The 57,671-nt window shown below is 66.1% G+C and carries 46 protein-coding genes and 1 pseudogene (1 of these 47 running past the window's edge); 19 read left to right on the forward strand and 28 right to left on the reverse strand.

Features of this window, described 5'->3' with window-relative positions; genetic code table 11:
- Positions 1–216 precede the first annotated feature (216 nt).
- Positions 217–1,152, reverse strand: a complete 936-nt coding sequence (locus tag ACTJJM_RS13320) for an isopenicillin N synthase family dioxygenase (RefSeq protein ID WP_010483082.1) — start codon at positions 1,150–1,152, stop codon at positions 217–219.
- A 194-nt stretch (positions 1,153–1,346) separates the two neighbouring features.
- Between ACTJJM_RS13320 and ACTJJM_RS13325 the strand changes: the two genes are divergently transcribed.
- From ACTJJM_RS13325 to ACTJJM_RS13335, 3 genes are read left to right on the forward strand one after another with little or no spacing between them, the layout of a single operon-like run.
- Positions 1,347–3,233, forward strand: a complete 1,887-nt coding sequence (locus ACTJJM_RS13325) for a DUF3413 domain-containing protein (protein WP_440865753.1) — start codon at positions 1,347–1,349, stop codon at positions 3,231–3,233.
- 20 nt (positions 3,234–3,253) lie between these two features.
- Positions 3,254–4,399: a glycosyltransferase family 4 protein gene (locus ACTJJM_RS13330; protein ID WP_440865755.1), complete on the forward strand. Its 1,146-nt coding sequence runs from the start codon at positions 3,254–3,256 to the stop codon at positions 4,397–4,399.
- A complete protein-coding gene (locus ACTJJM_RS13335) occupies positions 4,392–5,249 on the forward strand; it encodes a polysaccharide deacetylase family protein (RefSeq protein ID WP_053443340.1) in 858 nt (285 codons plus the stop codon). Before ACTJJM_RS13330 ends, ACTJJM_RS13335 begins: the two co-directional genes overlap by 8 nt.
- 81 nt (positions 5,250–5,330) lie before the next feature.
- Here the strand turns inward: ACTJJM_RS13335 and glmM are convergent, their stop codons facing one another.
- From glmM to trpB, 5 genes are all read right to left on the reverse strand, one after another.
- Positions 5,331–6,692 carry a phosphoglucosamine mutase gene (gene glmM, locus ACTJJM_RS13340; RefSeq protein ID WP_010483073.1) on the reverse strand — a complete coding sequence of 454 codons (1,362 nt, stop codon included), beginning with the start codon at positions 6,690–6,692 and terminating at the stop codon, positions 5,331–5,333.
- Positions 6,692–7,567, reverse strand: coding sequence for an acetyl-CoA carboxylase, carboxyltransferase subunit beta (gene accD / locus ACTJJM_RS13345; protein WP_005410473.1), 876 nt, complete (start codon positions 7,565–7,567; stop codon positions 6,692–6,694). Before accD ends, glmM begins: the two co-directional genes overlap by 1 nt.
- 215 nt (positions 7,568–7,782) lie before the next feature.
- The gene (gene trpA, locus ACTJJM_RS13350; RefSeq protein ID WP_010483070.1) at positions 7,783–8,592 is read right to left on the reverse strand and encodes a tryptophan synthase subunit alpha; all 810 of its coding nucleotides are present in this window, start codon (positions 8,590–8,592) and stop codon (positions 7,783–7,785) included.
- Position 8,593: 1 nt separating this feature from the next.
- The gene (locus ACTJJM_RS13355) at positions 8,594–9,271 is read right to left on the reverse strand and encodes a hypothetical protein (RefSeq protein WP_043400989.1); all 678 of its coding nucleotides are present in this window, start codon (positions 9,269–9,271) and stop codon (positions 8,594–8,596) included.
- Positions 9,268–10,485: a tryptophan synthase subunit beta gene (trpB, locus tag ACTJJM_RS13360; protein WP_010483065.1), complete on the reverse strand. Its 1,218-nt coding sequence runs from the start codon at positions 10,483–10,485 to the stop codon at positions 9,268–9,270. Before trpB ends, ACTJJM_RS13355 begins: the two co-directional genes overlap by 4 nt.
- A gap of 96 nt (positions 10,486–10,581) precedes the next feature.
- Between trpB and ACTJJM_RS13365 the strand changes: the two genes are divergently transcribed.
- Positions 10,582–11,469: a LysR family transcriptional regulator gene (locus ACTJJM_RS13365; protein ID WP_010483064.1), complete on the forward strand. Its 888-nt coding sequence runs from the start codon at positions 10,582–10,584 to the stop codon at positions 11,467–11,469.
- Positions 11,470–11,517: 48 nt separating this feature from the next.
- Here ACTJJM_RS13365 and ACTJJM_RS13370 read toward each other — a convergent pair whose 3' ends face one another.
- The 10 genes from ACTJJM_RS13370 to prmB all read right to left on the reverse strand — a co-directional run bounded on the left by ACTJJM_RS13370 (position 11,518) and on the right by prmB (position 22,504).
- Positions 11,518–13,374, reverse strand: coding sequence for a C40 family peptidase (locus ACTJJM_RS13370; RefSeq protein WP_010483061.1), 1,857 nt, complete (start codon positions 13,372–13,374; stop codon positions 11,518–11,520).
- A gap of 48 nt (positions 13,375–13,422) precedes the next feature.
- The gene (locus ACTJJM_RS13375; RefSeq protein WP_010483059.1) at positions 13,423–14,100 is read right to left on the reverse strand and encodes a hypothetical protein; all 678 of its coding nucleotides are present in this window, start codon (positions 14,098–14,100) and stop codon (positions 13,423–13,425) included.
- Between the two features lie 187 nt (positions 14,101–14,287).
- Positions 14,288–14,944, reverse strand: coding sequence for a phosphoribosylanthranilate isomerase (locus tag ACTJJM_RS13380; protein ID WP_010483057.1), 657 nt, complete (start codon positions 14,942–14,944; stop codon positions 14,288–14,290).
- Entirely contained in the window at positions 14,941–15,711 is a 771-nt protein-coding gene (gene truA / locus ACTJJM_RS13385; RefSeq protein WP_010483055.1) for a tRNA pseudouridine(38-40) synthase TruA, read from the reverse strand. Before truA ends, ACTJJM_RS13380 begins: the two co-directional genes overlap by 4 nt.
- 32 nt (positions 15,712–15,743) lie before the next feature.
- Positions 15,744–16,106, reverse strand: a complete 363-nt coding sequence (locus ACTJJM_RS13390) for a VOC family protein (RefSeq protein WP_032952441.1) — start codon at positions 16,104–16,106, stop codon at positions 15,744–15,746.
- Positions 16,107–16,132: 26 nt separating this feature from the next.
- Positions 16,133–18,193 carry a FimV/HubP family polar landmark protein gene (locus tag ACTJJM_RS13395; RefSeq protein ID WP_043400992.1) on the reverse strand — a complete coding sequence of 687 codons (2,061 nt, stop codon included), beginning with the start codon at positions 18,191–18,193 and terminating at the stop codon, positions 16,133–16,135.
- Positions 18,194–18,323: 130 nt separating this feature from the next.
- Positions 18,324–19,352 (reverse strand): aspartate-semialdehyde dehydrogenase, encoded by a 1,029-nt coding sequence (locus tag ACTJJM_RS13400; protein WP_010483049.1) that lies wholly within the window; start codon positions 19,350–19,352, stop codon positions 18,324–18,326.
- Positions 19,353–19,444: 92 nt separating this feature from the next.
- Positions 19,445–20,482, reverse strand: a complete 1,038-nt coding sequence (locus tag ACTJJM_RS13405; RefSeq protein ID WP_010483047.1) for a 2-hydroxyacid dehydrogenase — start codon at positions 20,480–20,482, stop codon at positions 19,445–19,447.
- Positions 20,475–21,578, reverse strand: coding sequence for a chorismate synthase (aroC, locus tag ACTJJM_RS13410; protein ID WP_010483045.1), 1,104 nt, complete (start codon positions 21,576–21,578; stop codon positions 20,475–20,477). The genes ACTJJM_RS13405 and aroC overlap by 8 nt, the downstream gene beginning before the upstream one ends.
- Positions 21,575–22,504 carry a 50S ribosomal protein L3 N(5)-glutamine methyltransferase gene (gene prmB / locus ACTJJM_RS13415; RefSeq protein WP_010483043.1) on the reverse strand — a complete coding sequence of 310 codons (930 nt, stop codon included), beginning with the start codon at positions 22,502–22,504 and terminating at the stop codon, positions 21,575–21,577. Before prmB ends, aroC begins: the two co-directional genes overlap by 4 nt.
- A gap of 122 nt (positions 22,505–22,626) precedes the next feature.
- Between prmB and ACTJJM_RS13420 the strand changes: the two genes are divergently transcribed.
- Positions 22,627–23,277, forward strand: coding sequence for an SCO family protein (locus tag ACTJJM_RS13420; RefSeq protein WP_010483041.1), 651 nt, complete (start codon positions 22,627–22,629; stop codon positions 23,275–23,277).
- Complete coding sequence (asd, locus tag ACTJJM_RS13425; RefSeq protein WP_010483039.1) at positions 23,274–24,116, forward strand: archaetidylserine decarboxylase; 843 nt, start codon at positions 23,274–23,276, stop codon at positions 24,114–24,116. Before ACTJJM_RS13420 ends, asd begins: the two co-directional genes overlap by 4 nt.
- 107 nt (positions 24,117–24,223) lie before the next feature.
- On the opposite strand, the gene ACTJJM_RS13430 is transcribed toward asd, so the two are convergent.
- A complete protein-coding gene (locus ACTJJM_RS13430; protein WP_010483037.1) occupies positions 24,224–24,571 on the reverse strand; it encodes a ribonuclease E inhibitor RraB in 348 nt (115 codons plus the stop codon).
- A gap of 23 nt (positions 24,572–24,594) precedes the next feature.
- Complete coding sequence (locus tag ACTJJM_RS13435; protein ID WP_099560512.1) at positions 24,595–26,199, reverse strand: transglycosylase SLT domain-containing protein; 1,605 nt, start codon at positions 26,197–26,199, stop codon at positions 24,595–24,597.
- A 122-nt stretch (positions 26,200–26,321) separates the two neighbouring features.
- Here ACTJJM_RS13435 and ACTJJM_RS13440 point away from each other — a divergent pair, with 122 nt between their 5' ends.
- Together ACTJJM_RS13440 and greB are read left to right on the forward strand one after the other, a co-directional pair.
- Positions 26,322–27,827: a helicase HerA-like domain-containing protein gene (locus ACTJJM_RS13440; protein WP_010483034.1), complete on the forward strand. Its 1,506-nt coding sequence runs from the start codon at positions 26,322–26,324 to the stop codon at positions 27,825–27,827.
- 81 nt (positions 27,828–27,908) lie between these two features.
- The gene (gene greB, locus ACTJJM_RS13445) at positions 27,909–28,415 is read left to right on the forward strand and encodes a transcription elongation factor GreB (RefSeq protein WP_019336668.1); all 507 of its coding nucleotides are present in this window, start codon (positions 27,909–27,911) and stop codon (positions 28,413–28,415) included.
- Positions 28,416–28,502: 87 nt separating this feature from the next.
- On the opposite strand, the gene ACTJJM_RS13450 is transcribed toward greB, so the two are convergent.
- Together ACTJJM_RS13450 and rimO are read right to left on the reverse strand one after the other, a co-directional pair.
- Entirely contained in the window at positions 28,503–29,342 is an 840-nt protein-coding gene (locus ACTJJM_RS13450) for a DUF3025 domain-containing protein (protein WP_049454960.1), read from the reverse strand.
- Entirely contained in the window at positions 29,339–30,700 is a 1,362-nt protein-coding gene (rimO, locus tag ACTJJM_RS13455; protein WP_012480900.1) for a 30S ribosomal protein S12 methylthiotransferase RimO, read from the reverse strand. Before rimO ends, ACTJJM_RS13450 begins: the two co-directional genes overlap by 4 nt.
- A 203-nt stretch (positions 30,701–30,903) precedes the next feature.
- Here rimO and ACTJJM_RS13460 point away from each other — a divergent pair, with 203 nt between their 5' ends.
- Genes ACTJJM_RS13460 through ACTJJM_RS13470 form a run of 3 tightly spaced genes read left to right on the forward strand, consistent with a single transcriptional unit; the run spans position 30,904 to position 32,177 of the window.
- On the forward strand, positions 30,904–31,575 hold the full coding sequence (locus ACTJJM_RS13460) for a dienelactone hydrolase family protein (RefSeq protein WP_019338605.1): 672 nt from the start codon (positions 30,904–30,906) through the stop codon (positions 31,573–31,575).
- Complete coding sequence (locus ACTJJM_RS13465) at positions 31,572–31,994, forward strand: HIT domain-containing protein (protein WP_440865760.1); 423 nt, start codon at positions 31,572–31,574, stop codon at positions 31,992–31,994. Before ACTJJM_RS13460 ends, ACTJJM_RS13465 begins: the two co-directional genes overlap by 4 nt.
- 15 nt (positions 31,995–32,009) lie before the next feature.
- Complete coding sequence (locus ACTJJM_RS13470; protein ID WP_005418011.1) at positions 32,010–32,177, forward strand: LiaI-LiaF-like domain-containing protein; 168 nt, start codon at positions 32,010–32,012, stop codon at positions 32,175–32,177.
- A gap of 75 nt (positions 32,178–32,252) precedes the next feature.
- Here the strand turns inward: ACTJJM_RS13470 and dcd are convergent, their stop codons facing one another.
- Together dcd and apbC are read right to left on the reverse strand one after the other, a co-directional pair.
- A complete protein-coding gene (gene dcd, locus ACTJJM_RS13475; RefSeq protein WP_010483020.1) occupies positions 32,253–32,825 on the reverse strand; it encodes a dCTP deaminase in 573 nt (190 codons plus the stop codon).
- A 77-nt stretch (positions 32,826–32,902) separates the two neighbouring features.
- Positions 32,903–33,757, reverse strand: a complete 855-nt coding sequence (gene apbC, locus ACTJJM_RS13480) for an iron-sulfur cluster carrier protein ApbC (protein WP_026347084.1) — start codon at positions 33,755–33,757, stop codon at positions 32,903–32,905.
- Between the two features lie 214 nt (positions 33,758–33,971).
- On the opposite strand from apbC, the gene ACTJJM_RS13485 reads away from it, so the two are divergent.
- From ACTJJM_RS13485 to ACTJJM_RS13520, 8 genes and pseudogenes are all read left to right on the forward strand, one after another.
- The gene (locus ACTJJM_RS13485; protein ID WP_010483016.1) at positions 33,972–36,761 is read left to right on the forward strand and encodes a TonB-dependent receptor plug domain-containing protein; all 2,790 of its coding nucleotides are present in this window, start codon (positions 33,972–33,974) and stop codon (positions 36,759–36,761) included.
- Between the two features lie 341 nt (positions 36,762–37,102).
- Positions 37,103–39,910, forward strand: a pseudogene (locus tag ACTJJM_RS13490) (TonB-dependent receptor domain-containing protein).
- A gap of 167 nt (positions 39,911–40,077) precedes the next feature.
- Positions 40,078–42,105 (forward strand): alpha/beta hydrolase family protein, encoded by a 2,028-nt coding sequence (locus ACTJJM_RS13495; protein ID WP_440865761.1) that lies wholly within the window; start codon positions 40,078–40,080, stop codon positions 42,103–42,105.
- A 187-nt stretch (positions 42,106–42,292) separates the two neighbouring features.
- Positions 42,293–45,160: a TonB-dependent receptor domain-containing protein gene (locus ACTJJM_RS13500; protein WP_049454966.1), complete on the forward strand. Its 2,868-nt coding sequence runs from the start codon at positions 42,293–42,295 to the stop codon at positions 45,158–45,160.
- Positions 45,161–45,350: 190 nt separating this feature from the next.
- Positions 45,351–47,453 carry a M13 family metallopeptidase gene (locus ACTJJM_RS13505; RefSeq protein WP_019338610.1) on the forward strand — a complete coding sequence of 701 codons (2,103 nt, stop codon included), beginning with the start codon at positions 45,351–45,353 and terminating at the stop codon, positions 47,451–47,453.
- 222 nt (positions 47,454–47,675) lie between these two features.
- Positions 47,676–49,682 carry a M13 family metallopeptidase gene (locus ACTJJM_RS13510; protein ID WP_010483006.1) on the forward strand — a complete coding sequence of 669 codons (2,007 nt, stop codon included), beginning with the start codon at positions 47,676–47,678 and terminating at the stop codon, positions 49,680–49,682.
- Positions 49,683–49,805: 123 nt separating this feature from the next.
- Positions 49,806–50,300 (forward strand): VOC family protein, encoded by a 495-nt coding sequence (locus tag ACTJJM_RS13515; RefSeq protein ID WP_010483004.1) that lies wholly within the window; start codon positions 49,806–49,808, stop codon positions 50,298–50,300.
- Positions 50,301–50,376: 76 nt separating this feature from the next.
- Complete coding sequence (locus tag ACTJJM_RS13520; protein ID WP_049454970.1) at positions 50,377–51,960, forward strand: phytoene desaturase family protein; 1,584 nt, start codon at positions 50,377–50,379, stop codon at positions 51,958–51,960.
- A 99-nt stretch (positions 51,961–52,059) separates the two neighbouring features.
- On the opposite strand, the gene ACTJJM_RS13525 is transcribed toward ACTJJM_RS13520, so the two are convergent.
- The 6 genes from ACTJJM_RS13525 to ACTJJM_RS13550 all read right to left on the reverse strand — a co-directional run.
- Positions 52,060–52,734 carry a rhomboid family intramembrane serine protease gene (locus tag ACTJJM_RS13525; RefSeq protein ID WP_005410509.1) on the reverse strand — a complete coding sequence of 225 codons (675 nt, stop codon included), beginning with the start codon at positions 52,732–52,734 and terminating at the stop codon, positions 52,060–52,062.
- Between the two features lie 93 nt (positions 52,735–52,827).
- The gene (locus tag ACTJJM_RS13530) at positions 52,828–53,166 is read right to left on the reverse strand and encodes an MGMT family protein (RefSeq protein ID WP_224329410.1); all 339 of its coding nucleotides are present in this window, start codon (positions 53,164–53,166) and stop codon (positions 52,828–52,830) included.
- Positions 53,163–54,083 (reverse strand): DMT family transporter, encoded by a 921-nt coding sequence (locus ACTJJM_RS13535; RefSeq protein WP_029550870.1) that lies wholly within the window; start codon positions 54,081–54,083, stop codon positions 53,163–53,165. Before ACTJJM_RS13535 ends, ACTJJM_RS13530 begins: the two co-directional genes overlap by 4 nt.
- Positions 54,084–54,242: 159 nt before the next feature.
- On the reverse strand, positions 54,243–55,601 hold the full coding sequence (gorA, locus tag ACTJJM_RS13540) for a glutathione-disulfide reductase (protein ID WP_010482995.1): 1,359 nt from the start codon (positions 55,599–55,601) through the stop codon (positions 54,243–54,245).
- Complete coding sequence (locus ACTJJM_RS13545) at positions 55,598–56,848, reverse strand: NAD(P)/FAD-dependent oxidoreductase (protein WP_224328349.1); 1,251 nt, start codon at positions 56,846–56,848, stop codon at positions 55,598–55,600. The genes gorA and ACTJJM_RS13545 overlap by 4 nt, the downstream gene beginning before the upstream one ends.
- Positions 56,849–56,851: 3 nt before the next feature.
- A protein-coding gene (locus ACTJJM_RS13550; protein WP_224328350.1) for a DUF418 domain-containing protein crosses the window boundary here: on the reverse strand, positions 56,852–57,671 show its 3' portion. 425 nt of this gene lie beyond the right edge of the window; the window shows 820 of its 1,245 coding nt (coding positions 426–1,245); its start codon lies beyond the right edge, outside the window — the gene reads right to left on this strand; its stop codon occupies positions 56,852–56,854.

A 57,671-nucleotide genomic window follows, 5' to 3' on the forward strand; every position in this document is an offset into this window, starting at 1 on the left:
GGGGGGGGGTATCTTGGTGCTTTTCCCCCCCCCCCCCCCCCCCCCCCCCCCCCCCCCTACCCCCCCCCCCCCCCCCCCCCCCCCCCCCCCCCCCCCCCCCTCCTCCCCACGGAACACCCCAGAGCCGCTTTGGCTTTGGCTTTGGCTTTGGCCTCTGCGGGTGCAGGGTGCAACCCTGCAAAGAAAAAGGCCGCCTTTCGGCGGCCTCACTTCTCTTTACTTCAGCTTGATCTCGCGCAGGCGTTCCTCGAGGAAGCCGTGGGCGGTGATCGCCTCCGGGTACCGGCTCGGGTTCTCCGGGGTGATGCAGGACGGCAGCACGTCGATCAGGAAGTCCGGGTTCGGGTGCAGGAAGAACGGCACCGAGTAGCGCGGCTGGCGCGCCAGCTCACCCGGAGGATTGACCACACGGTGGATCGTCGACGGATACACGTGGTTGGTCAGGCGCTGCAGCATGTCGCCGATGTTGACCACGATCGTGTCCGCGTCTGACGTAAACGGCACCCACTCGCCCTCATGCGACTGCACTTCCAGGCCCGCGGCGCTGGCACCGACCAGCAGGGTGATGAAGTTGATGTCGCCATGGGCACCGGCACGCACGTTCGGGATGTCGTCGGTGGTGATCGGCGGGTAATGGATCGGGCGCAGGATCGAATTGCCGAAGTTGGTCTTGTCGGCGAAGAAGTCTTCCGGCAGGCCGATGTGCAGGGCCAGCGCCGACAGCACGCGCGAACCCAGATTATCCAGCGCCTGGTACAGCCCGTAACCGCGCTCACGGAAGCCCTCGACCTCGGTCGGCCACAGGTTCGGCGCCATCACGTCACGATACTTGGAGTCGTCGGCGATCTCGCGACCGATGTGCCAGAACTCCTTCAGGTCGAAGTGCTTGGAGCCCTTGGCGGTCTCCACGCCGAAGGGGGTATAGCCGCGGGCGCCGCCGCTGCCGGCCACGTGGTACTTGCGCTTGACCTCCTCCGGCAGGGCAAAGAAGGCCTTGAAGGCATCGTAGGCAGCGTCGATGTCGGCCTGCGGGATGCCGTGGTTGCGGATGCCCGCGAATCCCCATTGGCGGTAGGCCGCGCCCAGCTCGGCCACGAAGGCCTCGCGGTCGCTGTCAAAACGGGTGATGTCGAGGGTGGGGATCTGGCTCACAGCGGTTCCTGGCTTGTCGTTGGGTCTGGGAGGGCCAGCGCATTCATGGCCCACCTGAACATTGTGACAGATCGCCCCGGGGACGCCACTCGATACGAAGAAACAAACCGATACAATGCGCAACCCGCGCGCGGATTAACGATTCCGTCACAACCGGGACTCCCGCCCTGTTCCACCTGCCCCCTCCGTCCTTCATGCGTCCTGCTGCTCCTTCTGCCGACACCTCCCTGCCCTCCGGCCCGGCACGCCATTGGCGACGACTGGCCTGGTGGTCGCTGTTCGTGGCCGGCAACGCATTGCCGGCCATGGCGATCACGCTCGGCAACGTGCCGTTGGCCGACAACCCGGGTGGCAGCGTGGGCCTGGCCTATCTGGCCGTCGCCCTGCCCGGCCACCTGCTGGCCTTCGGCGCCCTTGCCGGCCTGCTGCCTCTGCTGCTGGGCCTGTGGCCGCGCAGCGCACGCACGCTGAGCATCAGCGCCGTGCTGCTGCAGGGCCTGTGGCTGTGCCTGTTGCTGGTTGATGCGAAGGTTTTCACTCTGTATCGGTTCCACCTCAATGCCATGGTCGTGAACATGGTGTTCGGCGGTGCGCTGCAGGACCAGGTCGCGTTGTCGTGGAAAACCTGGCTGCAGGCCGGACTGCTGGTAGCCGCCATCTTCGCTGCCGAAGGCTTGTTGGCCTGGGCCTGCTGGAAGCTGCTGCCTGCCCCGCCGCGCCGCCGCCGGGTCCTGCAGGCCTGGGCCGTGGTTGCACTGCTGATGGCCGGCGGCCAGGTCGCCACGGCCTACTACGATGCCCGCGGCGACCGCGACGTCATCGCGCAGTGGAACTACCTGCCCTGGGCACAGCCGATCACCGCCAAGAGCTTCATGCGCAGGCTCGGGGTCATCAGCGAACAGCAGGCCGGCCTGCCCGACCCGCGCCATGCGCAGCTGCTGTATCCGCTGCACCCCCTGCGCTGCCAGAACCCACACCGGCCGAATGTGCTGATGGTGGTGCTGGAGTCGCTGCGTCAGGACGCCATGACCCCCGAGCTGATGCCCAACACGACGGCACTGGCCCGGACCGCGCGCGTGTACGACCAGCATTTCAGCACCGGCAATGCCACCCGCTACGGCCTGTTCGGCCTGCTCTACGGCCTCCCCGGCGGCTACTGGCAGAGCATGCTGGACGAACAGCGCGGCTCGCAGCTGTTCCAGGTGCTGGGCCAGCAGGGCTACGACCTGCACCTGTACGGCAGTGCACCGCTGTACAGTCCGGAGTTCGATCGCACGGCCTTCGCCGACGTGCGCGACCAGCTGCACCAGGGCCCCTCCGCCCTGACGCCCGACAAGCGTGACGCAGCCATCGTCGCCGCACTGCAGACCGACATCCGCACCAGCCAGGCCGCGCAGCGCCCGTGGTTCGGCTTCGTGTTCCTCGACTCCACCCACGCCGGCTACCACCTGCCCACCGGCTACCCGCCGGTGGCCACACCGATGGCCAAGGAGATCGACTTCCTGTCCTTCGGACCGGACCACGACCCGACGCCGGAGCTCAACCGCTACCACACCGCCGTGCACTACGCCGACAGCCTGATCGGCTCGCTGCTGGACGACCTTCGCGCGCAAGGCCTGGCCGACGACACCATCGTGCTGGTCACCGGTGACCATGCCGAAGAGTTCAACGACCTCAAGCTGAACTACTGGGGCCACAACGGCAATTTTTCCGACTACCAGTTGCAGGTGCCGTTCGTGCTGCACTGGCCCGGCCAGGCCAGCGGCCATGAGGCGCGCACCAGTTCGCATGAGGACTGGGTGCCGACGTTGATGCGCCACGCACTGGGCTGCGAGAACGCATTGAGCGACTTCAGTACTGGCCAGGACCTGCTGGCGGCACCCACCACCGGCAAACGTGCGCTGGTGGTGGAGAGCTGGTCGCAGCGCGCGGTACGCCATGGCGATGCCATCTACGTATTCGACAAGTTCGGCAACGCCACCGCGCTCGACCGGCACTACCGCCCGCTGCCGCAGCAGGCTCCGGACGCCGCCGCCATCCGCTCCGCATGGGAAGCGCTGACCCGCTTCCGCAACCGCTGATTTTCAAGGGCCGATCCTGCATGAACCGTCCGCTGCGCATCCTGCATACCGAAGCCGCCAAGGGAATGGGCGGGCAGGAGATCTACATCTTCCGGCACATGCAGGTGATGCGCGCGCGTGGCCATGAGGTGTCGTTGCTGTGCCAGCCCGATGCGCGCCTGGCCACACTGGCACGCGATGACGGTTTCACCGTGCATACGCTGCGCATGGGAGGCCTGGCGCGCCTGCTGCGTGGCGTGTGGTCGGTATCGCGACTGGTGCGCCGCGAACATTACGACGTGGTCAATACCACCAGCCGCCGCGATGCGCTGATCGCCGCCGCCGGTGCACGCCTGGGCGGCACGCCGCTGGTGGTGCGCTCGCGCCATCTGATGAGCCCGGTCAATTCGCTGCTGACCTATACCGGGCTTCCACACCGGGTATTGACCGTCAGCAGCTTCGTCAAGCAGCTGCTGGCCGACCGCGGCATTCCGACCGAGCGCATCGGCATCGTGCCGCCGATCGCAGTTCCGCCGCGCTGGAGCGAGATCCGCAAGGCCGATCCCTGGCAGTGCCTGCAGGAGGTGCGCACGCAAGTACGTGCCGAGCTCGGCTTCGGCAAACAGGACATCGTGGTCGGCTGCGTGGCGGTGCTGCGCGAGCCCAAGGGCCACGCCGACCTGATGCAGGCGATGGTGCCGTTGTGCAAGGCCAACCCGGACCTGCACCTGGTGATCGTCGGCGATGGCCAGGCCGTGACGGAACGACTGCAGGCGATGTGCGCCGAGCACGGGCTGCAGCGCCAGGTGCACCTGCTCGGCTACCGCGATGGAGCCTGCCGGCTGATGGCCGGCTTCGACATCTTCGCACTGGCCTCGCACAAGGAAGCAGCCGGCACCGTGTTCCTGGAAGCGGCTTACGTGGGCGTACCGATCGTGGCCACGCGAGTGGGTGGCGTGCCGGAGATGGTGGTCGATGGCAGCAATGCGATCCTCACCCGTTTGGGTGACAATGCCGCCCTGACAGGTGCATTGCGCCTGCTGGTGGACGACCCGGAACGGCGGCGGCAGATGGGGCGCGCTGGCTGGGACTGGATGCACGGCGCACATCGCTTCACGCCGGACGGCCACGGTGAAGCCACCGAGCACTACTACCACCAGTGGCTGAAGGAGCTGGGACATGGCTGATGCGCGAACCGTTCCGGTGCTGATGCACCACCATGTCAGCCCCTCGCCGGGCATGATCACCGTGTCGCCGGAAAACTTCGAAAGCCAGATCGCGTGGCTGGCAGGCAATGGCTGGACCTCACTGACGCTGGACCAGTACGCAGGCTTCCTGGCCGGCAAGCCGGTGCCGCGCAGGTCGATCGTCATCACCTTCGACGATGGCTACCTCGACAACTGGGTGTATGCCCATCCGATCCTGCAGAAGTACGGCATGCATGCGGTGGTGTTCGTGGTCACCGGCTGGATGGGCGAAGGCCCGGAACGTCCGCACGCGGGCATTGCCGGGGCGACGCTGCCGCCGACGCCGGACCATCGTGGCTGCGAAGCAGCGATCTACGAGCAGGACCGCAGTGACGATGTGATGATGCGCTGGAGCGAAGCACGTGCGGCCATCGCCGCCGGCACCTTCGAAGTGCATTGCCACACCCATACCCATACCCGCTGGCTGCGCCGCGACGATCTGGACCGTGCGCAGCGCCGCGCAGGCCTCAGCCGGGATCTGGCGATCTCGCGCGAAGTCCTGCAGGACAAGCTCGGCGACGTGTCCGATACGCTGTGCTGGCCGTACGGTGATTTCGACCAGGATCACATCGAAGTGGCGCGCGAGCAGGGCTTCCACTACCTGCACACCACCCACCCGTTCGGCCGCAACGTGATCGGCGGCGACCCGGAACGCATCTATCGTTTCGCGATCCGCAACCGGCCGGCCAACTGGCTGCGCAAGCGCATCCGCCTGAGTTACAACCCGCTGATCGCGCCGCTGTTCAATGGGTTCAAGGCACGCCAGAAAAAGATGGTGCCGGGGCCGTAGGCGCGACACAGCCCTGCCCGCAAACAGAGAACGCCCCGGGATTCCGGGGCGTTTTTTTTCCTGTACCGACGGGCAGGCGCCTCAACTGGCGGCTTCACGCACCGCAGCGGACAAGCGGTCCAGCGTCTGCTGCATCAGCGTGGCGTCATCGGCCTCCACGGTGACCCGCACCACCGGCTCGGTACCGGACGGACGCAGGAACGCGCGGCCACGGCCGGCTACGGCCTGCTGCGCCACAGCCAGCGCGGACTGCACGCTTTCAGACTGCACCGTGGCCTTGGCCGAGACATTGCCCAGGCGCACGTTGACGGTCTTCTGCGGCACCCGTACCAGGCCCTTCAGTGCCTGGCGCAGGGTCTGCCCACTGTTGCGCAGCGCGACCAGCACCTGCAGGGCGCTGACAATGCCATCGCCGGTGGTGGCCCGGTCCAGGCACAGCAAGTGGCCCGAGGCTTCGCCACCGAGTACACCACCGCCCTCGACCAATGCCTGGTGGACGTAGCGGTCACCGACGTTGCTGCGCACGAACGGGATCTGCAGATCGGCGAAGGCCTTCTCCACACCGTAGTTGCTCATCAGCGTGCCGACCACCGGGCCGCGCAGGCGGCCTTCGTCCTTCCAGGCGCGGGCCAGGATGTACAGCAGGTCATCGCCGTCGACCGGGTTGCCCTGGTCGTCGGCCATCAGCACACGGTCGCCATCACCATCGAAGGCGATGCCAAGATCGGCGCGGGTCTCGCGGACCTTGGCCGCCAGGTTGTCGATATGGGTGGAGCCCACGCCGGCGTTGATGTTGACGCCATTGGGCTCGGCCCCGATGCCGATCACTTCGGCACCCAGTTCGCGGAACAGCAGCGGTGCGATCTGGTAGGTGGCGCCGTGTGCGCAATCCAGTACCAGGCGCACGCCACGCAGGTCGAACGCGCGCGGCACGCTGGCCTTGCAGAACTCGATGTAGCGGCCGACCGCCTCGCGCGCGCGCGACGCCTTGCCCAGCTTCTCCGATTCGGCGGTGGTGAACGGAATGTCCAGCGCCGCTTCCAGGGCCAGTTCGGTGGCGTCGTCGAGTTTCTCGCCCTGGGCGGAGAAGAACTTGATGCCGTTGTCGTAATGCGGGTTGTGCGAGGCGCTGATGACGATGCCGGCGTCCACACCCAGCGTACGGGTCAGGAATGCCACCGCCGGGGTCGGCATCGGGCCGAGCAGCTGCACGTCGGCACCGGCGGCCACCAGGCCTGCTTCCAGAGCCGCTTCGAACATGTAACCGGAAATGCGGGTGTCCTTGCCGATCACCACGATCGGCCTGCGCCCGTCCTGGCCGCGCTGGGCGACCAGGACACGGCCCAGGGCGTTGCCCAGGCGCAGCACGAAGTCGGCCGAGATCACGCCCTGGCCGACCCGCCCACGGATGCCATCAGTACCGAAGTACTTGCGGCCTCCCATCAAGCCACCTCCGGCGCCGGCTGACGGCCCAGCATCGCCAGCAGATCGGACAGGCGGTCGCGCATCTCGCGGCGGTCGCAGATCTGGTCGATGGCACCGTGCTCCAGCAGGAACTCCGAACGCTGGAAGCCTTCCGGCAGCTTCTCGCGCACGGTCTGCTCGATCACGCGTGGGCCGGCGAAGCCGATCAGCGCCTGCGGTTCGGCGATGTTGATGTCGCCCAGCATTGCGAACGAGGCCGATACGCCACCGGTGGTCGGGTGGGTCAGCACCGAGATGTACGGCAGGCCAGCTTCACGCAGCTTGCCCAGCGCGGCCGAGGTCTTGGCCATCTGCATCAGCGAGAACAGGCCTTCCTGCATGCGCGCGCCGCCACTCTGCGAGAAGCACACATACGGGGCACCGATCTCGACTGCGGTTTCGGCGGCCAGCGCGAAACGCTCCCCCACCACCGAGCCCATCGAGCCGCCCATGAAGGCGAAGTCGAACGACGAGGCCACCAGCGCACGGCCCTTGAGCAGGCCGCGCATGGCGATCAGCGCGTCATATTCGCCGGTGTTCTTCTGCGCGATCTTGATGCGCTCGCTGTACTTCTTCTGGTCCTTGAACTTGAGCAGGTCGGTCGGCCCCAGGCGCGCACCGATCTCGGTGGTGCTGTCGGCGTCGAACAGGGCGGCCAGGCGCGCGCGCGCGCGGATCGCCATGTGGTGGCCGCACTTCGGGCAGACCTCCAGATTCTCTTCCAGTTCCGGACGGTACAACGCGCTGCCGCAGTTGCTGCACTTTTCCCACAGGCCCTCGGGGACACTGCGCTTCTTGCTGGGGGTGTTGTCGGTGCGGATGCCGGACGGCATCAACTTGCTGAGCCAACTCATGCGGGAGGACACTTCCGTTCAGGGCGGCCCAAGGGCCGCAAAGGCGGACAGTCTAGCTCCGCTTTCCCCGCCCGTGCACCCCCTTGCCGGCCACGGGGCAGCCTGAAAAAACCATGCTGGGACGTACGTTTAGGTGCTGGGTCGTGCCGGCCGCTGGCCGGCAGCCCTTGCATGCGAGCCGTCAGGAGGATGCCGGCCAGCGGCCGGCACCACCGTTACGCATCCAGCGCCTGCCGCAGCGGGGCCAGGAAGGCTCCAGCGCGCTGCGCGGCCTCTTCAGCCGAGCCCGCTTCGGCCAGCACCGCCACCAGTGCACTGCCGACCACCACGCCATCGGCCTGGCGCGCCATCGCCGCCGCACTGGCCGCATCCTTGATCCCGAAGCCAGCCACCACCGGTACCGAAGCGCGCGCACGCAGGGCCTGCAGGCGGGCGCTGGCAGCATCACTGTCCAGCCGCTCGGACGCGCCGGTGACACCGGCAAAGCTGACGTAATAGAGATAGCCACGGGCCAGCGCCAGCAGCTTGTCGGCACGTGCCTCGCTGGTGGTCGGCGAGGCCAGCAGCACCAGCGCCAGGCCGGCCGCATCGAAAGCCTGCTGCGCTTCACCGGCTTCTTCCGGCGGCAGGTCGACCAGCAGCACACCATCCACACCGGCCTCCACGGCCGCCTTGGCGAAGGCGGCGTAGCCGTGGATCTCCACCGGGTTCAGGTAGCCCATCAGTACTACCGGCGTCTGCGCGTCACGCTCTCGGAACTGCGCCACGGCCTGCAGCACGTAGCGGCTGCCCGCCCCGCGTGCCAGTGCACGTTCGGAGCTGCGCTGGATGGTCGGGCCATCGGCCATCGGGTCGGAGAACGGCACGCCCAGTTCGATCACATCGGCGCCGGCATCGACCAGTGCATGCATGACCGGCACGGTGGCCTCCAGCGAGGGATCACCGGCAGTGATGAAGGGAATCAGCGCCTTGCGCTGCTGCTCGCGCAGTCGCTGGAAACAGGCATCGAGTCGGGATACAGGCATCTCAGGCACATCCTTCAATCAGTTCAATCGCATCGCTGGTCCCCCAGTACATCCGGGTGACCTTCCCTTCAAACAGTTCCAGGCGGATGCCCAGGTCCGAACCCGGGTCCTGCCAGGTGAGGTACTCGCCCTGGTCACCGTCGTAGGCATGCGGGCTGGACACCGGCGGTTTCGGGAACTGGGCCACGGCCTGGGCTCGGGTCATGCCGATGCGCAGGCCGAACGGCCCCGGCTGTTCGACCGGCAGTTCCGGCTCATCGCCCGGCTTCAGATCAAAACGGACCACGCGGTCGTCGTCGGTCATCATCGACACGCCCGGCGGCAGCCCCTTGCCGTCGTAGTACTCGCAGTCGCCTTCGAAGAATTCCTTCGCGCCCTGCGCCTTCCAGGGACCCAGCGCCTTCAGGTCAGTCATGTGCTGGCCAACCAGCACGTCACCGGCATGGTCCAGTGCCACCGAAGCCACCGCAGGCGCGTCATCGCCGCTCGTCCCTTCTTCGGAGGGGGCATCGACAATGGGCGTACGCGCCATCGGGTCAAGATCATCGTTGGCAGCCTGCTGCACAGGCTGCGTGGTGGCCTTGGCGGCCGGTGCCAGCACCGGCGGCTCCGGCGGCTGGCACGCGGCCAACCCCAGTGCCAGCAGCAGCACGCCACTGTTCCGCAGCAGCGCGCTCACAGCACCAGCCCTTCGCGCGCGGCGATGGTATGCACGTCCTTGTCGCCACGGCCGGACAGATTGCAGAGCACGATCTGGTCACGCGGACGCTCACGCGCCAGCTTGATCGCCTGCGCCAGCGCATGGCTGGATTCCAGTGCCGGCAGGATGCCTTCGGTGTGCGCCAGCAGGTGGAAAGCCTGCAGCGCTTCCTCGTCAGTGATGCCGAGGTACCGTGCACGACCGGTATCGGCCAGGAATGCGTGCTCCGGGCCGACGCCCGGGTAGTCCAGGCCGGCCGACACCGAGTGGGTCTCGATGATCTGGCCGTCGTCGTCGCACAGCACATAGGTGCGGTTGCCGTGCAGCACGCCGGGGCGACCCGCCGCGATGGAGGCGGCATGGCGACCGGTGCTGATGCCATCACCGGCAGCTTCGGCGCCGACGATATCGACCTGGCGATCGTTGAGGAAAGCATGGAACAGGCCGATGGCATTGCTGCCACCGCCCACGCAGGCGGTGATCGCATCGGGCAGGCGACCGTATTCGGCCAGCATCTGCTCACGCGCTTCGCGGCCGACGATGGCGTTGAAGTCACGCACCATGCGCGGGTACGGATCGGGGCCGGCCACGGTGCCGATGATGTAGAAGGTGTCCTGCACGTTGGTCACCCAGTCGCGCATCGCTTCGTTGAGCGCGTCCTTCAGGGTGGCCGAGCCGGAAGTGACCGGTACCACCGTCGCGCCCAGCAGCTTCATGCGGTAGACGTTGATCTTCTGCCGCTCGATGTCGGTGGCGCCCATGTACACCACGCATTCCAGGCCCAGGCGCGCGGCAACCGTGGCACTGGCCACGCCATGCTGGCCGGCACCGGTCTCGGCAATGATGCGCTTCTTGCCCATGCGCGCGGCCAGCAGCGCCTGGCCGATGGTGTTGTTGATCTTGTGCGCGCCGGTGTGGTTCAGGTCCTCGCGCTTGAGCAGGATCTGCGCGCCGCCGACGTGATCGCTCAGGCGCTGGGCGTGATAGATCGGGCTCGGCCGGCCCACATAATGCGCCAGGTCGCGGTCATAGGCCGCCTGGAATTCGGGGTCCTGGCGGGCCTGGTCATAGGCCTGGGCCAGTTCCTGCAGCGGGCCGACCAGGGTTTCGGCAACGAAGCTGCCGCCGTAGCGGCCGAAGTGGCCCTGGGCATCCGGGAAGGCGTGGTAGTCGGCAATGGGGGAGGCAGACATGGATACGACCGGTGGTTCAGACAGGTGGATACTCTAGCGCACGGGTCGTGACCGGAAAATGGATATTATCTGGCGCATACCGTCAGGAAATCTCACATGAACCGTTCCCTGCTTCCGCCGCTCAATGCACTGCGCGCGTTCGAGGCCACCGCACGCCTCGGTGGCGTGGGCCGCGCCGCACAGGACCTGCACGTCACCCACGGTGCGGTCAGTCGGCAACTGAAGCTGCTGGAGGATCATCTGGGCCTGGCACTGTTCCAGCGTGCCGGCCGCGGGCTGCGCCTGACAGCGGCTGGCACCCGCCTGCAGGCGGCGTGCAGCGAGGCCTTCGGCGGGATCGAGGACTGCGTGCGCGAGCTGCGCCGGCCAGCGGCCTACCCAGCACTGGTACTGGGCTGCAGCGGCAGCGTACTGGCGCGCTGGATGATTCCGCGCCTGCCCGTGCTGCAGGCCGCCCTGCCCGGCGTGCGCCTGCAGTGGTCGGCGCTGGATGGCAGCTTCACCGAAGCACAGGCGGCGCTGGACGCCGTGCTGCTGCTGGCGCAGGGTCCGTGGCCACGGGGCTGGCAGGTCCGCGAGCTGGCACCGGAGCGGGTGGGCGTGGTGGTGGCCCCGTCACATCCGGCGGCGCAGCGCCTGCGGCAGGCACCGCCCTCGGCACTGCTGCAGGAAACAGTGCTGCACACCAGCTCGCGGCCACAGGCGTGGCCGGCATGGGCGCAGGCACATCGCCTGGACCCAGCAAAGCTGCAGCTGGGCACCGCTTTCGAACATCTCTATTACCTGCTGGAAGCAGCAGTCGCCGGGCTGGGCCCGGCGATCGCGCCCGAGCCGCTGGTAGCCGAAGATCTGGCAGCAGGCCGGCTGGTCGCACCGTGGGGGTTTGCCGCCACCGGCGGCTTCTGGGTGCTGGCACGGCCGGATGGCCCGGCCGATGCAAGGGTGGACGCCCTGGCCGAGTGGGCAGCAGCGCAACTGCGATGAGACGAGGCCCCGGGCGGCATTCACCTCCCGGAGCCGGCAACGCAGGCCTCAGCGACCGCCCATCGCGACCCGCTGCTGCTCCTCATGCACCTGCTGCTGGTGCGACGGATCTGCCAGCAGCTTGGCACTGGTCTGCTCCAGCGACGGCGGCGCCTGGGCCAGATCGACAGCGGTGCGGAAGCCCGGCGTCGTGCCCATCACGAACGCCTTGCCATCCTGCACCGTGATGCTCTGCAGCTTGTCGGCCGCGTCGATACCGTTCTGCTTTGCATGCAGGGTGATATTGGCCGCAGCCTCTTCGGAAAACACGCTGGGAAGCTTGCTGCGGACGGCGTTGTGCAGTGCGTGGTCCGGATGCGATGCATCGTTCAGCGACGGCCCCTTCGGCGCAGCCGCTGCAGGTTCATGGCCCTGCGCACGGCCCGCCGCCAGTGCGGCAGTGGTCTGGCGACCGACAATTCCATCGGCCGCCAGCCCCTGCTGCTTCTGGAACGCGATCACCGCTTCGCGGGTGTGGTCACCGAAACGGCCATCCTCCGACAACCGATGGCCCTGCGCATCACGCACGCCGAGCTGATTGAGGGTCTGCTGCAACGCCTGCACGTCGGTGCCACGCTGCCCCTGCTTCATCACCTCGCTGGCCGCAGGGTGTGATGCAGCCGGCTGCACGGTGGCGCCAGGCCGGGACAGCGCAGGTTCGCCATTGCCATGCAGCGGCGCGCGCACCTGGAATTCCGGCTTCGGTGTCAGCGCACCAACGATGCGGGTGCTTCCGCCATCCCAGTACCCGCCCGGCCGGATGGTGACTTCGGCCGGCCCCGTGCTTCCCTGCGAACCGATGAACTGGATGTTTCCCTGCGCGTCGTAGCCTTTGAAAATACCGACATGCTGGCCCTGCGACGAGGAGAACATCAGGATGTCGCCCTGCTTCAGCGATCCGTTCGGCTTGCGTGCTTCGGCAGCCGAGGTCACGTCGAAATGCTCGCGTGCGTAAGCGGTCGTGTTCGCGCCATTGAACAGCGTCGAGGTAGTGAACCCCGCGGCGTTCTCGCCACGCACGTCGTAACCCGCGTTCTTCAGGCCACGCCATACGAATGCCGAGCAATCCACGCCCAGGCGTCCGTCACCATCGAGATCACGCTCCAGCCGGCTGCTGTCGCGACCGGGACGCGGATGGTCGGGGCGCCCGTATTCGTACTGGCGGCCCGAGGCCATGAAATGCTGATAGGCCTCGTTGTAGAGCGCGGCACTGCCGACTGCAGCCGCGGTCTGGCCCGCCGCGGGCGCAGCTGCCGAAGGCGTCTGTACCTGCGTTTGGGCCTGGGCCTGCACGGGCGTGGCCGCCTGTGCGCGCGTGGGTGGCTGCTGCGTGGCAACCTCACCCGGCTGCCAGCCCTCGAAACGGCGAATGCCGTCGGCCAGCACTTCACGCTCGCGCACGCTCATCTGGCCGACGGTCTTCGAACGCAGATCGACACCCTGGCGATCGCCTTCGGCATAGATGGTGGCCGCCTGCTCCTTGTGGTGGGTGGTGCCGCTGTAATCCTTCGTGGAGTAGCTCGGCAGCATTTCCTCCACGGTCTTGTCGCCGAACCGGCGTTCGAGCAGCTGGATCTTCGCCACCCGGCCCGCTTCATAGCTTTCGAAGACCGCGTTGCCCCATTGGTCGAGATCGACCACGCCCTTGTAGCGCCCCTGCGCCGATTCCAGCGCCTGCTCGCGGGTACGCGGATTGGTCACCGTCTTGTCCGCGCTGCCGGCGAATTCAAACTTGAGATTGCCAGGATTGTTGTTGCGCCACGAGACGCTGCCACCTGATCGTTCGATGACACTGCCATCGTCCATTTCCAGCGTGCGCGTGGTACCTACGCTGCTGACCAGCCGGGTGATTTTTGGATCCGACATGAGCTGTTCCTTTGCCAGTGGTTGATTGGACCGCTCCCCTGGCGGTGATTACATTCCGTTGGAAAACACGTCGAGCACGTCCGCACTGACCCAGCCCTGTGCGCAGTTCCCGGCGTAACGTCCCGGCGCCGCCGCATGGCAGGCCTCGCCCCCTGTGCTGGCCAAGCCAGTGATCGGCCTGTCGCCATAGGTGTCACACAACGTGTTGCCCTTGCACTTGCCGACCGTCGCGGCGGGAACCGCAACGACGTAATAGAACAGGGGATTCTGTCCGGTGCGCCCGATGCCCTGCACGCAGACCAGCTGCCCCTTCGACAGCTTCGCGGTCACGCTGGCCTTGCTGCCGGTGGATGGCACCGCATTCAACGTTTCCACGCCTTTGGCGTCGGCTACGCCGGCGAAGAAACCCTGGTCGCCACAGTCCGGCGACAGTTCAACATCGTAGAAATCGCCGCTGTCCACATCACCGGCCGTGCAGCCGCTGCCCGTACTGGCGTTGCTGCATTTCACGCCACTGGCCTGAATCAGCGCAGCCAGGCCGTCGGCAGCCGGAGCCGTGGCCGGCGCTGCGGCAGGTGCGGCCGCCGGTGCTGCAGCGGCCGGTGCCGACGCTGTCGGGACGGATGAGTCACCGGCCGCACATGCGCCCAAGGCGAGCAGCAGGCCGGGCACGAGCGTCAGGCGGGCCAAGCCGAGACGGTGGGAAGAAAGATGGGGCATATCCATTGCGTCCTCGTTCGAAAGGTAGGGCATATCTCAAGGGTGCGGCCAGCGACACGCACACGGCATCGCACCCGGCCAGGTAAGGCTGGGCGCATTGTGTCCGATCAGATGTTCGGGGGGTGTCGACTTTTTGGCGCTGGAACCTGAATTACCCGGAAGCGTGACTCCCATCACACTAAGGTGACGCGGATCACTCCAGAACGGTGCAATCCGCGCGACGCACTTCCTCGACGAAGGTGCGCATCCTGTAGCCATCCTTGATGCCCGGCTCCAGTTCGATGCCACTGGAGACGTCCACGCCCCACGGCAGCGTCGCCAGCACGGCGTCGTAGACATTTTCCGGGTTCAGGCCACCGGCCAGCAGGAACGGCCGGTGCAATCCGGTCGGAACGCGGCCCCAGTCGAATGCCACGCCGGTGCCGCCGCCACCACCCGGGGCGTGGCTGTCGAACAGGAAGCCGGCAGCGCTGGGATAGCGTAGCTGCAGGGTGCGGGCGTTGACCTCTTCACGACCCCCCATGGCGATCGCCTTCAGGTAAGGCATGTTGAAGCTGCGGCAGAAGCTCTCGTCTTCCTCACCGTGGAACTGCAGCAGGGTCGGCCGCACCGTGCGCAGGACCTCGCGCACTTCTTCCTTGCTGTTGTTGCGGAACAGCGCCACCACGTCGACCATCGGTGCGATCGCCTGGCGCATCGCGCGGGCCTCAGCCGGTGCGACCCGGCGGCTGCTCTCGCGGGCAAAGATGAAACCCACTGCGTCCACGCCCAGCTCACCGGCCAGGCGGACGTCGCCAGCACGGGTCATTCCACAGAACTTGATGCGCGTACGGTAGTAGGAACGGCTCATAGCGTGACCTCGGCGGGCAGATGCCAGTTGTCGGGGTACAGGGGCCCAAGGAACACCAGGCCCTGCGGCGGTGCGGTGGGACCAGCTACGGTGCGGTCGCGCCCGGCCAGCAGTTCGGCGATCCATTCCACCGGTTTTTCACCGCTGCCCACCAGGATCAACGATCCGACGATATTGCGGACCATGTGATGAAGAAATGCATTGCCACGTACTGCGACTTCGATCACTTCGCCATCGCGGCTGACCTGCAACGACTGCAGTTCACGCCGCGCATGCAGCGCCTGGCACTGCACCGAACGGAACGCGCTGAAGTCGTTCTCGCCAAGCAGGGCCTGGCCGGCGGCGTGCATCAGGGTCTCGTCCAGCGCCCGGCGCTCCCAGCTCAGGGTCTGCCGGTCCAGTGCCGGCCGTACCTCACGGTTGAGCAGCCGATAGCGGTAGCGGCGCGCACGTGCGGAGAAGCGGGCGTGGAAATCATCGGCCACCGGCACGCACCAGCGCACCGCGATCGAGCGCGGCAGGCGGGTGGTGGTGCCGAGCATCCAGGCGCGCGGATCGCGCACCACGTCGGTATCGAAATGCACGACCTGGCACTGGCCATGCACGCCGGCATCGGTGCGGCCGGCGCAGACCACCTGCAGCGGCGCATCAGCCACCGATGACAGGGCCTGCTCGAGGCTGGCCTGCACGCTGGGACCACCCTCGCCCAGGTTCTGCCAGCCCCTGAAATCGCTGCCGTCGTACTCGACGCCAAGCGCATAACGCATGTGCTACCTCGATGTTGCGGATGGGGCGGCGCTCAGGCCGGATCGCGTTCGGACCAGACCGCCAGTTCGTTGCCACCGGGCTCGACGAACTGGAAGCGGCTGCCACCGGGGAAGGAGAACACCGGGCGCACGATCTCGCCGCCGGCGTCGCGCACGGCGGCCTCGACCGGTGCCAACTGGTCGGCATACAGCACCAGCAGCGGTGCACCGCTGTCGCTGGCCCGCTGCGGCTGGCCGCGGAAGAAGCCGCCCTGCAGGCGGCCATCGTCGAACGCCGTGTAGTCGCTGCCGTAGTCGACAAACGACCAGTCGAACACCTTCTCGAAGAAGGCGCGGCTGGCGGCCGGGTCGCTGGACGCGAATTCAACGTAGTCGATGCGGCGTTCGCGGCTCATGGCAAGGCCCTTGTCGGCAGGTTCGGTCACGGCAGGCGCGCCAGCAGTTCGCGGGCCTGGGCCTGGCTGTGCAGGTCGCCGCCTTCGGCGACTTCCAGCAACAGGGTGCGCGCGGTCTGTGCGTCGCCCAGATCGAGGTAGGCAATGGCCAGTTCCAGGCGCTCCTGGCCGGCACGTGGCGACCAGCCCGCGTCGCCGGCAGGCGCAGCCGCGCTCGACGCGATGTCGTCGGAATGAGAGGCCTCGACGGCGCCATGGTCGATGCCGTCGATGGCTTCGCGACGGGCGGCGTCCACCGGAGCCTCGTTCTCATGCGCGTCGGCCGGCAGATCGAACACGCCGCGGAACTGCGGCTGCTGTTCGGCATGCAGTGCGTAGTCCGGCACCACCACTTCGACCGGCGCCTGCGGTGCAACGCGCTCGTCCTGCAGCGGCTCGGCGACGACACCCTCGTCGCCGGTGGTTGCGGGATCGTCCCAGCGCGGCAGATCGGTCACCGCTTCGGGCAATGCCACCGCGTCCTCCTCGCGCAGCCTGTCGGTCTGCCAGCCGGCCCGCGCCAGGTCCTCGGCAACGGGTTCGGCGACCACCACGTCATGCACTTCGGTTTCGGTGGCCCAGGCGGGCATCGCCGGTTCCTGGCGGCCATTGTCGGCAACAGCCGACGACCATGAGGACTGCTCGGCCAGCGTATCCAGCGCCGCACCCGCCGGCACCGCCGCGGTCAGGCCGGCGGCATCGTCTTCCTCACGCAGCGGCGGCAGCGGCGACGGCTTGCGACGACGCAGCAGCCAGGCCGCGCCCGCCGCCAGCAGCAGTACCGGCAGCCCCAGCCAGTACCACGGCGTTGCCGCATCGCGGGCATCCGGTGCCTGCGCCAGGCGCTGCTGCGCGGCGGCCAGGTCGTTGTCCTTCATCGCGATCAGCGACTGCTGCTGTTCCTTGAGTTTCTCAAGGTCGGCCACGCGCTGCTTCAGCTCGCCGATCTCGGCATCGCGGGTGGCGATGTCCTCACGCGCCTGGCGCAGTTGTTCGTTGCCCAGCATGTCACCCTCGCTGCCGGCAGCGGTGCCGGTGGTTGTGCCCGCGTGCGCGGCGTCGGACGCCAGCGCCGGAGCGATCTCAAGTCGTGCCCCGTTGGCGGCAGGCGGGGAAGAAGCGTTCGTGGTTGCGGCCTTGGCGACCGGGGCGACGGTACCCGCGGGTTGCGGCACGGTACGCGCCTGCCGCCATTGCGCAGCGTGCTCGCGCACGAGCGTCGCCGCTTCGGCAGCGTCGACCGCAGCAAGCGCATCGCTGCCTGGCATGCGCAGCACCGCCCCCTGCTTGAGCAGGTTGACGTTGCCCCGGATGAAGGCTTCGGGATTGGCACGCAGCAGGGCGATCATCGCGCGGTCGCGACTGACCTGGTTGCCACGTGCCACTGCACTGGCGATCTGCGACAGGGTCTGCCCGCGCTGCACGGTGATGCTGCCATCGGCCGCCGGTGCAGCAACCGGCGCGGAGGCCGCACGCGGGCGTGCCGGTGCAGGCACCACCGCAGATGGCGGCGTAGTGGGCGTCTCTGCTGCCGGCACCGTTGCCGAAGCCGGTGCAGGTTCGCGCACGATGGTATTGGAGAGCGTGCCGGCCGGTGCGACGATCTCCGGCTCGGCCACGGCCAGCGCACTGGGCGGCGCATCGACCAGCGCCGAGTACTCACGCACCAGGCGGCCCTGACCCCAGTCGGCTTCGATCAGGAAGCTCAGCGACGGCGTCTCCACCGGCGCCTGCGAGGTGACGCGCACCACTGCCCTGCCCTGCGTGTCGCGGGTCAGTTCGAACTGCAGTTCACTGACCAGTCCGGTTGGCCGCTGCAGGCCGACACGTTCGAAGGTGACCGGTGAGGCAAGCGCCACCCGCAGGTTTTCCAGCTCGGACGGATCGGCCGAGACCACCGGGATTTCAGCCAGCAGGGGCTGGCCCGGCTTGGACAGGACCCGGATGTCACCCAACCCCAGGGCGAGCGCCGAACTGCTGGCCAAGGCGAGCAGTGCGGCGGACAGATAGGTGAGCGGGCGCTTTGCGCCCTTGGCCCGTTTATTCATGGGCGACACTATAAAGCGTGCGGACCGGGGTCCGCACCCATGTAGAGCCGAGCCCATGCTCGGCTGCATGGCCTGAGCCGAGCGTAGGCTCGGCTCTACAGAAAAGGCCGGGGATTGCCCGGCCTCTCCATCAGCGCTGCTCGGCGGCGACCAGCTCGGCCAGCTGCACGGCATTCAACGCCGCGCCCTTGCGCACGTTGTCCGACACGATCCACAGGTTCAGGCCGCGCGGATGCGACAGGTCTTCACGGATACGGCCGACATACACCGCATCGGTGCCCGAGGCATGGGTGACCGGAGTCGGATAACCACCGGCTTCATGGCGGTCCACCACTTCAACGCCCGGCGACTGTTCCAGCAGCGCGCGCGCTTCGGCCACGGTCACCTTGTCGCGGGTTTCGATCGCCACCGATTCGGAGTGGCCGTAGAACACCGGCACGCGCACCGCGGTCGGGTTCACCAGGATGCTGTCGTCACCGAGGATCTTGCGGGTCTCCCAGATCAGCTTCATCTCTTCCTTGGTGAAACCGTTGTCCTGGAAGTCATCGATGTGCGGGATCAGGTTGAAGGCGATCTGCACCGGGAAGCGCTGCGGATCGATCTCCTGGAAGCTCAGCAGCTGGCCGGTCTGCTTGCCCAGTTCCTCGGTTGCCGAACGGCCGCCGCCAGACACCGACTGGTAGGTGGAGACGTTGATGCGCTCGATGCCGTACTTGCGGTGCAGCGGTGCCAGTGCCACCAGCATCTGCATGGTCGAGCAGTTCGGGTTGGCGATGATGCCGCGCGGACGGTTGGCGACCTGCTCCGGGTTGACCTCGGACACCACCAGCGGCACGTCATCGTCGTAACGGAAGGCCGAGGAGTTGTCGATCACCACAGCGCCCGCTGCTGCGAACTTCGGCGCGTATTCCTTGGACACGCTGCCGCCGGCCGAGAACAGGGCGATCTCGACGCCGCTCGGATCAAAGGTAGCCAGGTCCTGAACCTTGACCTTCTGGCCGTTGAACTCGATCTCGCCGCCGGCCGAACGCTCGGAAGCGAGAACGCTCAGGGTACCGACCGGGAAATCACGCTCGGCCAGGATCGACAACATGGTCTCGCCGACCGCACCGGTGGCACCGACGACGGCGACGTGGAAACTGCGCTGTGCATTGCTCATGGGGGAAACTCTCACGAAAACGGGAATGGGGAAGAAACACGCACGACAGCTGGGTTCGGGGAACCTCCTCAAGCGGGGCGCGCGGAGGTTCCCTATCGTTTCCCGGTTTTTTTGCCCAGAGTCACGCGCGCGGCCATCGCCGCGTCAGCGTTGATCGCGCTCGGCATGCGCGACAGGCCGCCGTCCAGGCCGAGCCCGGCAACCAGATTATCCACGGCCAGCTGTACCATCGCCGTGCGCGTGGCCAGCGAGGCGCTGCCGATATGCGGAGTCAGCACGACATTGCGCAGCGCCAGCAGTTCGGGGCGCACCTTCGGCTCGCCTTCGTACACATCCAGGCCCGCTGCGGCAAGGCGACCGTTGGCCAGCGCATCGGCCAGCGCGATCTCATCAACCAGGCCACCACGGGCGATGTTCACCAGCGTTGCCGACGGCTTCATCTTCGCCAGCGCGACGGCATCGATCAGATGGTGCGAGGCCGGCGTGTACGGCAGCACCAGCAGCAGGTGGTCGGACTGTGCCAGCAGCGTATCCAGGTCCACATAGGTGGCGCCCACTTCCGCTTCGGTCGCGGCCGGCAGCTGCGAGCGGTTGTGGTACAGCACCTTCATGCCGAACCCGTGTGCACCGCGGCGGGCAATGCCCTGGCCGATGCGGCCCATGCCGAGGATGCCCAGCGTGCTGCCGTGGATGTCGGCACCGAGCATGGTCTGGAACGACCACTGCTGCCACTGCCCTTCGCGCAGCCAGCGCTCGGATTCAGTGATGCGGCGTGCAGTGGCCATCAGCAACGCGAAGCCGAGATCGGCGGTGGTCCCGGTCAGGACGTCCGGCGTGTTGCTGGCGAGAATGCCGGCGGCGCTGAGCGCGTCGACATCCAGGTTGTTGTAGCCGACGCCGACATTGGCGATCACCTGCAGCTGTGCGGCGTCGGCCACCTGGGCCGCACCAATGCGCTCGTTGAGCGTGATGATTGCGCCGTCGGCGCTGGCCAGCTGTTCGGCGATCTGATCGGGCGACCAGGCGGTGACAGTGTCGGTGCTGCGCAGCTGTACGCGATCGCGCAACGGCGCGATGGCCGCGTCGATCAGCGGCTGGCTCACCCACACCGTCGGCCGCGTGTCAGCCATCGATCTGCCCGGGAATGCGCGGGGTGATCGTGCCGACATCGCCACACTGCGCGCGATGACGCAGCGCCTGGTCCATCAGCACCATCGCCACCATCGCCTCGGCGATCGGGGTGGCACGGATGCCGACGCAGGGATCATGGCGGCCGGTGGTGACCACCTCGACCACGTTGCCGGCCGTGTCCAGCGACGGGCCCGGCAGGCGCAGGCTGGAGGTCGGCTTCAACACGATCGAGGCGACCACCGGCTGGCCGGTGGAAATGCCACCGAGGATGCCGCCGGCATGGTTGCTGGCGAAGCCCTGCGGGGTCAGCAGGTCACGGTGCTCGGTGCCCTTCTGCGCTGCGCTGGCGAAACCGTCGCCGATCTCCACACCCTTCACCGCGTTGATGCTCATCAGCGCAGCGGCCAGTTCGCCATCGAGCTTGCCGTAGATCGGCTCGCCCCAGCCCGGCGGCACGTTGTCGGCGACCACGTCCACGCGCGCACCGACCGAATCACCGGACTTGCGCAGCGCATCCATGTACGCCTCCAGTTCCGGCACCTGTGCGGCGTGCGGCCAGAAGAACGGATTGTCTTCCACCGCCGACCAGTCGAAACCGGCCGGCGTGATGTCGCCCAGCTGCGACAGGTAGCCACGCACGGTCACGCCGAAGCGCTCGGCGAGCCACTTCTTGGCGACCACGCCGGCGGCCACGCGCATGGTAGTCTCGCGTGCCGAGGAACGGCCGCCACCGCGCGGGTCGCGGATGCCGTACTTGTGCCAGTAGCTGTAGTCGGCATGACCCGGCCGGAACTGCTGGCCGATGTTGGCGTAGTCCTTGCTGCGCTGGTCGGTGTTTCGGATCAGCAGCGCGATCGGAGTGCCGGTGGTCAGGCCCTCGTACACGCCGGACAGGATCTCGACCTCATCGGCTTCGCGACGCGCCGAGGTGTGCCGGCTCTTGCCGGTTGCGCGACGCTGCAGGTCGTGGGCGAATTCGGCCGCGTCCAGCGCCAGCCCCGGCGGGCAACCATCGATCACGCAGCCGATGGCCGGCCCGTGCGACTCGCCGAACGTGGTGACGGTGAACAGCTTGCCGAACGAATTGGAGCTCACGGGCGCTGCGCCGCCAGTTCGGTGATGCGGGCGCTGTGGGCGATCAGTTCGCGGCACTCGACCGCGAAGATGCCCATCTGGCCAACCTTGAACTCGATCCAGGCGAAATCGACTTCCGGCAGCAGCTTGACCAGATGCTGTTCGGACTCGCCCACTTCACAGATCAGCAGACCGTCTTCGCTCAGGTGCAGCGGGGCATCGCGCAGGATCTTCAGCACCAGGTCCAGGCCGTCATCGCCGGCACGCAGACCCATCTCCGGCTCGTAGGAGTATTCCTGCGGCAGGGCATCGGTCTCGTCGTTGGTGACGTACGGCGGGTTGGTGACGATCAGGTCGTAGTGGCGGCCGGTCAGGCCGTTGAACAGGTCCGACTTGAGCAGGGTGACGTTGTGCGCCTGCAGGCGTTCCTTGTTCTCTTCGGCCAGCGACAGCGCGTCGTCGCTCAGGTCGACGCCATCCACTTCCCAGTTCGGGTAGTAATGGCCCATGGCGATGGCGATGCAGCCCGAACCGGTGCAAAGATCCAGCGCGCGGCTGACATCGCGGCCGGCCAGCCACGGCTCGAAGCCGCATTCGATCAGTTCGGCGATCGGCGAACGCGGCACCAGGGCGCGCTTGTCGCTCTTGAAGCTCAGGCCGGCGAACCAGGCCTCACCGGTCAAGTAGGCGGCCGGGATGCGTTCATCGATGCGACGCTGGAACAGTTCCAGCACGCGCAGCTTTTCGGCCTGCAGCAGGCGCGCCTGGCCATAGGCCGGGCCCAGATCGTGCGGCAGGTGCAGGCTGTGCAGCACCAGCTGGGTGGCCTCGTCCAGCGCATTGTCGTAGCTGTGACCGAAGGTCAGCCCGGCTTCGTTGAAACGGCTGGTGCCGTAGCGGATCAGATCGATGATCGTGTGGAGTTCGGCGGCCGTTTCAGCGGTCATGGCGGTACTGCGGGCAAAGTGGCCCCCGATTATAGGGGCTGGCGCCCGCGGCGGCATCCGTTGCGGCAGAAACGATCGGGCCGCAGCCGGTATGATGGAGCCCACTTCGCGCGGGGGCTCCCATGTTCAATCGCAACGCCGGCATCATCCTGCTGATCGCCCTGGCGGCGGGCCTGGGCCTGCTGGCCGCCCAGCAGGTGTTCGCGCCGAAGCCACCGGCCAACGCCCCGGCCACCGAAGCGATCACGCTGTACCCGCAGCCGCGCGAACTGCCCGACTTCAACCTGGCCCAGTCCGACGGCACCCGCCTGATTCCGGGCGAGCTGAAGGGCCACTGGACCCTGGTGTTCCTGGGCTTCACCTTCTGCCCCGACGTCTGCCCCACCACTCTGGCCGAGCTGGCCGGCGCGCAGAACCAGTGGGAGGCCCTGCCCGACAGCCTGCGCCCGCGCGTGCTGTTCATCTCGGTCGACCCGGACCGTGACAGCGCCACACGCCTGGGCGAGTACGTGCACGGCTTCCACAAGGACACCCTGGCCGCCACCGCCGATATCCCGTCGCTGGAGCGCTTTGCCACGTCGCTGGGTTTCGTGTTCCAGAAGGTGCCGGGCAAGCACTTCGACGAGAACCCTGAGGATTACACCGTCGAGCACTCGGCCAGCCTGGCCGTGCTCGACCCGCAGGGCCGCCTTGCCGGCCTGGTGCGGCCCCCGTTCAACGCGCCGGCCATTGCCCGCGACCTGCAGAAGCTGACCGAGAAAACCGCCCCATGAGCCTCACCACCGCCCTGACGTACGCCCTGCCCCACCGCCTGCTGTCCTCGATGGCGCGTTCGCTGGCGTACTCGGACGATCCGCGCGTGTCGCGCTGGCTGATCGACACCGTCACCCGCAAGTTCAACGTCAACCTGGACGAAGCGGCCAACCCGGACCCGCGCAGCTATGCCACCTTCAACCAGTTCTTCACCCGCGCGCTGAAGCCCGGCGCACGCGTGGCCGATGCCGATCCGCGCAGCCTGGTGATGCCGGCCGACGGCCGCATCAGCCAGCTCGGAAGGATCGACGCCGGCCGCATCTTCCAGGCCAAGGGCCAGTCCTTCACTGCCGCCGAGCTGCTGGGCAGCGCCGAGGACGCCAAGCCGTTCAACGAGGGCCTGTATGCCACGGTGTACCTGTCGCCGCGCGACTACCACCGCGTGCACATGCCGTGGACCGGCACCCTGCGCGAAACCGTGCACGTGCCCGGCCGCCTGTTCAGCGTTGGCCCGGCCGCGGTGAACGGCGTGCCGCGCCTGTTCGCCCGCAACGAGCGCCTGGTCTGCCACTTCGATACCAGCTTCGGCCCGATGGTGAGCGTGATGGTCGGTGCACTGCTGGTGTCCGGCGTGGAGACCGTATGGAGCGGTGAGGAGATCCCGGCCTACGGTGACCGCATCACCCGCAAGGATTACCGCGGCCAGGGCATCCAGCTGGAGCGCTTCGCCGAGATGGCGCGCTTCAACTACGGTTCGACCGTGATCGTGCTGCTGCCGCCGGGCGTGGCCGAGTTCGCGCCGCAGCTGGGCGCCGAAAGCCCGGTGCAGCTGGGCCAGGCACTGGCGACGCTGCGCTGAGGTACATGTAGAGCCGAGCCCATGCTCGGCTGCTGGCTGCAACCGGTCATGCATTTCTGTGGGCAAAGGAAGCCGAGCATGGGCTCGGCTCTACAGCCAGAAGCGCGTTACTGCAGGGCCGGGGCTGGACCTACGTCCATGCCGTCGTAGTCTTCCACGCCCTTCTCCGCGGCCAGCGCCGCGAACTCCTGGTTGCGACGGTCCAGCGAGGCTTCGTCGTGAATCTCCACACGCTCCACATGCAGCACGTGGAACGGCGCGTCGCCTTCTTCCGGCTCCTGCTCGAACAGTTCCACGAAGGAGTAGCCCTGCGCCTGCAGATGGTCAGCCAGTACCTGCAACGGCTCAGCAGTGGAATGCACGAAGAAATACCCCCACAGCAACGGGCCGGTGATGTCCCAGTCGGTGTTTTCGCGGAGGTTGGCGAACAGGTTGCGGGTGTCTTCGAGGTCCATGCGGATTCCAGGGGTCGGGAGGATTACTTGTCGCAGCCCTGCAGCTTCAGCGTCTGGCCGTGGCGCAGGCTGTAGGCCGGGGCCTTCAGGCCGTTGGCGCGGGCCAGGGTCGGCACGTCGCACTGGAATTTCGCGGCGATGGCGCCCAGGGTCTCACCCCGGCCCACCTTGTGGCTGCGCACCGGCTTCGGCCGTGCCGGCGGGCGCGGCGTAGCTACCGGAGCGGCCGGTGTGGTCGGCACGCTGGTGGACGCGGCGGCATCGGCCACCGGCACCACGCCGCCCACGGCCACGCTGCCGGTGTAGCTGGCAGCGGTCGGACGCTTGATCGCTGCGTTCAGATCGGCGGTGATCAGCGTGCGGGCCAGATCGGCACGCGGGCCGCTGACGCAGTTGCGCTGGTACAGGCCGGCGATGCGGGTGGTGGCATTGATCAGCGTGCCGGCCGGAATCCAGCCGTCGGCTTCATAGCGCGGGTTGAGGTTGCGCAGCGCGCGCATGTAGCCATCTCGGGTACCGTGGCTGCCCAGGCAGATGGTCAGTTCGTAGATGGTAGTGGACTTGGCCAGGCGCAGCGTGGCCGGCTGCGCGCTGATCTTCGGGAATTCCACGCCGTACTGCTGCGGGTGCAGGAAGATCCAGGCGGCGGCGATCACCATCGGCACGTAGTCCTTGGTCTCGCCCGGGAACTGGTTGTAGACGCTGTCGGTCCAGAAGCTCTGGCCAGCACTCTGCTTGAACACGCGCGCGGCACGGCCTTCACCACCGTTGTAGGCGGCCACCGACATTTCCACGTTGTTGTTCAGCTCGCGTAGACGCTCGTTGAGGTAACTGGCGCTGGCCTCGGCGGCGCTGCGCGCGTCAAAGCGCGTATCGAAGCCGGTGCCGTCCGGGCCGAGGCCGAAGCGGCGACCGGTGGCCGGCATGAACTGCATCAGGCCGGCGGCGCCGGCGCGCGAGGACGCATGCACGCGGCCGTTGGACTCCTTGGCCATGATGCCGAACAGCAGCGCCTCGGGCAGGCCGCGCTTCTCCCACTCCGGCCACATCACCGCACGCAGGTTCTGGTAGTTCTCGTAGCTGGTCAGCAGCGCGGGACGCATGTCGGTCAGCCAACGGCGGATGCCGGCCTGCACGGCCGGGTTGTACTCGACCATGCTGTCGAAGGCATGCCGCTTGTCGTTGAGCAGCGCGGCGGCGCGCGCGGCCTCCGGCACGTCGGCGGTGAGCGGGCCGATATGGTCGGGGTCGGCTTCCAGGCGGTCACCGCCCTCGTCGGCCACGTCGTCGCTGGCAGCGGCATCAGCGTCGTGCTTGAGCAGGCGCTTGTAGCTGGCAAGCAGGGTGCCCATCTGGCAGCCCTTCTGCTTCACGCAGTCGTTGAGGACATCTTCCATGTCTTCCAGCGCGGCATCGGCCTCGTTGCTGCCCTTGGGGTCGGCATTGGCGACCAGCAGCAGGGCGTCGCTGTAACGCTTTTCGGCGACGGTCATGCGCTGCTGCAGCGCATCCACCTTCACCTTGTCCCGGGCCGAAACCCGCTGCGCATGGGCGTCGGGCGCCAGGGAAACCAGGCCGGCCAGGGCCAGCAGCGGCCAACCGCGGGAAATCAGGACAGGAACGGGCATTGATGGCACTGTGTGCGAAACAGGCAGGCAGAGTAGCGGCGCCGCCAAGGTCCGGGCAAGCCGACCTTCGGCCCGTCACCGCCGGCGGTTAACATTGGGCTATTCACCACAAGGGCTGGACCATGGATCCGATTCTGCTCGGCAAAGGCATTACCGACGATATTGCCGTCACCCTGCTGCCGAAACTCGGCAACCGCCACGGCCTGGTGGCCGGCGCCACCGGCACCGGCAAGACGGTCACCCTGATGACCCTGGCCGAGGGCTTCTCGCGGCTGGGCGTGCCGGTGTTCCTGGCCGATGTTAAGGGCGATGTGTCCGGCCTGGCTGTTCCCGGGACCGGTGCCGAGAACCTGCTGACGCGTGCTGCCGAGATCGGCGTGGCCGACTATGCGCCGGCCGCCAGCCCCACCATTTTCTGGGACCTGTACGGCAAGCTCGGCCATCCGGTGCGCACCACGGTCAGCGAGATGGGCCCGACCCTGCTGGCGCGCATCCTCGAGTTGAACGACACCCAGTCCGGCGTGCTCGACATCGTGTTCAAGCTGGCCGACGACCGTGGCCTGCTGCTGCTGGACATGGACGACCTGCGCGCCCTGCTCGGCCTGGTGGCCGAGGAGCGCAAGGACATATCCACCGAGTACGGCCTGGTCAGTGCGCAGTCGATCGCCGCGATCCAGCGTTCGGTGCTGCGCCTGGCGCAGGATGGTGGCGAGAATTTCTTCGGCGAACCGGCGCTTGAGCTGGCCGACATCATGCGGGTCAATCACGACGGCCGCGGCGTGATCGGCATCCTCGCCGCCGACCAGCTTGTGCTCAAGCCCAAGCTGTATTCCACCTTCCTGCTGTGGCTGCTGTCGGAGTTGTTCGAGCAGCTGCCGGAGGTGGGCGACCTGGACAAGCCGAAGCTGGTCTTCATCTTCGACGAGGCCCACCTGCTGTTCGACGACGCACCGCCGTCGCTGGTGCAGCGCATCGAGCAGGTGGTGCGCCTGATCCGCTCCAAGGGCGTGGGCGTGTATTTCTGCTCGCAGTTCCCCGACGACGTGCCGGGCAACATCCTCGGCCAACTGGGCAACCGCGTGCAGCACGCGTTGCGTGCGTTCACCCCGCGCGACCAAAAGGCGGTGAAGACCGCGGCCGAAACCTTCGTACCCAATCCGAAACTGGACGTGGTGAAGGTACTGAGCCAGCTCGGCACCGGTGAAGCGCTGGTATCCACCCTGCAGGACAAGGGTGTGCCGATGCCGGTGCAGCAGACGATGATCGCGCCGCCGCGCTGCCGGATGGGACCGATCACCGAGACCGAGCGTACCCAGGTGCGTGCCGGCAGCCCGGTCGGCAGTCGTTACGACACGGCGATCAACCGTGAATCGGCCGCCGAACTGCTGGCCCAGCGCGCGCAGAAGACGGTCGAGCAGGCGCAGGCGCCGGCCGCCCGCAGCCGCGAGCAGGACGAAGCGCAGGAAGGCGGTTTCGGCCAGGCGATCAAGGATGCGATTTTCGGCACCAAGCGCCGCCAGGGCATGATCGAGACGATGGCCAAGCAGACCACGCGCACGGTCGGCACCAAGCTGGGCAACCAGATCGTGCGTGGCCTGTTGGGCGGCATCTTCGGCGGCAAGCGCTGATTCACCGCCACTGGCGGTCAGAGCTCTTTCCACGGGAAAGGGCTCCGACCCCATCGTTCCCCTGAAAAGAAGTCTTACCGCATGTCCCGTTGGCGTCCCCCCGCAGAAAAAAGCACGGCCCTGATCACCGCCTCCGGCCACGCACGGCTGAAGGCCGAACTGGATGACCTGTGGCGGGTGCGCCGCCCCGAGGTGGTGAAGGCACTGGCCGCAGCCGCCGCAGAAGGCGATCGTTCGGAAAACGCCGAGTACACCTACCGCAAGAAGCAGCTGGGCGAGATCGACCGTCGCGTGCGCTACCTGACCAAGCGATTGGAATCGCTGCGCGTGGTCGACACCACGCCGACCGATCCGCAGGCGGTGTTTTTCGGCGCGTGGGTGGAACTGGAGAACGTGGACAGTGGCGACACCAGCCGCTATCGCATTGTCGGCCCGGACGAGACCGATGCAGGCCTGGGTTGGATCAGCATCGATTCGCCGCTGGCACGTGCGCTGCTGAAGAAGCGGCTGGATGATGAGTTCTCGGTAGAGCTGCCCGGCGGGCAGTTCACCTTTGCGGTGATCGGGGTGGAGTACGAGCCTGTGTAGCGTCGAGCATGGCTCGACTGCCTGCCCTTTGTAGAGCCGAACCCATGCTCGGCTGATGGGCAAACGCAGCCGAGCATGGGCTCGGCTCTACAACGGCAACCCCACCAGCGGCAACGGATACTGGCGACCGGCACGCAGCGGGCGGAAATAATCGGCATTGCGATAGAAGGCGGAATCCTGCACGCCATGCCAGCCGGGAATACCGGCCAATGGCAGGGGCCGCAGCTGCAGCGGATCGGTCACTGCCCTGCCCTCGGCGATGGCCGCGGTCACTGCGTCAACGCAGGCATCATCGACTTCGTCGCGCACCACCACGCACTTGCCCACCAGACGGCGTTCCGGCAGCAGCGCCTGCTCCATCAGCGCGTGCCCGAATACCGCAGCGATGGCGATATCGCCGCTCAGCCAGTGCGCTGGCTCGAACAATGCATGCCAGTCATGCCCATCCCACGCACGCATAAACGAGTCATCGCGCACGCGCACGATCACGCCGGTCTCGTCGAACTGGGTCAACGCGGCCTGCGCACGGTTGCGCTGGCCCGGCGGCATCGCCTCGATATGCCGGCACTGCTGCACATTGAGGGCCTGCTTGAGCTGCGGGTAACGGGCCCACACCAGTGCATTGAACAGGTCGTGCCAGTTGTCGGCGCGGGTGGCGATAAGCCCCTGCGCGATGCGGGCTTCGTAGTGCAGGCCGTCGGCCAGCAGCGCGGCATCCTGCTCGACCAGGTGCTTGCCGGGCAGCGTGAGGCGTGCCGCGAGCGCTGCAATGGACGGCCACTCCGGGCCTTCCAACAGATCACGAACGTCGCGCAATCCGGCAAACACCGGGTGCGCGAACACTTGCGGATCGACCGCCGCACGCGGCGGCGGCACGAAGCGGCGGACACCGCTGCCGTCACCGGCGGCGGTCGTCGCTGTGGTCACAGCATCTTGAGATCGAATGCCGGGCGGGTAGCGGCCGGCAGCGCGTCACCGTACAGGTCGTGCTCGTCGCTCTCGGTGATTTCCACGTCGACGAATTCACCCACGCGCAGCGGCACCTGGTCGGCATTCTGGATGTGCACCAGGCCATCGATCTCCGGGGCATCGGCCTTTGAGCGGGCCACGGCGATATCGCCTTCGATGGCGTCGACCAGGCACTGCTGCACGGTGCCGATTTTGGCTTCCAGGCGCGCAGCGGAAATCTGCGCCTGCTTTTCCATGAAACGGGCCAGCCGCTCCTGCTTCACTTCCTCCGGTACCGCATCGGGCAGGTCGTTGGCGGTGGCGCCTTCCACTGGCGAATAGGCGAACGCACCGACGCGGTCCAGCTGCGCTTCGTCGAGGAACGACAGCAGCTCTTCGAACTCGGCCTCGGTCTCGCCCGGGAAGCCAACGATGAAGGTCGAACGCACGGTGATGTCCGGGGCGATACGGCGCCAGTTCTGTACGCGCTCCAGGGTCTTCTCGACCGCGCCGGGGCGCTTCATCAGGCGCAGGATGCGCGGGCTGGCATGCTGGAACGGAATGTCCAGGTACGGCAGGATGCGGTTCTCGGCCATCAGCGGCACCACCTCGTCCACGTGCGGGTACGGGTAGACGTAGTGCATGCGCACCCACGCATCCAGCTCGGACAGGCCTTCGCACAGCGCCTTCAGGCGGGTCTGGTAGGCCTTGTTGCGCCACATCTTCTCGGCGTACTTCACGTCCACGCCATAGGCCGAGGTGTCCTGCGAAACCACCAGCAGCTCGCGCACGCCGCCCCGCACCAGGCGCTCGGCTTCGCGCAGCACCTCATCCACCGGGCGCGAGACCAGCTTGCCGCGCATCGACGGGATGATGCAGAAGCTGCACTTGTGGTTGCAGCCCTCGGAAATCTTCAGGTAGGCGTAGTGGCGCGGGGTCAGCTTGATGCCGTAGTCGGGCACCAGGTCCACGAACGGATCGTGCTTGGGCGGCAGCGCTTCATGCACCGCTTCCATCACGCTCTGGTAGTCCTGCGGGCCGGACACCGCCAGCACGTTGGGGTACGCCTCGCGGATCTGCTCCGGGCGCTTGCCCAGGCAGCCGGTGACGATGACCTTGCCGTTCTGGTTCATCGCCTCGCCGATCGCGTCCAGCGATTCGGTCACTGCCGAATCGATGAAACCGCAGGTGTTGACCACCACCACGTCGGCCGAATCGTAGGACGGCACGATGTCGTAGCCTTCCGAGCGGAGCTGGGTAAGGATGCGTTCGGAATCGACAAGGGCCTTCGGGCAGCCAAGGCTGACGAAGCCGACTTTGGGGTTCAGCTGGGACATGGAATCGCGGGACTCTGGGGGCCTGGGCCCCTGCCGCCGTGGCAGGGGTTCCTGGGGGCCGGGGCCTGAAAGGGCGCCAGTATACCGGGGTTGGCGGCCGCGCTCTGAATGGCCAGCCGCCCGATCCCGCACAGCCGCTGACATCGCGCTAACCCACGCTGCACCGACAATGCCGTTCTGTTCCCCACAACGAGATGGAAACGATGGCCGAGTGGATCACCCTGGATACGCATCACGGCCCGGTACGGGCCTGGCAGGCCCTGCCGGAGGGCACCCCGCGTGGCGGGCTGGTGGTGGTGCAGGAAATTTTCGGCGCCAACCCGCACATCCGCGGCGTAGCGGAGCGCTTCGCGGCCGAAGGCTACGCGGTGCTGGCGCCGTCGTTCTTCGACCTGGTCGACGGTGCAGAAGCCGATCCGGATGCCCTGCCCTATGACGCCGAAGGCGTGAAGCAGGGCCTGGAACGGGTGACCGCACTGGGCATGGAGAAGGCGCTGGAGGTCGTGCGTGCAGCCGCCACCCGGCTGGCGCCCCAAGGCAAGGTCGGCACGGTGGGCTACTGCTGGGGCGGCACGGTGGCGATGCTGTCGGCCCTGCGCCTGGGCCTGCCCTCGGTCAGCTATTACGGTGCGCGCAATGTCCAGTTCCTGGATGAGACGCCCAAGGCCCCGGTGATCTTCCACTTCGGCGCCCAGGACAAGAGCATCCCGCCGGAGGCGGTCCAGGCCCATCGCGAGAAGCTGCCGCAGATGGCCACCTTCGTCTATCCGGCCGACCACGCCTTCAACCGGGAGGTCGGACATGCGTATGATCCAGACAGCGCCACCCTGGCGCTGCAACGCACCCTGGACTTCTTCTCGGAGCATCTTGGATGAGCGATTTCGAACTCGATTCACGCCTGGCCACCGATAGCGTGCTGGTGGCCGAAGGACCGTTGTCGCAAGTGCGGCTGATGAACGACGAACGATTCCCCTGGCTGGTGCTGGTACCGCGCTTGGCCGGGGTGACCGAGTGGATCGAGCTGGACGGCGAGCAGCAGGACAAGCTGCGCACCGAGCTCAACCGCGCCTGCAAGGCCCTGAAGGGCACCGACGGGGTGGAGAAGATCAATATCGGTGCGCTGGGCAACATCGTGCGCCAGCTGCATTTCCATGTGATCGGCCGCCATGACGGCGACCCCGCGTGGCCGGGCCCGGTCTGGGGCAGCGGCCCCGCGCACCGCTACGAGCCGGGTGCGCTGGACCAGCATGTCGCCTACTGGAAGGAACGGCTAGGATATCCAGCCCAGTCCTGAGCGTTTGCCGACCCGATGCGATTCAACCTCGTTGCCGCCGTCCTGCTGATCCTGATCGGCCTGTTCATGCTCGCCAGCAACCTGGGCTGGACGCACCTGAACCTGTCCAAGCTGCTGCTGACCTGGTGGCCGGTGGCATTGGTGGGTGTCGGCATCGCGATGCTGTTCGGTCGCGGGAAATAAAGAAGGCGGCGCATTGCGCCGCCTTCCTTCATGTAGAGCCGAGCCATGCTCGGCTTCACAAATCGCCTGCAATCTTCAGGTCCGCGGCAGCGTCACGCCGGTCTGGCCCTGGTACTTGCCGCCACGATCGCGGTACGACGTCTCGCAGATGTCGTCGGCGGCCGCCTGGAAGAACAGCATCTGCGCTACGCCTTCATTGGCGTAGATGCGCGCCGGCAGCGGCGTGGTGTTGCTGAATTCCAGGGTCACGTGCCCTTCCCATTCCGGTTCCAGCGGGGTCACGTTGACGATGATGCCGCAGCGCGCGTAGGTGCTCTTGCCCAGGCACACCACCAGGGTGTCGCGCGGGATGCGGAAGTACTCCACGGTGCGCGCCAGCGCGAAGCTGTTGGGCGGGATGATGCATTCATCGCCGACGATATCGACGAAGCTGCCCGGATCGAAGTGCTTGGGATCGACGATGGTCGAGTTGATGTTGGTGAACACCTTGAACTCGCGCGAGCAGCGCACGTCGTAGCCGTAGCTGGAGGTGCCATAGCTGACGATGCGCTCGCCGTTGGCCTGCTTGACCTGCCCGGCCTCGAACGGCTCGATCATGCCGTGCTGCTCGGACATGCGGCGGATCCAACGGTCACTCTTGATGCTCATGCTTTGTCCTGGGGTACGAGGGGGCGCGAGGATTCTAGCAGGGGGCCGGGCGTCGCCGGCGGCCCCTGCCCGGGCACTTACAGCAGCGACGACAGGATCGGGATCGAGGCACGCGGACGCTTGCCAACCTCCTCGATCAGGCGCTGCGCGGCATGGCGGTAGGCCTGGGCCGGGACCGAATCCGGCTGGGCCACGGTGATCGGGGTACCGGAATCGCCCTGCTCGCGGATGCCGATCTGCAGCGGCAGCGAACCGAGCAACGGCACGCCGTACTGCGCGGCCATGCGCTCGCCGCCGCCCTCGCCGAACAGGTGCTCGACATGCCCGCAGCTGCTGCAGGTATGCACCGCCATGTTCTCGACGATGCCCAGCACCGGCACCTCGACCTTCTCGAACATCTTCAGCGCCTTCTTCGCGTCCAGCGTGGCGATGTCCTGTGGCGTGGTGACGATCACCGCACCGGCCAGCGGGATCTTCTGGGTCAGGGTCAGCTGGATGTCGCCGGTGCCCGGCGGCAGGTCGATCAGCAGGTAGTCCAGGTCGTCCCACAAGGTGTCGTTGAACAGCTGGGTCATCGCCGAGGTGGCCATCGGCCCACGCCAGATCATCGGCGTGTCCTCTTCGATCAGGTAGCCGATCGACATGGTGTCGACGCCGAACGCACGCAGCGGCTCGATGCTCTTGTTGTCCGGGCTTTCCGGACGGCCGGACAGGCCCAGCATGGCCGGCACGCTGGGGCCATAGATGTCGGCGTCGAGCACGCCCACGCGCGCGCCGAGCTGCTGCAGCGCCACGGCCAGATTGACCGCGGTGGTCGACTTGCCGACGCCGCCCTTGCCCGAACCAACCGCGATCACATTGCGGATGCGGGCATGCGGCGTGAGTCCCTTCTGGACCTGGCTTGCATGGGGACGGCGGGGAGAACTGTTCACAACGAGCACCGGCGGGGTCAGGGGGAATAACCGAGCATCATACAAGCTGGACGTAACCTGACTGAAATTCAGGATTGCTACAGATTCGTGCACAGATTGTTAAGTTCATGTTACGTTCGACCCGCACTGTTTTGGGCTGCGGAGCTGGCATTTCCAGCCCGCGCGATGGCGCATGCGCAGTGCCGTTTTTGTTTTTGCTCTCCAATGGAACTACATGAACTACGTAAGCAACACCGCACGTCGCAACACGCTCGCCGTCGCCCTGATTTCCGCTCTGATGGCCGCCGCCCCGGCAATGGCCCAGGACAAGGCGACCAACCTGGACAAGATCACCGTCACCGGTTCGCTGATCCCGCAGACCCAGGTTGAAACCCAGACCCCGGTGATGTCCATCACCGCCGAAGACATCCAGACCCGCGGCTTCAGCAGTGTTGCTGAAGTGCTGCAGCAGTCGTCGCTGACCACTGGCGGCCTGCAGGGCGGCCAGACCTCGGGTTCGTTCACCCAGGGCGCCGAAGCCGCCGGCATGTTCGGCCTGAATCCGGGCTACACCAAGTACCTGATCAACGGCCGCCCGATGCTCTCGTATCCGGCGCTGTACAACGGCAGCGAAACCTTCAACAACATCAGCGGCATTCCGATCGACATCGTCGAGCGGATCGAAGTGCTGCCGGGCGGCCAGTCCTCGCTGTACGGCTCGGACGCGATCGCCGGTGTGGTCAACATCATCCTGAAGGAGCGCATGGACGGCGGCACCATGACCCTCCGTGGCGGCACCTACACCGAAGGCGGCGGCAGCAACATCCGCTTCAGCGCTGCCAAGGGCATCAACGCCTTCGACGACCGCTTCCATGCGCTGTTCAACGTGCAGATCGAGAACGGCAGCCCGATCTGGGGCTACCAGCGCGACATCACCCGCCAGAACAACCCGGTCGGCTACACCGCCCAGGTTCCGTCGAACGACTTCGCCGTCATCACCAACGCTGACAACAAGCTGCTGATGATGGACCCGAGCCGTTGCGCCAACGTCGCTGGGCTGTATGACGGCACCACCGTGGTCGGCCAGCGCGCGTCGGGCGAGTCCTGCGGTTCGGTGTACAGCGCCGGCTACAAGACCCTGAAGAACGGCAAGAACAGCGGCCAGTTCTACTCGTCGATGACCTTCGACGTGAACGACAACTTCCAGCTGTTCGCCGACGTGCTGTACAGCAAGGAAAAGACCGAGTTCACCTCCGGCTCGAGCGCCCTGTGGTGGGGCACCAAGTCGGTCATGGGCGGCTTCTACGACCAGGGCCTGGGCAAGGTCGTGAACCTGCAGCGCGCCTTCGCGCCGGAAGAAATCGGCCCGGGCCACTACAACAACATCATGAACTCCGACGAAAGCCGTGCCTACCAGGTCACCCTGGGCGGCAAGGGCATGGTCGGCGACTGGGACTACAGCGCCAGCTTCACCCGTGGCGAGTACCGCCTGGACCAGAACCGCTTCGTGCGCTGGAAGGACAAGATCGAAGACTTCTTCGGCCAGACCGTGCTGGGCCCGCGCCTGGGCACCTCGGCTGGCGGCTTCGGCATCTACAACCCGGACTATGCGGCCTTCTACTCGCCGATCACCCCGGACCAGTTCGCCAGCTTCACCGGCTACGGTACCCACCGCAGCAAGACCTGGCAGAACCTGGGTCGCGTGCAGGTGACCAACGGCTCGCTGTTCAGCCTGCCGGGCGGTGATGCCGGCCTGGCCGTCGTGCTGGAAGGTGGCAGCGAAGGTTGGGATTACTCGCCGGACCAGGCGTTCGTTGATGGCAATGTGTGGGGCACCACCGCCGTCGCCGGCGCCGGCCACCGCAGCAACTACGCGGTCACCAGCGAACTGCGCATGCCGCTGCACGACACCCTGACCGTCAGCGCCTCGGGCCGCTATGACGCCTTCAAGATCGCCGACAAGACCGTCGACAAGGCCACCTACAGCATCGGCCTGGAATTCCGTCCGATCGAGAGCCTGCTGCTGCGCGGCAAGTACGGTACCGCCTTCCGCGCACCGACCCTGTCCGATGCCTTCCAGGGCATGAGCGGTTCGTACTCGTCCGGCCAGAACGACTACTACCGCTGCAGCCAGATGGGTTACGGCCTGCGTGATGAGGCCTGCTCGTTCTACAAGAACACCTCGGTGTACAGCGAAAAGTCCGGCAACCCGGACCTGAAGCCGATCACCGCCGATGTCTGGAGCGCAGGTGTGGTGTGGGCCCCGGTCAGCAACTTCTCGCTGTCGGCCGACTACTACAACTGGAAGATCAAGAACGAGGTCAAGACCCTGAGCTCGGACCAGCTGCTGCTGGCCGAGTACCAGTGCCACAACGGCCTGCCGAACAACACCTCGGCCAGCTGCGGTGACGTGACCAACTGGATATCCCGCGACGCCGGTGGCAACCTGACCCGCGTATACACGCCGAAGCTCAACGTTGCCAGCCAGAACCTGGAAGCGGTGACCGTGGCGGCCAAGTACCAGCAGGATATCGGCCGCTTCGGCTCGCTGATGTTCTCCGGCAACTACACCAACATGCTGAAGCGTGAAGTGCAGCCGATGCCGGGCGCCGCCAAGCTCGACCTGCTGAGCGACCCGTACAACATGTGGTACTACGACAACTTCGCCAAGGTCCGCGGCGATCTGTCGGTGGCCTGGAACATCGCCAAGTTCACCACCACTGTGTACGCCAACTACGTCGGCAGCACCCCGAACTACCTGGCCTACACCGGCCGCAGCTACGGCTACGTCCACTCCTCCGGCGCCAAGGCCGGCAAGTGGGGTTCGTACACCACGTACAACCTGAGCATGAACTACCAGGCACAGGAAGATCTGGTCCTGTCGCTGATGGTCAACAACGTGTTCAACAAGCTGCCGGAAGGCCAGCGCTACAACTACCCGGGCAACGAATCGACCCCGTTCAACGACGGCTTCTACAGCGTCTACGGCCGCCAGATCTCGGCCCAGGTCAAGTACAACTTCTGATCCCGTCGTTTTCCGGACTCCGTGTCTGGACCAGGCCCCGCTTCGGCGGGGCCTTTTTTTTTGGTTCCAGGAAGCCTTCGGTAAAGCACTGATGCAGAAGCAGCAAATGCACTACGACAGATTGACCTTCATATCGCCATCTTTTGAAACACACCAAAACAATTGGCGTTAACCATTGATCTGCCGACATTTTTCAGGCCAAACCCCGATTGACGAAATGACGATCGTGTGCACTCTGCGTTAAGTGCGTGTTACGGTCCGGCTGAATGGAATGCAACTGAACAGATCGTTAAACCGACATGGAAGCCGGTCGCCAAGACATCTCACTACGGGGATTTTCCATGTCTCGCCATCGTTCCACACTCTCGCGCCACCCACTGACCCTCGCCCTCCTCGGCACGCTGCTCGCCTCCGGCACGGCCCTGGCGCAAAGCAACAATGCGCCGACCCAGCTTGACCGCGTGACGGTCACCGGTTCGCTGATTCCGCAGACCGAGATCGAGAACCACACGCCGGTCCTGACCGTGACCGCCGAGGACATCCAGACCCGCGGCTTCACCAGCGTTGCCGATGTCCTGCAGCAGTCCTCGCTGTCCACGGGTGGCCTGCAGGGCGGCCAGACCTCGGCCTCGTTCACCCAGGGCGCCGAAGCCGCCGGCATGTTCGGCCTCAGCCCGGGTTACACCAAGTACCTCATCAACGGCCGCCCGATGCTTTCGTATCCGGCGCTGTACAACGGCGGCGATACGTTCAACAACATCAGCGGCATTCCGATCGACATCGTCGAGCGCATCGAGATCCTGCCGGGCGGCCAGTCCTCACTGTATGGCTCCGATGCGATCGCTGGCGTGGTCAACATCATCCTCAAGGAACGCATGGATGGTGGCGTCCTCAACGTACGTGGTGGCGCCTACAGTGAAGGCGGCGGCAACAGCTTCCGCCTCAGCGGCGCCCGCGGCTTCAATGGCGTGGATGATCGCTTCCACGCGCTGGTCAACGTGCAGTATGAGAAGACCAGCCCGATCTGGGGTTACCAGCGCGACCTGACCAAGGTCAACAATCCCGACGGCTACAGCCCGCAGTACGTCTCCAACGATTTCCTGGTGCTGTTGCCGGCCAACAACAACCGTTACGCGATGATGGACCCGAACCTGTGCGCCAATGTGGCCGGGCAGTTCGATGGCACCACGGTGCTCGGCACCCGGCCCACCGGCCAGGCATGTGGCTCCACCTATGGCACCGGCTACAAGACCATCAAGAACGGCAAGGAAAGCGCGCAGATCTAAAGTTCTGCCACCTTCGACGTGAATGACAACTTCCAGTTGTTCGGCGATGCGCTGTACAGCCTGGAAGAGGTCAAGTACGCGACGGGTTCCGGCTACACCTGGTGGGGCACCTCGTCCGGCTGGGGCCGCTTCTATGACCAGGCCAGCGGCCAGTACATGAACCTGCAGCGGGTGTTCGCCCCGGAAGACATCGGTGGCGCCGGCTACCGCGACATCATGAACACCGACCGCAACAAGGCCTACCAGGTAACGCTGGGCGGCCGCGGCACGGCCGGCAACTGGGACTACAGCCTCAGCTTCACCCGCGGCGAGTACAAGCTGACCGAGCGCAACTTCGTGCGCTGGAATGACCCGATCAACGATTACTTCGAACAGCGCGTGCTCGGCCCGGTGCTGGGCACCACCAGCACCGGTTACGACATCTACAGCCCGAACTGGGAAGCCTTCTACGCGCCGCTGCCTGCCGGAGACTTCCAGACCTTCACCGGTTACAGCTACAGCCAGAGCCGTACCTGGCAGAACCTGGCCCGTGCACAGGTCACCAACGGCTCACTGTTCAAGCTGCCGGGCGGCGACGCCGGCCTGGCCGTGGTCGTTGAAGGTGGCAGTGAAGGCTGGGACTACAGCCCCGATCCGGGCCTGATGGATGGCAGCGTCTGGGGCACCACGGCGGTCTCCGGTGCCGGCCACCGCAGCAACTATGCGGTGACCGGTGAGCTGCGTCTGCCGCTGCATGACACGCTGACAGTCACCGGCTCCGGCCGCTACGACGCCTTCAAGATCGGCAGCAACACCGTCGACAAGTCCACCTACAGCATCGGCATCGAGTTCCGCCCGATCGAGAGCCTGCTGTTCCGCGGCAAGTACGGCACTGCCTTCCGCGCGCCGACCCTGTCCGACGCATTCCAGGGCCGCAGCGGCTACTATGCCAACGGCTCCACCGACTACTACCGTTGCGGTCAGCTGGGCTACGACCCGGCCAACACCACCGGTTGCCCGTATGACAGCGTCTCGGTGTTCGGCACCCGCGCCGGCAATCCGGACCTGGAACCGATCACCGCCGACGTCTGGAACGCAGGTGTTGTGTGGGCACCGATCAACAACCTGTCGCTGTCGGTGGACTACTACAACTGGAAGATCAAGAACGAGGTCGATACGCTCAGCTCCGACCAGCTGCTGCTGGCCGAGTACTACTGCCGTGGCGGCCAGGCCAACAACACCTCGGCCAGCTGCCAGAACGTCGACGACTGGATCACCCGCGATGCGTCCGGCGTGCTGGACGAGATCTACACCCCGAAGATGAACGTCGCCCGCCAGAACCTGGAAGCGCTGACCGCCAGCTTCAAGTACGTGCACGACATGGGCCGCTTCGGTTCGTTGCAGTTCTCGGGCAACTACACCGACATGCTCAAGCGCGAACTGCAGCCGCAGCCGGGCGATGAGTTCCTGGACCTGCTGCGTGACCCGTACGCGATGTGGGTATATGACTCCTACGCCAAGGTGCGCGCCGATGGTTCGGTCGGCTGGGCCAAGGACAAGTGGACCACCACCCTGTATGCCAACTACATCGGCAAGACGCCGAACTACATGGCCTACGTGGGCAATGGCTACGACTACGTCCACAGCTCCGGCTACAAGGCAGGCAAGTGGGGGTCCTACACCACCTACAACCTGAGCGTGAACTATCGCGCGCTGGACAACCTGACCCTGTCGCTGATGGTCAACAACGTGTTCAACAAGATGCCGGACAACCAGCGCTTCAGCTTCGCCGGGACCAGCGGCCAGCCGTACAACAATTACCTGTACAACGCCTACGGGCGTGCCATCTACGTCCAGGCCAAGTACGAGTTCGGCGGCAACTGATCTCCGCCCTCGCCACACCGAAGACCCCGCCCCGGCGGGGTCTTTCTTTGGGCTTACTCCCCCCGGCAGGACAAATCCACAGGGCTTTCACGCCAAGTTGACTAACCCCACGCCTTCGTTCATCTTCAGGTCATGTTGATGTGCCCGCCACAAGGACCCTGCCGACCATGGAACTGCGCTTGACCCCCGCCCGCCTTGGCGCCGCCGCTCTGGCGGCGCTGTGCATTGCCCCTGCCCTCGCAAGCCCTCTGCCAGCCGAGGATTTAGCCAAGATCCCAACCATCCAGTCGGTCACCATGAGCGCCGACGGCAAGCAGTTGGTGGCCATCGTCGCCGCGCCTGGTAGCAACAACAGTGATACCGCTCTGGCCAACTGGAACCTGGACAACCTCGGCGCCGGTCCAGTCGCCATCACGCCATCCGGTGACCGGATGAAGTTCATCGCGGCAAGCGCACTGAAGGCGGGACGCAACCTCGTCATCGGACGCCAGGAATGGACAGGAAAACTCGGCGGCTGCGGTGAAGGCAACAGTACGGGAGCCACCAAGACCTTCCTGACCAAGGCCTACCTCACCGACGCCACCCAGACCAAGTTCGACGAGGCTTTCGCCAACAACACCCGCACGCTCGGGGTCAGCCCCGAGACCCTTCGCTGCCTCGAACTTGCGGGTACCGCCTCGCTGGTCCATGGACTGCCGCTGGATGCAGACAGGGTCATCATCAGTCAGCTCAACGAAGCCACGCTGCAGGCCAACTACTACCGCTTCAACCTGCGCACCGGCCAGACCGAACTGCTGTTCAAGGGCAGCTCGCGCACATCACCTGGCCTGTTCCACCCCCGGACAGGTGAAGTCCTGACGCAGACCCAGGTCGAATCCGCCGGCTCCGACGATTTCGAACAGCGCATTCTGATCAAGAACAGCGCCGGCCAGTTCGAAGTGCACGCCCCCCTGACCACCCGACTGAGCGAACGCTATACGGTGGAAATCGTCGGCATAGACGATGACAGCGGCAAGCTGTACGTGCTGACCGACCAGTTCTCTGACCTGGTGCAGGCGCGACTATACGATCCCGCCAAGAAGGAGTTCGACAAGGAGCCCTTGGCCGCCCATCCATCCTTCTCGATCAGTTCACTGATCCTGGGCACGCGCAAGAGCAACTTCAACCAGGTCCTCGGCTTCTATATAGACGGCCCCCAGCGGCAGGCCGTGTACGTGGATCCGCAGATGAAAGCCCTGCAGGAGGGCCTGCAGAAAGCCTATCCCGGCCTGAGCGTCTACATCACCGGTTACAACGACGACCTTTCGCGCGTCCTGTTCACCACGGAGAGCAACCGCAACCCGAAGAGCTACTTCATCCTGGCCGATCGCAAGGATGTCGTGCCGCTCGGCAATGAGCGGCCCTGGGTGGACAGCAAGCAGATTGGCGAACAACGCTGGGTGACCTACACCGCACGCGATGGCCTGCAGATTCCGGCGATTCTGGACCTCCCGCCGGGCTGGAAGCAGGGCGACGGCCCGCTGCCGGCACTCGTGCATCCGCACGGCGGGCCGTGGGCGCGCGACTACACCGGCTGGGATGCATCAGGCTGGGTACCGTTCTTCACTTCGCGAGGCTATGCCGTGTTGCGCCCGCAGTACCGCGGCAGCTCTGGCCTTGGCCGCAAGCTCTGGCTGGCAGGTGACGCCGAGTGGGGCCAGAAGATGCAGGACGACAAGGACGACGGCGCTGCCTGGCTGGTCTCGCAAGGCATCGCCGCCAAGGACCGCATCGCGATCTTCGGCTATTCCTATGGCGGTTTCGCGGCTGCCGCTGCAACGGTCCGGAGCCCATCGCCCTATCAGTGCGCCATCGCTGGTGCCCCGGTCACCGATCTTGGCCGGCTGGGCACCTCCTGGAGCCAGAACCGCCTGCAACGCATCCTGCAGGGGCGCACGGTGAAGGGCATGGACCCGATGCAGAACACCGCGAAGGCCACGATTCCTCTGCTGACGTTTGTCGGCGACCGTGACGTACGCACGCCGTCCTTCCATGCAAGGAACTTCTACAACGGCGTACAGGGCAAGGTGCCGGCCCGGTTCGAGCTGATCCCCGACATGCCGCACAGCATGCCCTGGTACCCCGTGCACTTCCGGACGACATTGACGCTCATGGCCGACTACCTGAGCAAGGATTGCGGCCCCGGCGGCCTCTGATCTCTCCCCCGCATCCAGCATCTCCCTCCAAGCCCCTGCCCGCGCGGCAGGGGCTTTTTCATGCGTGAACCCCTGAATTTCCCCTTACTAACAACAAGTTAAGGATCCCTATCATTCATGTTGCATTTACTTTACGCGACACATACACTCCATTAACCGAAGCATAACAAGTGGGGATCAAAACGAAATGCGCACCGCCAACCGCCAAACCAAGCCAAGCCGCGTCCCGTTGACTCTTGCTGTGCTGGCCTGCCTGCAGGTCGCACCGGCTCTGGCCCAGGAATCCACCCAGCAGGAAGCAAAGGCGTCAAGCACCTCCTCGTCATCCCAGCGCGCGACGGATCTTGACAAGATTACTGTCACCGGCTCCCTGATCCGCCGCGCGGACTACGAGACCACCTCGCCGGTGTTCACCATCAACGCCGAAACCAATGCCAAGCAGGGCCAGGTCAACGTGGCCGAGTTCCTGCAGAAGTCGGCCATCGGTTCGGCCGAAACCCAGATCACCCACCAGTTCGGCGGCTTCGTCGTGGACGGCGGTACCGGTGTGCAGACGGTTTCGCTGCGTGGCCTGGGCGCCAACCGCACCCTGGTGCTGCTCGATGGCCAGCGCCCCGGCCCGGCCGGTACCCGTGGTGCTGTCGGCGCCTTCGACCTGAACGTCATTCCCACCGCCATCCTGCAGCGTGCCGAGATCGTGAAGGACGGTTCGTCCTCCATCTATGGTTCCGACGCCGTGGCCGGTGTGGTCAACCTGATCACCAAGAAGAACATCGAGCGCCCGGAGCTGACCGTCACCGGTCGCGTGCCGACCGAAGGCGGCGGCGAAGTGTTCGCTGCCTCGCTGGCCAACGGCTGGAACTTCGAGAAAGGCAGCATCGTGGCTGCGGCAGAGTGGTACAAGCACTACGAACTGAACCGCAACGACCGTGACTACCTGAACTGCAGCAATGATCTGGTCAAGGATGCCGATGGCAACCGCATCGACCGTCAGGATCGCTCGATCACTGCCGGCACCAACCTGGCAAACTGCAACAACCTGCTGCATAACGTCGTCGACGTAGGTGCCATCCGTTATGTTCCTTCACCGGAAGGCAACACCATCGGCCCACTGCCCGGCTATCGCCCGCGTACCACCCGTACCTACGCAGGCGGCGGCCAGGCCTACTATGATGAGCCGCTGAACTTCGCACGCTTTGGTGAAGAGCAGATCATCAACCAGCAGGAGCGCAAGAGCGTCTTCGTAGCCACCGATTTCGCCTTCGACTCCGTCAACTGGAAGACCCAGTGGCTGTTCAACCGTCGCGAGACCGAATCCTTCCGCTGGCGCCAGTTCTTCCCGCGGATCCAAGCACCGGCAGGTTCAGGCTTCACCGGCGTCATCCGTCCGATCATGCCGTTCAAGTCACAGCAGGACGTCACGGTCGACTACTTCTACGGCGCCACCAAGCTCGATGGTCTGTTCAAGGGCACTGACACTTGGGCATGGGAAGTCAATGCCAACTTCAGCCACTCCAAGGGCAAATACGGCAACTTTGGCATCCAGGCCTCCAAGACCGGCGACGTTGACTACACTGACAACGCGCCGACACTGAACTACCTCGATCCGGGCTACCTGAGCGGGGCCAAAGTCGATGAACTCAGTAATCTGCTGGGACAGTGGGATTGGGGTAAGACGATCTACAAGCAGGCCACGATCAATGCCGTCGTCAGCGGCGACCTGTTCGAGCTGCCGGCAGGTGCTGTGGGCGTAGCCGCGGGCTTGGAGTACCGCTACTACTCGATCGATGATCAGCCGGGTGAACTGTCAAAGGCACAGGACCTTTGGGGCTCGAGCTCGGCCAATGTCACCAAGGGCGACGATAGGGTCAAGGAAGCATTTGTTGAATTCGATGTCCCGCTGCTGAAGGGCCTGCCGGCGATCGAGTCGCTGAGCCTGAACGCGTCCGGCCGCGCATTCCAGTACGACTCGGTGGATGGCACCGACGAGGTCTGGAAGGTGGGCCTCAACTGGCAGGTCATTCCGTCGCTGCGGCTGCGCGGCTCGATCGGCACCTCCTACCGTGCTCCGGGCCTGTATGAGCTCTATCTGGGCAACCAGACCGGTTTCCTGGGACAGACCGGCATCGACCCCTGCATCCGCTGGGGTGAGAGCTCCAACACCAACTACCAGCGCAACTGTGCCGCGGCAGGCATTCCTGCCGACTACGCAGGCGCCGGCAGCAGTGCAACTGTGTATTCGGGCGGCGGTGCAGGCCAGCTGATTCCGGAAACCTCCCGTGCCAAGACCGCAGGTATCGTTTTCACCCCCACTTTTGCCAATCTGAGTGTGGCAATCGATTACTTCGATTATCAGGTGAAGAACGAGATCGGCCAGATCACCACGGCTGACATCGTCAAGGGTTGCTATGGCGCTGCGGTGTATCCGAACGCCTTCTGCGGCCTGCTGGTCCGCAACCCCGGTACCGGCGACGAGGCTTGGAACATCACTGATGTGTACAACCAGTACGTCAACATCAACAAGCAGCGCACTCGCGGCTACGACCTGACTGCGAACTTCGACCACGACTTCTCGTTCGGCAAGTTCTCTGCCGAAACCCAGGTCACTTACACCATCGAGGATACCCAGCAGGTCTTCTCCAGCGCTGAAGAAAGTGGCCTTTCGTCCAATGAGCTTCTCGGTGACATCGGGCGTCCGAAGGTTGTGGGCAACCTGGCACTCAGCCTGACCCGTGGAGACTGGACCTTCAACTGGCTGACCACCTACATCCACAAGACCAAGGACATCGACCTGGATCCGGTCTTCATCTACCAGGGCCGTGCGAACTCCTACCGTGACATCGTGGTCGATTCGCGTACTTACCACACCGCATCGGTCAGCTACTCGCAGGCCGACTGGGAAATCCTGGTGGGTGTCAGCAACATCTTCAACAAGACCCCGCCGCTGATCTCCACCGGCGTCAGCGATGCCCGCTACGGCAACATTGCGGCATTCGCGACCCAGTACGACCTGTACGGCCGCACCCCGTTCGTGCGTCTGAAGTACAAGTTCTGATCCACGCCTGATCGCAGTACCCCGACAGACCCGGCTTTTGCCGGGTCTGTCTTTTCCGGGCCACGAAACGGCCCCCTTGCGCCCGGCCATGACCTTCGACACCCTTGCAGGGCAGGCCGGCGGCGTATTGTTCGGCCCACGGCCGTCCCCGCGGCCCTTCCCTGACTCACTCGGCCTGGAGGCCATCAAAGTGACCCGTACTCCCAAGATCGTGCTGCTGACCCTGGCCGTTTCGGCCGCGCTGGTCGGCTGCGGCAAGAACGAAACCCCGGCCAAGGACGCCACCGCCTCCACGCCGGCTGCGGCCGAAGCCACCCAGTACACCCTGGACGAGAGCAAGCTGCCGGCCTACAACGCCTTCCAGCCCAGCGATCTGGATACCAGCAAGGACGCCTGCGGCGCCTTCGGCGACTACGTCAACAGCAAGTGGCTGGCCGCCAATGAAATTCCGGGCGACCGCACCAGCTGGGGCGCGTTCACCATCCTCGACGAGCGTTCGGTGGCCGTGCAGCACCAGCTGGCTGAACAGGTCGCGCAGGTCAAGAACCCGAACCACATCGAGAAGATCGTCGGCGACCTGTGGGCCACCGGCATGGACGAGGCCAAGATCAATGCCCAGGGCATCGAGCCGCTGAAGGCCGACCTGACGGCGATCGACGGCCTGCAGGACAAGGCGGCCATCGCCGACTACCTGCGCAGCAGCGCGGCCAAGGGTGACAACGTCCTGTTTGGCTTCGGCGCCGAAGCCGACTTCAAGAACTCGGCCGTCAACCTGGCCTACGCCAGCCAGGGCGGCCTCGGCCTGCCGGACAGCACCTACTACACCGATGCCAAGAACGCCGACAAGCTGAAGGCCTACCAGGCGCACGTCGCCAAGGTGCTGGAGCTGTCCGGCGTCGCCGCTGCCGACGCTGCCAAGCAGGCCGAGGACGTGGTCAAGTTCGAGACCCGCCTGGCCAAGGCCTCCAAGTCGCGCGTCGAGCTGTCACGCAACGTCGAGCTGTACTACAACCCGGTCACCCTGGCCGACGCCGACAAGCTGACCCCGAACTTCAGCTGGACCGAGTTCTTCAAGTCGCAGGGCGTGGCCGCACCGGAGAAGTTCTCGCTGGCGATGCCGGCCTTCCATGAGGAAGTGAGCAAGGCACTGGGCGACACAGATCCGTCGGTGTGGCGTGCCTACCTGCGCTTCCACACCGTGGACAGCGCCTCGCCGTATCTGGCCGACGCCTTCGTGCAGGAGAACTACGAGTTCTACGGCAAGACCCTCAACGGCCAGAAGGAACAGAAGCCGCGCTGGAAGCGCGTGCTGGGCACCATCGAGAACGATGCCGGCGAAGCCTTCGGCCAGCTGTACGTGAAGGTTGCCTTCTCGCCGGAAGCCAAGGCGAAGATGGAAGAGCTGGTGAAGAACCTGGCCGCCTCGCTGAAGGAACGCATCCAGGGCCTGAGCTGGATGAGCGATGAAACCAAGGCCAAGGCCATCGCCAAGTGGGAAACCTTCACCCCGAAGATCGGTTACCCGGACAAGTGGCGTGACTGGGCGGGCCTGCAGACCCAGCGCGACAGCTACCTGGGCAATGTGCGCGCTGCCAGCGAGTTCAACTACAAGTTCAACCTGTCCAAGATCGGCAAGCCGGTGGACAAGACCGAGTGGGGCATGACCCCGCAGACGGTCAACGCCTACTACAACCCGCTGCAGAACGAGATCGTGTTCCCGGCCGCCATCCTGCAGCCGCCGTTCTTTGACCCGAAGGCCGATGACGCGCTGAACTACGGCGGCATCGGTGCGGTGATCGGCCACGAGATGACCCACGGTTACGACGACCAGGGCGCACGCTTCGGGCCGACCGGCAACATGGAAGACTGGTGGACCGCCGCTGACAAGAAGAACTTCGAAGGCCTGACCGGCAAGCTGGTCAAGCAGTTCGACCAGTACAAGGTCGACGGCCAGGCCGTGAACGGCCACCTGACCCTGGGCGAGAACATCGCCGACCTGGGTGGCCTGGCTACCGCCTACGACGCGCTGCAGAAAGCCTCCGCCGGCAAGGAAGATGCAAAGGTCGATGGCTTCACCCGTGACCAGCGCTTCTTCTTCAACTGGGCTACCGTGTGGCGCACCAAGTACACCCCGGAAAACGCCAAGGTCCGCCTCGCGACCGACCCGCACGCGCCGGCGCAGTTCCGCGCCATGGGTGCGCCGTCGAACCTGCCGACCTTCGCCGCCGCATTCCAGTGCAAGGCCGGTTCGCCGATGGCCCGCACTGGTGAGCAGCAGGTGGTGATCTGGTAAGCCACGGCTGACGCCAAGGCAGACCTGCAGAGGCCCGGGAATTCCCGGGCCTTTGTTTTTCTGGGGTGTCTTTCATCCACGCATGGCGTGGATCTACTGATCCCGGCGCTCCCCGGTAGCTGCCGACCTTGGTCGGCGAATGCACCGCGACGCGTGCATGCCGCGTCGATGCCCGGCTTGCTATAGTGCGCGCGCCCTCAATCCATCACGGATTCGTTCCACATGCCCAACTTCCGTCCGCTTGCCATCGCCCTGGGCATCAGCCTGGCGACCCTGGTCCCGACCCACGACGCGTTCGCTGCCAAGAAAAAGGCCGCGCGTGCCCCGGCTGTCAGTGCCCAGTGCAGCGACTTCTATGACGCCACCAATGCAGGCTGGCTGAAGGCCAACCCGGTGCCGCAGACCGGCGCCACCACCGCGCTGGGCCAGCTTGTCGACCGCAGCCGCCAGCAGCAGCGTGAACTGCTCGACGCCGCGATGAAGGCGCCGCAGGGCAACGTGCAGAAACTGCTGGGTGACTTCTGGGCCAGCGGCCTGGACGAAGCCGCCGTGGAAGCAGACGGCTCCAACCCGATCGCCCCGCTGCTGACCCGCATCAATGCCATCAAGAAGGCCAAGGATGTGCCGGCCTCGATCGCCGCACTGCACCAGGTCGGCATCCCGGTGGCATTCAACTTCGGCCCGGACGTGGACCTGAAGGCGCTGGACCGCCACATCGGCTACTTCATGCAGGGCGGCATGGGCCTGCCGGACCCGGCGTTCTATACCCGCAGCGACGCCGACACCGTGGCGCTGATGGGCCGCTACCGCAACTACGTCAAGCAGATCCTGGCGCTGACCGGCACCCCGGCTGCCAAGCTGGATGCCGAGTCGCAGGCGGTGATCGCGCTGGAAACCGAGCTGGCACGCAATGCGCAGTCGCTGGCAGGCATCAACAACCCGTTCAACAACTACGCGCCGATCTCCACCAAGGAGCTCAACAGCCGCTACCGCAACCTGCAGCTGGATGCCTTCCTGAAGGCACAGGGCGTGGATGACGACCTGGTCTCGCTGGCCGACCCGGGCCTGTTCAAGCAGCTCGACGGCATGGTCACCAAGCTCAAGCCGGACCAGTGGAAGGCCTACCTGCGCTGGCGCGTGGGCGACTCGATGGCACCGTACCTGTCCAAGGCCTATCGCGACGCCGAGTTCGAATTCCGCGGCCGCGTGCTGCGTGGCGAAACCCTGCCGCCGCAGCGCTGGGAAGATGTGCTGGAGGCGATCAACGTGGCCGCCGGCCCGATGGTCGGTCGCGAGTACGCTGCCCGTTACCTGTCCGCCGAAGATCGCCGCCAGGCGGCGTGGATCGTCGACAAGGTGCGCGAAGTGCAGATCGAGGCGGTCAAGAACAGCAGCTGGATGAGCGCCGAAGCCAAGACCGAAGCGCAGGCCAAGCTGGCCGCGCTGAAGATCGAGATCGGCACCCCGCTGCGCGACCTCGACTACAGCGTGCAGCCGATGGGCCGCGGCTCGTTCGGCGGCAACATGCTGATTGCTTCGACCTGGCGCCATCGCGAAGAAATGAAGCGCATCGGCAAGGGCAACGCCGACCGTCGCTGGGACGTGCTGCCGCAGCAGCCGTCGCTGGCCTACGACCTGGCGCAGAACCGCCTGATCGTCACCGCCGCGATCCTGCAGGGCCCGGTGTTCAACGCCAAGGCCGATGCTGCCGACAAGTTCGGCAGCTTCGGTGGCCTGGTCGGCCATGAGCTGACCCGCGCGATCGATGCCAAGGGCGCGCTGGTCGACGCCAAGGGCGAGCTGCGCAGCTGGTGGACCCCGGCCGACAAGACCGCTTGGACCCTGCTCGGCAGCCGCGTGGCCGCGCAGTACAGCGCCTACGACTTCCCGGGCGTGAAGGGTGCCAAGGTCAACGGCACGCTCACCCAGGAAGAGAACCTGGCCGACATCGCTGGCCTGGAACTGGCCTGGGCGGCGTATGTCGCGCAGGAGCCGAAGGCCAAGCAGGCCCAGCAGCAGGGCTTCTTCCGCGCCTGGTCTGCGCTGTGGGCGCAGCAGCTGGCGCCGAACGAGGCCGTGCGCCGCCTGACCGCCGACATCCGTGCACCGGGCCTGTGGCGCAGCAACGGCACGCTGGCCAACCTGCCGGCCTTCGGTGCTACTTTCAGCTGCAAGGCCGGCCAGCCGATGCAGCGCAGCGAAGCGGAACAGATCAAGGTCTGGCGCTGAACCTGCTGCCACACGGATGATGCAGAGGGCGCCTTCGGGCGCCCTTTTTTGCGGGTGCAGCACGATCCCGGGTTAACACCCGGCATGCTATCGCTGCGGCTTCGTCCATCGCGGAGCCCCGACATGGCACACAAGAACACCATCTGTGTCTGGTATGACAACGGCGCGCTCGAGGCCGCCACCTTCTACGCCAGTATCCTGCCCGACAGCGCAGTAATTGCCGTACATCACGCACCGGGCGACTATCCCGACGGCAAGGAAGGCAACGTTCTGACCGTCGAATTCACCGTCTGCGGCATCCCCTGCGTCGGCCTCAACGGCGGCACCGCGTTCAAGCACAACGAAGCCTTCTCCTTCCAGATCCAGACCGAGGACCAGGCCGAGACCGACCGCCTGTGGAACGCGATCGTGGGCAATGGCGGCCAGGAGAGCCAATGCGGCTGGTGCAAGGACCGCTGGGGCATCTCCTGGCAGATCAGCCCGCGCATGTTGATCGAAGCGGTGACCAGCCAGGACAAGGCACTGGCCAAGCGCGCCTTCAACGCGATGATGCCGATGAAGAAGATCGACATCGCCACCATCGAAGCAGCGATCAAAAAAGGGGACGGAGGGGATTAAGTCGTTTTTCCCCATTGCCGGTGACCCCATGCGAATTGCGACTTGATTCCCTCCGTCCCCTTTTCCCGAGGTGCTGATGTCCTGGGATGCAATCATCATCGGCGGTGGCCACAACGGGTTGGTCTGTGCAGCCTATCTGGCACGCGCCGGCAAGCAGGTGCTGGTGCTCGAACGGCGTGGTGTGCTCGGCGGCGCCGCGGTCACCGAGGAGTTCCATCCCGGCTTCCGCAACTCGGTGGCGTCGTACACGGTGTCATTGCTGCAGCCGAAGGTGATCGACGACCTGCAGCTGCATGCGCATGGGCTGCGCATCGTCGCGCGCCCCGTCAACAACTTCCTGCCATTGCCGGACGGCCGCCACCTGTTGTCGGCGCCCGGCCGCACCCAAGCCGAGGTGGCGAAATTTTCCGAGCGGGATGCACAGCGCCTGCCCGCATATGAAGCGCGACTGGAGATTTTCGCCGACGTGCTGCGTGCGTGGGCCCTGCGTACACCACCGGACCTGGGCGTGGCGGGTGGTTGGCGCGCACTACCCGCACTGTGGCAGATGGGAAAGCTCGGCCGCGAACTGGCGGCGTTGGATGCACCACTGCGGCAGGAGCTGCTGGACCTGTTCACGCTGTCGGCGGCGGAGTACCTGGACCGCTGGTTCGAGAGCGAGCCGATCAAGGCGCTGTTCGGCTTCGATGGCATCGTCGGCAACTACGCCAGTCCGTACACGCCGGGCAGTGCCTACGTGTTGCTGCATCACGTGTTCGGCCAGTGCAATGGCGTGAAAGGTGCGTGGGGCCATGCGATCGGTGGCATGGGCGCGATCAGCCAGGCCATCGCCGCCGCTGCACGCGAGGCCGGTGCGGAACTGCGCGTGGATGCCGGCGTGCAACGGGTACTGACCGAACAGGGCCGCGCCGTGGGGGTGGAACTGGCCAACGGCGAAACCCTGCGTGCACGCGCGGTGGTCGCCAACGTCAATCCGAAGCTGCTGTACGAACAGCTGCTGGAGCCGGCGCAGGTACCGGCTGCCACACGCGAGCGCATGGCGCAGTGGCGCTGTGGCTCGGGCACCTTCCGGATGAACGTGGCGCTGTCGCGGCTGCCGGACTTCCGCGCCCTGCCCGGCCCCGGCCCGCACCTGAGCGCGGGCATCATCCTGGCCCCCAGCCTGGACTACATGGATCGCGCGTGGCTGGATGCGCGGCGCGACGGCTGGTCGCGCGAACCGATCGTGGAGATGCTGATTCCCAGCACACTGGATGACTCACTGGCGCCAGCGGGGCAGCACGTCGCCAGCCTGTTCTGCCAGCACGTGGCGCCGGTGCTGCCCGACGGGCGTCACTGGGATGATCGTCGTGAAGCAGTGGCCGATCTGATGATCGCCACCGTTGAGCGGTATGCACCGGGTTTCGCTGACAGCGTGCTGGGCCGCCAGGTCCTGTCACCGCTGGATCTGGAGCGCACGTTCGGGCTGATCGGGGGCGACATCTTCCACGGTGCGCTCAGTGCCAACCAGTTGTTCTCGGCACGGCCCATGGTTGGCCAGGCCGGCTATCGCGGTGCCCTGCCCGGGTTGTATCTATGCGGGTCGGGTACCCATCCCGGTGGTGGCGTGACCGGCGCGCCAGGTCACAATGCGGCGCAGGTGGTGTTGCAGGATCTCTGAAGGCGTGCCGACCAATGGTCGGCACCTACCGCGTCAAATGATCCTGGCCAAGGTGTGCCAACCAAGGTTGGCACCTACAGCGTCAAATGATCCTTCGGATCATTTGACGCTGCGCAGATGGTTCGGGCGCTTCGGCGGGCCGGGCGGGCGACGCTTGTTGAATGGCGGCTGCCCGCGCCAGTAGCGGATCAGCAGCCAACCGAACAGCATGCCGCCCAGATGCGCGAAGTGGGCCACGCCCGGCTGCCAACCGGTCATGCCCAGCACCAGCTCACCCACACCGAACAGGATCACGAAGGTCCGTGCCTTCATCGGGATCGGCGGGAACAGCAGCATCACCCGCTGGTTCGGGAACAACATGCCGTAGGCCAGCAGCAGGCCGAACACGCCGCCGGAGGCGCCCAGCACCGTGGCCGGATTCTCCAGCAGGGTACCCACCAGCAGCTGGCAGACACCGGCGCCAGCCACGCACACCAGGTAGTACAGCAGGAAGCGCTTTTCGCCCCAGGTCTGCTCCAGCGGCGCGCCGAACATGAAGACCGCCAGCATGTTGAAGAACAGGTGGCCGAAGCTGCCATGCAGGAAGCCATAGGTCAGCAGCTGCCACGGCTGGAAGTTGCCGCCCGGCGAGAACGCATCGAAGCCCTGCTGCAGCGGTTGCAGCATGAACGGCTCGAAGGTCTGCATGCCGAGCAGGAACGGCTGCTGCAGCAGGAACAGGATCGCGTTGGCGATCAGCAGGGCCTTGGTGACGGTAGGCAGTCGCGGGAACATGGGAGCACCGGCATGGAACGGCCTCCATCATAGCCGCAGCACCGTGTGTTGTTGGCGACCGGCAGGCGCAGCCTGTTCAGTCGCCAGCGGTGCTCAGCCCGGGCCCCACACGGCGGCATCCAGCGCCGCGGCCGGATCGGTGGCCGGCATCCGCACCCGGCCGTTCTCCACCACCACACCTTCGGCACGCAGCCGTTGTGACTGCTCGCGCCAACCAGCCGACCCTTCTTCCATGGCAATGCGCCCGTCCGAACGCAGCACGCGATGCCAGGGCAGGTCGGGATCGTCGTTCTGGCCGAGGATGCGCGCGGTCAAGCGCGCACGCCCCGGCAGGCCGGCACGCATCGCCACTTGGCCATAGCCCATCACCTGCCCCGCCGGGATCGCGCGGATCACCGCCAGGATGCGCGCCCGCGCCTGCTCCGGCGTCAGCGCCGCAGGCGGGTCACCAGTAGTACGCCGATCAGCACCAGCACGGTGCCGGCGATCTGTGCCGGCCCCATCGGTTCGTCGAGCAGCCATAGGCTCATCACGATGGTGGAAACAGGGCCCAGCATACCGACCTGCGCGGCCAGCGACGAACCCACGCGCTGCACCGCCAGCATGATCGCCAGCACGGGCAGTACCGTGCACACGGTGGCATTGACCAGCGACAGCCATTGCACCGGCGCCGGTGCCTGCCACAGCAACGGCAGCGGATGGGTCACCGCGAAATGCAGCAGCACCAGCACGCTGGCCACGCAGCTGGCGTAGGCGGTGAGGCGCACCGCACCGATGCGCGCGACCACCTGGCCACTGCCGAACAGGTACAGCGCGTAGCTGAGCGCACTGCCCAGTACCAGCAGGCTGCCGACGATGATCTGCCCGCCCTCGCGCTGAAGATCGTGGCCGAAGGCGAGCAGCACGCCCAGATAGCTCAGCACCAGCGCACCGATCTGCCAGCGGCCCGGGCGCTGCCGTGCCAGCAGCACGTTGATCAGCAGCACCAGGGTCGGGTTCAAGTAAAGAATCAGCCGCTCCAGGGTCACGCTGATGTACTGCAGGCCCTGGAAATCGAGCAGGCTGGACAGGTAGTAGCCGGTGAAGCCCAGCCACAGCACGCGGGCGCGGTCGGCCCAGGACAGCGGCTCTGCCCGGCGCGCAGCCCACAGTGCCATCAGCACGAACAGCGGCAGCGCCATCAGCATGCGCAGGGCGAGCAGCGTGGTGGCATCGACGCCGTGGCGCAGGCCGAGCTTGACGATGATGGCCTTGCCGGAGGCGGCGATGGCGCCGATCGCGGCCAGGCCGATACCCCCCAGCGCGATGCGCGGGGAAGCGGTGGCGATACGGGAAGCGGGGCTGGACATCAGGACGACGGCGGGCCGCATAGGGCGGCCCGGAAACGCATTGGGGGGGGCGCCCAGTATCGCATGGGGGCGCCAGGTGCCCTGTAGAGCCTGCGCTCGGCTGCACCATGTCTGCACGGAATGCAGCCGAGCATAGGCTCGGCTCTACAACCGCCCAGGTCAGCGCATCAGCACCACTTCCTCGGCCGAGGTCGGGTGGATCGCCACGGTGTCGTCGAACTGGGCCTTGGTCGCCCCCATCTTCACCGCCACCGCGAAGCCCTGCAGGATCTCGTCGGCTGCTTCGCCCAGCAGATGGATACCCACCACCCGCTCTTCCGGGCCCACGCAGACCATCTTGAACAGGCTGCGCTGGGTGCCGTTGGCCAGCGCCTGCAGCATCGGGCGGAAACGGCTGTGATACACGCTCACCTGATCGAAACGGGCGCGCGCCTCTTCTTCGCTCATGCCCACCGCGCCCAGCGGTGGATGCGAGAACACCACGCTGGCGACGTTCTCATAGTCCATCTTCGACTGCGGGCGGCCGCCGAACAGGCGATCCATCAGGCGCCGCGATGCAGCCACCGCCACCGGGGTCAGGCCAACCTTGCCTGCGATGTCACCCACCGCATGCACGTTCGGCACGCTGGTGGTCTGCCATTCGTCCACCTCCACCTGCTGGTGCTCACCGATGCCGATGCCCAGCGCTTCCAGGCCCAGGTCGCGACTGTTGCCGCGACGGCCGGTGGCGAAGAACACCGCATCGAATACGCTGTCGAGCGGACCATCATGGCCGAATGCACGCACACGCTCGCCATCGCGCTGCAGTTCGCGCAGGCGATAGCCGAAATGGATGCGCACGCCCTGCTGCTTCAGGTTCTCGGCCAGCTGATCGGTCAGCTCGTAGTCGAAGCGATCCAGCAGCCGCTGGCCGCGCACCAGCAGGCTGACCTTGCTGCCCAGTGCCTGCAGCAGGCCGGCCAGCTCCACCGCAATGTAACCGCCACCGATGATCGCCACCTCGGCCGGTGCCGCGCGCAGATCGAAGAAATCATCGGAGACCAGGCCCAGTTCGGCGCCGGGAATGTCGGGCCGCAGCGGGTGCGCGCCGGTGGCGATCAGGATGTGCTCGGCGCTGTAGCGCACGCCATCGCTGCAGGCCACGGTGTGGGCATCGAGCAGATGACCACGCGCCGGAATGCGCACCACGCCGGTTTCGTCCAGGCGCTTGTGGTAGCTGGTGTGGATGTTGCTGATATAGGCCTGGCGATGGATCACCAGTTCCTTCCACGACAGCGCCGGGCGCGCTTCGACATCGAAGCCCATCGCACTGGCCAGGCCGATGCGCTCGTGCAGGTCGGCCGCCAGCCACATGGCCTTCTTCGGCACGCAGCCGACATTGACGCAGGTTCCGCCCAGTTCGCCAGGCTCCAGCATCGCCACGCGCTTGCCGTGCTGCGCGGCGCGGATCGCGCCAGCCAGGCCGGCGGAACCGCCGCCAAGGACGATCAGGTCGTAATCATAGGGTGCAGTGCTCATCGGAATCGCTCGGGTCGGTAAGGGGCAGGATCGATCGCCGGCGTGCGGCCGCAGACGAGATCGGCGATCAGCTGGCCGGTGCCGGCGCTCATGCTGATGCCGAGCATGCCATGCCCCGCTGCAAGCCAGACGTGAGGATGTGCGGGCGCGCGGCCGATCAACGGCACATCGTCCACGCTCATGGGACGCCAACCGCACCACTGCTCCTGCAGCTGCGCACCACGCGGCGCGCGCAGGTAGTGGTCGGCAGCGTGCTGCAGGGTCTGCAGGCGGGTCGTGCGCAGCTGCGGGTCGGCACCGGCGAATTCCATGGTGCCGCCCAGTCGCAGTGCTTCACGCCAGGCAATCACGAACACGGAATGGTCCTTCAGCACGACTGGGCGCTGCGGCACCTGCGCCGGTCGCGACCAGGTCAGCGAATAGCCCTTGCCGGGCTGGATCGGCACGCGCATATCCAGTTGCCGTGCCCAGCGCGGTGACCACGGCCCGGTCGCCAGCACCAGCTCGCGTGCGTGCAGCGTGCGTTCGCCGACGTGCACGCGCACACCCTGCGCGTCGGTGCTGAAATCCCGCATGTCCGAGTGCTCTTCGATCACCACGCCCTGTGCGCGCAGCACGCGCGCCAGTTCGGCGGTGTAGCGGTCCGGACGCAGCTGCGCATCGCCGGGGAAGTGGATCGCACCGGCAAGGCGATCATGGAACGCTGGATTGTCGCGCGCGTAGTCGGCCCCATCGATGCGCACCGTGGCGATGCCCTGCGCGTTCAGCGCCTCACACTCGGCTGCATGGTGATCGAAATTGCGGGCGTCACCGAACACATAGTCCAGACCGCGCGCCTCGAACTCGCAGTCCAGCGCATGCGTCCGCACCCACTGCGCCAGGCGCAGCCGTGAATCATTCAACAGTGCGCCGCGTGCCCGCGTGGAGTGCAGCCAGTCACGCGCGTTGCAGCGCGCCCCGAACTGCAGCAGCCAGCGCCACAATGCAGGGTCCAGGCGTGTACGGACGTACAGCGGCGCACGCGGATCGAGCATCCAGCGCAGCGCCCGTAACGGCACACCAGGCGCTGCCAGCGGTGGCGCGTGGCTGGGGGTGATGGTGCCGCAGTTGCCATGCGAAGTCGCCGCACCCACGCGTCCCCGCTCGATCATACGGACCTGCCGGCCGTTCGCGCACAGCGCAAGCGCGGTGGCCAGGCCGATGGCACCGGCGCCCACCACGATCACATCCTCGCGCGCGCCCTGCATCGATCAGCCCTGCCCGGCCTCGCGCCGCATCGGCGGCCACTGCCGGTAGGTCATCGCGCGCCACAACCATTCCATCGGGCCAAAGCGGAAGCGGCGCAACCAGACGTGTGAAAGGGCCACCTGCACGGCAAACAACAGCAGTGCGAACAGCAGCTGCACGCTGCGTGGCATCATTTCGAACGCGCCCAGGCCGTAGTGGTAGAACAACCAGGTGCACAGCAGCGACTGGCCCAGGTAGTGGGTCAACGCCATGCGCCCGACCGGTGCCAGCCAGGCCAACCGCGCACGCCAATGCACGATCCACGCCAGGTAGCCCAGGCACATCGGCAGGCCACCGATCGTCACCAGTGCCATTGCGGTTGTCACCGGCAGATTGTAGGCACCCGGTGCCAGGTAGGGTTTCCAGGCAACACCGATCAACGTGACCAGCAGGCCCAACGGCAACGCAATCCAGCGCAGCGTCGCGTACAGGCGCGGGAAGCGCTCCGGCGCCGCCAGCGCGCCACTGCCGGCAAACCAGCTGCCGATCAGGAACATGCCCAGCACCTCCGGGCCGGTGATCAGCAGCGCGCCCATCGACGTGCCGAACTCGCTCAGCCGCTGCGCATTGGCCTGCATCCAGCTGCCGTGCCCGTACACCAGGCGCTGCAGCTCGATGCTCTGCTGCGCGTCGGCGAGCATCTTCTGTACGTCTTCCGTCGAAGCCATCGACACCATCGCGCCCACCAGCAGCATCATCGCTATACCGCCGAGGTACACCGTCACGCCCATCCACGGCAGCCAGCTGCGCGGCGCCTGGCGGCAGGCCAGCAGCGGCAACGAG

It is taken from the genome of Stenotrophomonas sp. 22692 (assembly GCF_052045015.1).
Lineage (GTDB): Bacteria > Pseudomonadota > Gammaproteobacteria > Xanthomonadales > Xanthomonadaceae > Stenotrophomonas > Stenotrophomonas geniculata.

Bases quoted from the DNA above. Each gene is read 5' to 3' on its own strand.
- ACTJJM_RS13325 (WP_440865753.1), top strand. From the start codon at position 1,347: ATGCGTCCTGCTGCTCCTTCTGCCGACACCTCCCTGCCCTCCGGCCCG.
- ACTJJM_RS13330 (WP_440865755.1), top strand. From the start codon at position 3,254: ATGAACCGTCCGCTGCGCATCCTGCATACCGAAGCCGCCAAGGGAATG.
- ACTJJM_RS13335 (WP_053443340.1), top strand. From the start codon at position 4,392: ATGGCTGATGCGCGAACCGTTCCGGTGCTGATGCACCACCATGTCAGC.
- glmM (WP_010483073.1), bottom strand. From the start codon at position 6,692: ATGGGAGGCCGCAAGTACTTCGGTACTGATGGCATCCGTGGGCGGGTC.
- accD (WP_005410473.1), bottom strand. From the start codon at position 7,567: ATGAGTTGGCTCAGCAAGTTGATGCCGTCCGGCATCCGCACCGACAAC.
- trpA (WP_010483070.1), bottom strand. From the start codon at position 8,592: ATGCCTGTATCCCGACTCGATGCCTGTTTCCAGCGACTGCGCGAGCAG.
- trpB (WP_010483065.1), bottom strand. From the start codon at position 10,485: ATGTCTGCCTCCCCCATTGCCGACTACCACGCCTTCCCGGATGCCCAG.
- ACTJJM_RS13365 (WP_010483064.1), top strand. From the start codon at position 10,582: ATGAACCGTTCCCTGCTTCCGCCGCTCAATGCACTGCGCGCGTTCGAG.
- ACTJJM_RS13370 (WP_010483061.1), bottom strand. From the start codon at position 13,374: ATGTCGGATCCAAAAATCACCCGGCTGGTCAGCAGCGTAGGTACCACG.
- ACTJJM_RS13375 (WP_010483059.1), bottom strand. From the start codon at position 14,100: ATGGATATGCCCCATCTTTCTTCCCACCGTCTCGGCTTGGCCCGCCTG.
- ACTJJM_RS13380 (WP_010483057.1), bottom strand. From the start codon at position 14,944: ATGAGCCGTTCCTACTACCGTACGCGCATCAAGTTCTGTGGAATGACC.
- truA (WP_010483055.1), bottom strand. From the start codon at position 15,711: ATGCGTTATGCGCTTGGCGTCGAGTACGACGGCAGCGATTTCAGGGGC.
- ACTJJM_RS13390 (WP_032952441.1), bottom strand. From the start codon at position 16,106: ATGAGCCGCGAACGCCGCATCGACTACGTTGAATTCGCGTCCAGCGAC.
- ACTJJM_RS13395 (WP_043400992.1), bottom strand. From the start codon at position 18,193: ATGAATAAACGGGCCAAGGGCGCAAAGCGCCCGCTCACCTATCTGTCC.
- ACTJJM_RS13400 (WP_010483049.1), bottom strand. From the start codon at position 19,352: ATGAGCAATGCACAGCGCAGTTTCCACGTCGCCGTCGTCGGTGCCACC.
- ACTJJM_RS13405 (WP_010483047.1), bottom strand. From the start codon at position 20,482: ATGGCTGACACGCGGCCGACGGTGTGGGTGAGCCAGCCGCTGATCGAC.
- prmB (WP_010483043.1), bottom strand. From the start codon at position 22,504: ATGACCGCTGAAACGGCCGCCGAACTCCACACGATCATCGATCTGATC.
- ACTJJM_RS13420 (WP_010483041.1), top strand. From the start codon at position 22,627: ATGTTCAATCGCAACGCCGGCATCATCCTGCTGATCGCCCTGGCGGCG.
- asd (WP_010483039.1), top strand. From the start codon at position 23,274: ATGAGCCTCACCACCGCCCTGACGTACGCCCTGCCCCACCGCCTGCTG.
- ACTJJM_RS13430 (WP_010483037.1), bottom strand. From the start codon at position 24,571: ATGGACCTCGAAGACACCCGCAACCTGTTCGCCAACCTCCGCGAAAAC.
- ACTJJM_RS13435 (WP_099560512.1), bottom strand. From the start codon at position 26,199: ATGCCCGTTCCTGTCCTGATTTCCCGCGGTTGGCCGCTGCTGGCCCTG.
- ACTJJM_RS13440 (WP_010483034.1), top strand. From the start codon at position 26,322: ATGGATCCGATTCTGCTCGGCAAAGGCATTACCGACGATATTGCCGTC.
- greB (WP_019336668.1), top strand. From the start codon at position 27,909: ATGTCCCGTTGGCGTCCCCCCGCAGAAAAAAGCACGGCCCTGATCACC.
- rimO (WP_012480900.1), bottom strand. From the start codon at position 30,700: ATGTCCCAGCTGAACCCCAAAGTCGGCTTCGTCAGCCTTGGCTGCCCG.
- ACTJJM_RS13460 (WP_019338605.1), top strand. From the start codon at position 30,904: ATGGCCGAGTGGATCACCCTGGATACGCATCACGGCCCGGTACGGGCC.
- ACTJJM_RS13465 (WP_440865760.1), top strand. From the start codon at position 31,572: ATGAGCGATTTCGAACTCGATTCACGCCTGGCCACCGATAGCGTGCTG.
- ACTJJM_RS13470 (WP_005418011.1), top strand. From the start codon at position 32,010: ATGCGATTCAACCTCGTTGCCGCCGTCCTGCTGATCCTGATCGGCCTG.
- dcd (WP_010483020.1), bottom strand. From the start codon at position 32,825: ATGAGCATCAAGAGTGACCGTTGGATCCGCCGCATGTCCGAGCAGCAC.
- ACTJJM_RS13485 (WP_010483016.1), top strand. From the start codon at position 33,972: ATGAACTACGTAAGCAACACCGCACGTCGCAACACGCTCGCCGTCGCC.
- ACTJJM_RS13495 (WP_440865761.1), top strand. From the start codon at position 40,078: ATGGAACTGCGCTTGACCCCCGCCCGCCTTGGCGCCGCCGCTCTGGCG.
- ACTJJM_RS13500 (WP_049454966.1), top strand. From the start codon at position 42,293: ATGCGCACCGCCAACCGCCAAACCAAGCCAAGCCGCGTCCCGTTGACT.
- ACTJJM_RS13510 (WP_010483006.1), top strand. From the start codon at position 47,676: ATGCCCAACTTCCGTCCGCTTGCCATCGCCCTGGGCATCAGCCTGGCG.
- ACTJJM_RS13515 (WP_010483004.1), top strand. From the start codon at position 49,806: ATGGCACACAAGAACACCATCTGTGTCTGGTATGACAACGGCGCGCTC.
- ACTJJM_RS13520 (WP_049454970.1), top strand. From the start codon at position 50,377: ATGTCCTGGGATGCAATCATCATCGGCGGTGGCCACAACGGGTTGGTC.
- ACTJJM_RS13525 (WP_005410509.1), bottom strand. From the start codon at position 52,734: ATGTTCCCGCGACTGCCTACCGTCACCAAGGCCCTGCTGATCGCCAAC.
- ACTJJM_RS13535 (WP_029550870.1), bottom strand. From the start codon at position 54,083: ATGTCCAGCCCCGCTTCCCGTATCGCCACCGCTTCCCCGCGCATCGCG.
- gorA (WP_010482995.1), bottom strand. From the start codon at position 55,601: ATGAGCACTGCACCCTATGATTACGACCTGATCGTCCTTGGCGGCGGT.
- ACTJJM_RS13545 (WP_224328349.1), bottom strand. From the start codon at position 56,848: ATGCAGGGCGCGCGCGAGGATGTGATCGTGGTGGGCGCCGGTGCCATC.